Genomic DNA, 57,671 nt, shown 5'->3' on the forward strand with positions numbered 1-57,671 from the left:
AGTTTTCAAAGGTCTAAAGTGCGTTGTGTCAGTTCATGACAACTTCTAAATTATAGCAGTTGCTTTTCAACTTGTCAACAAATTTTTGAAAAAATATTTTTTTAATTGAATATTTATCCATTTGCTTACTCGTTTAATTCATGTACGACTTAGATAGATTAACATATTTTTTTACGTTTTGTCAACATTATTTTTACAATAAATTTTCAAACGTTATTATGAATATCGCTTATCTCTCTTAGCAACATCAATTACTATAACAATTTTTTTGTTACTGGTCAATAAAAAGATATTGTTTTTTTTATTTTTTTAAAAAAAGCGTATATTTTACCATTTCCTTGCATTTTAATTTGTATTACTTCTATATGAAACAAACAAATTGAACGATCTATAAAAAATCATTTTATATAATCGTTCGCTTTTTTTAAATTCATTCTATTCTATATTGATATAAATTGAAGTCATTTTGTTGTTCCCCAGCATTAAAGTTTTCTTTACAATCGACAAACTCGAATTTTTCTTTGAGATACATCTGATTTAAAAACTCGTTATCAGCAATACAATCTAAACGAAGAGCCTTTTTTTGCTCTTTACGAGCGTATTCTTTTGCTGCATCGATCATTAAATGCGAATTCCCTTTTCCAGCTTTGTCTCTTTTTATGTTTAATCGATGAAGATAGTAAAAATCATCGCCATGATCCTCTCCCCATAAAGCAGCATCCCATTCACTTTGGCGATTCCATAATATCAACATCCCAACTAATTCATCATTCAGTGTTCCGTAAAATACTTCTCCTCTATTGATAGCACTTGCTGTATCATGATTATCTTTTCCTTCAAGGATGCCATTCCATTGTAGAGATCCTTTTGCTTTTAACCATAGTGCGGCTTCTATGAGCAACTTATCGATCATCTTAATGTTTTCAGGTCTTGCTTGATGAAACCTAAAATTATCGCTCATATTATTCCCCTTTCTTCTATATGATACTAGAAGCTTATATTTGATTTTTCGTTATTACAATACTTTACTATAAAAAAATACTACTATTCAATATGTTTTTATTATAAGCATCCATTACGACTCTATATTATTAGAATTTTATTCTTCTATTAAAGTTCTCTCTAGTAAGTCTATAACGATATTTTACTATTAGATTAACACTCATGCTGAGTCCATACACAAAAAAACTGGTACCCATACGGGCACCAGCGATATTGCATCATAAGCTTTTATTTTTTGATATCAAACAAATGAGCCTTTTTCACATCTTCGATCGTTTGTGTTCCAGCTAATTGCATCACGCGTTTCAAGTCTGTTTCAAAATATTCCAAAACTGATTTAACACCTTTCCATCCACCAAGAGCTAATCCATATAATACTGGACGGCCTACAGCGACAATGTCAGCACCACTTGCTATAGCTTTAAAGATATGTTCTCCACGTCGAATGCCACTGTCGAATACAATTGGGACGCGACCAGCGACCGCTTTAGAAATTTCAGCTAACGTATCAAATGAACCTGGTGCTTCATCTAACTGACGACCACCGTGATTCGATACCCAGATGCCAGCAGCTCCAGCGCCAATCGCTAGTAGAGCATCTTCAGGAGATTGAATCCCTTTAACAAAAATTGGTAATCCCGAATATTCAGCTAAGAATTTTACGTCTGCAGGATTGATTTTTTGTTTCGATTGAGCGTATATATTATTTAACGACATATTCTTACCTGATCCAGTCAAGTAACGAGATACAATTGGCATACCGAATGGATAAACAAATTTATTTAACATATCTTTTTCGCGATTGCCGCTTAATGTTGCATCTGCTGTTAAGATGATTGCTGTAGCCCCATCTGCCTTTGCTTCGTCTAGGATGTTTTTATTCATTTCATCATCTTTACTCATGTAAATTTGGAACCAACGAGGATTCCCTTTTAAGCCTTTGTCAATTTCTTCAAAAGATGCTCCTGAATAAGCGCTGATCGACATGATTGTTCCACCAAATTCAGAAATCCCTTTGGCTGTCCCCGCTTCTTTAGTCGTATGAGCTAGACCATGTGCTGCAATTGGTGCCATAATGAAAGGGACTTTAAGATCATGCCCTAAGATAGAGGTTGATGTATCAGGATTTTCGACATCAGCTAGTACACGAGGTAAGATCCCCTTATGAGACCAAGCTTCATTGTTTTGTTTTAAGGTGAACTCATCTCCGGAAGCACCCGAAATATAATCGAAACCACCTTTAGGAACTACTTCTCTGGCTTTTTCTTCAAGTCGATAAGTACTTATAACTTCAATTTCTTGTTCTACTGTTGGTGCATCGTATTTAATAATTTGTTCGTCTGCCATAATTTTCTACCATCCTTTTAAATCATATTTTTTAAAGTTTAAAGTAAATTAAAATAGTAAATTTGTTATCGGTACGGTTAATGGTGCTAGTATAACTACGATAATTCCTGTAACAACAATTGACAGTCCAGACATAGCACCTTGAACATCTCCCATTTCAATGGCTTTTGCGGTTCCCATTGCGTGGGATGAACTTCCCAAGGCGACCCCTTGAGCAACTGAATCAGTAATATTGAACAATTTGAAAACTGTTTGACCGACAACGGCTCCGGTTACTCCAGTGAAAACAACTAAGGCCACAGTTAGAGAGACGATCCCATCTAGAGAACCCGAAACGCCAACTGCAATCGCTGTTGTGATCGATTTTGGAATCAGCGTCGCCGCTATGTTCTGGTCAAATTGGAATAACAAGGCGAAAGCATAGATCATGATCGTATGGAAAATAACGCCAGAAAATATTCCTGTTAAGATCGCCGTGTAATGTTTTTTCAAATAAACAAAATTCTTTTCCAACTTGATTGCTAAAGCAACTGTAGCTGGGGTGACAAACAAACTAAAAAATTGTCCGCCTATATTGTAGGTTTCCAGTGAGATACCCGTTACTAACAGCAGAATTATGATGACGATGATCGCAAATACTAATGGTGTAAATAATGGATTTGGCCACTTATCCTTCAGCCTAGCGGATAGTAAGTACAGGACAACTGTCACAGCGATCCACAAAAGTGGTCTATTTAAAATACTATCAAGCATTAGTTCTATCTCCCTTCTCCACTACTACACCTTTTTCAGTACGCCATTTTATTGTTTGTACAACTTTTCCGACAAATCCTATCATAAGAGTCGTTGTCACTGCCATAACAATCAGCAACTGCCACCACGTATTGGCCAAGACACCAAAAGTTAGACATTAGTCCAACACCAGCCGGAACGAAGAAAATCCCCATATTATCTGTTAACCATGTTCCAACTTCATCTACTTGCTTGATACGGATCCATTTAAAATGTAAAGCAAGGAACAAGAAAACCATCCCGATAACACTTCCTGGAATCGCAATAAATGAAGCAATTAAAGTAGAAATCACTTCTCCTAAAAAGGAAAACAAGAAAATCCAAGAAAGTTGTTTGATTATTTTCAAAAATTTCACATCCTTCCATTTCTTGTAAGCGCCTTCAATAAACTTACTATAGCATGTTTGATTTTACTTAGAAAATAGCATTTTTTTATGTTATCATAAATTATATTTATAATAACGTATGTCTGTATAGCGTTTGTTTATGATAACACTTTCACAATATCTCAAAGGAGGACACCATGAATTTACAAGATTTAGTTTACTTCAACTACTTAGCTGATACTTTAAGTTTCACCGCAACTGCAGAGCATTTCTATGTATCTCAGCCCTCTATTTCAATGTCCCTAAAACGATTGGAAAAAGAGCTAGATACCGTCTTAATAAATAGAAAAAGAATTCACAAGAACCTAAACCTAACTGAAACTGGTGAAATATTGTACAAACATTCAATGCAAATTTTACAAACCATCCATACTGTAACAGAAGAAATTCATGATTTAAAAAACCAAGTGGTTTACTTTGGTTTCTTGCCAACTATTGGTGGCCAATTTATGGGTCGACTAATGCCTCATTTGACTAAATTTTCCGCCTCTATGAAACTCATCGAAGAAGAAAGTTCAGATTTGATGTTGCAGTTGGTAAAATCAGGACAGATTCCTTTAGCCATTATTGGAAGTGATCGTCCTACTTTTACAGACGATAATTTATTGCAGATTCTTTTAAAAAAAGAAGAAGTGGCACTCTGGGTATCACCTGAAAACCACTTAGCTAAGAAAGATAGTGTTACAGCAGCCGAAATTCAGGATGAACTATTCATTTCATTGGAACAAGGTTACACTCATCAGCGAATTTTTGAACAATGGACTGAAGACAGCCACATTGAACAGCCGAAAACCCTTTACACTAAAGAAATCCAGACTGCACTATCCATTGCTTCTTCAACTGATATGCTTGCTTTTATGAGTGATATATTAGTAGAAGATCATCCTAGGCTAGTCAGAGTTCCTATTGAAAATGCACCATACTTTTACATTAGTCTTATCGTAAATAAAAAACTTAACACCACCAACCATTTTCAAACCGAATTCAATAAAACCATGATTGAACTCGCAGAAACTTATGGCGTAGAGTAATACATCCACCTTTTAAGTGGCAAATCATTGGCTAGGCTTTTTAAAATACCTGTAACTAAGTATAGGTATCATAATAACAAAGTAGGCAAAAAGACCATAGTCATGAAAAAATAAACATATAGGTGCTAGTAGCGGAAAGGTATACGCAGTACAAATCAATGGTAAGGATATAAATGAAAAAACAACAGTTGCAACTAGAGCACTCCCGAAGACAATTGTTGTCAATTTTACTATCCTATTCTCATGTTCCATCAATATATGTCTGGATAAGATATAACCTACTAGCCACACCCATACTAAGTTTAAAAAAATCATATACTTGGAAACAATTTCAATATGCTGTTCTTTCTGCGATTCTGTTAGCATTGGGAACAACATTTTATCCATGGTCAAATCAGCTGCTACATAGATAATAAACATTAGAACTCCAAGAATATATTTCATTAAACTACTTCTTCTTATTTTTGCCATCACGATCACTCCCCATTCTTATATGTTGATCCTATCATATTTCCCAACACTACAGCACTCATAGAGCAAGAAACCGTTGGAAATAATGCCCTGAAACCAAGATTCAGAGAATGTTCCACACCCAATAACGAGTTAGCAATTTGTCTAAATATAGTTCTATCAGCTTTCTTTTTTAAGATGAATTATTTAATACTACTAAAAAAAGCCTTAGCACCTCTATTCCTATCTTATGATAGCAGAGAAAGCTAAGACTTTTAATTTTTTAACTAGTTACTATTTTATTAATCTATTGATTATAGACGTGCGTTTAATTCTTTACCTAATTCTTCAAATCCTGGTTTTCCTAGTAAAGCAAACATATTTTTCTTGTATGCTTCCACACCTGGTTGGTCAAATGGGTTTACGCCATTTAAGTAACCAGATAAACCGATTGCGATTTCAAAGAAGTACATCATGTAACCTAATGTATACGCATCTTGTTGAGGAATCGTTACGATCATGTTAGGTACATCTCCATCAGTATGAGCTAAAAGAGTTCCTTGGAAAGCTTTGGTATTTACATAATCAATACCTTTTCCTTCTAAGTAGCCTAATCCGTCTAAATCTTCTTTAGTAGATGGGATAGCCATATCGAATTTTGGTTTAGCAACTTTAATAACCGTTTCAAAGATATTGCGTTGTCCTTCTTGGATGTATTGACCCATTGAATGCAAATCAGTAGAGAAGTTTACACTTGAAGGATAGATTCCTTTTTGGTCTTTACCTTCTGATTCTCCAGCTAATTGTTTCCACCACTCTGAAAAATATTGTAATGATGGTTCATAGTTAACTAAAATTTCAGTATCTTTTCCTTTACGGTATAAGATATTACGCAATGCTGCGTATTGATAAGCTTCATTTTCTTCGATTTTATCACTAGATAATTCAACTGATGCATCTGCAGCACCTTTCATCAATTGATCAATGTCTGCTCCGCTAGCTGCAATTGGCAATAAACCTACAGCTGTTAAAACAGAGAAACGTCCACCAACATCATCAGGAATGATAAATGATTCATAACCTTGTGCATTTGCTTCTTGTTTCAAAGCTCCACGTTCTTTATCAGTAGTAGCATAAATTCGTGCTTTCGCTTCTTCTAAACCATATTTTTTTTCTAGCAGTTCTTTAAATACTCTAAAAGCAATCGCCGGTTCAGTAGTTGTACCAGATTTAGAAATGATATTCACTGAAAAATCACGGTCTCCAATGACTTGGATCAAGTCGTGTAGGTAACTTGAACTAATGCTGTTTCCAGCAAAAAGAATTTGCGGTGCTTTGCGAGCATCTTTATCAAGTAAGTTAACAAAAGAATGATTTAGAAAATCAATTGCAGCTTTTGAACCTAAATAAGATCCACCGATTCCGATAACAACAAGAATTTCTGAATCGCTTTGGATCTTCTTAGCAGCTGCTTTAATGCGTCCAAACTCTTCTTTATCGTAATTTTTTGGCAAATCGATCCAACCTAGGTATTCGTTGCCTGCTCCAGTTCCTTTGCGCAGCATTTCGTCTGCAGTGGTAACTTGTTGTTGTAAGTTTGTCAATTCATGCGGCTGTACAACATTTTCAATATTTGAATAATCGAATTTAATGTGACCCACGTAAATCCCTCCAATTAATTGTTTTAAAGGATAAAGACAATATCCTCATACCTCTTAACTTTAGTTGTTTTAGTAAAAAAAAGCAAGAAAAAACCGGCATTTCGCTAATGAGACATGCCGGTAAAAATCATCTTATTTAAATTGCGGCACTCCTGAAATTTCCCATCTTTCCAATGTCTTTGTAAGTTCATCAGAATCCAGCCAGAAAAGAGAGCTATCATTATTTTCAGTTAACAGCCTATAATTGACTTCTTCATTAAGAAATTCAAAAACGAATAAAGGGATACGGTCGTCATTAACTATTGCATTTGTCAGTTCATATAATTTTAAGTCGGATGCTTCAATCGGTAAAATAGTTTTTAGTTTATCTATTATACTAGCTAAACCTGTTTTAGCACTATTGATTTCAGTAGCAGTAAAAAAATCCATATCAGTTTCTTTTTTTACCAAAAAAACATATTTACCTTCTGGGTCTTTGGCCATAATAGTTCCAGCTACCCATCTTTTTTCTGTCATTAGTCTACACCTCTGCCTATAGTTTTAAACGCATTTTTTGTTTGCAATAGGTCAATTATCCTTTTAAAACCTGATTCTGTTTTTTTTCATCTTCTTTTGCTTCTTCTATCCATTTAGGTATCGACTCTTTTATTGTGTCAAAACCTAGCGCTCCAAATTTTTCATGATGTTGTCGTCTCTTTTTATAATAGTATTGAAATGTCGTACTTTCTTCTAATGCTCTCAAAGATAAACTGATTTTTTTTGTATATTCATCAATATCGAGTACCATTACTTCAATTTCGTTTCCAACTGCTAATACTTCACTTAGGTCTTTAACAAAACCATGTTTGCATTCTGAGATATGGATAAGCCCTTGTGTTTCTTCATCTAAAGAAACAAATGCACCATAAGGTTGAATTCCAGTAATTTTGCCTTTAACGACCATTCCGATTTTATACCTCATCCTATCACCTCACTTATCCATTTCTAGAGTTTTTTATTATAATTTTATTTTAGCACAAATAACAACAATACGTGTCTGGAATACGTTTTCATTTTAACGTTACTTTGATTTTTTTGATCCGTTTGGTAACCTACTGCAAACAAATTAGGTATCTATTGCGTTTATTAGTATACTTATTAAAGCGCTGATAGCTAAATTTTTGAATGGGGGAAGTAGATATATATGGATTTTAATTTTGATGAATTCATTGATCGACATGAACAGAATAGTATCAAGTGGGGCTATCCAAAAACATTATTTGGTGATGACCCTATTTTACCTATGTGGGTAGCCGATATGGATTTTGCAAACCCGCCTTTGATTTTAAATGAGTTAAAAAAATTATTAGATCAACGCATTTTAGGGTACACTTTCCCTCCTGATACTCTTTATCAAGCTATTATTAATTGGCAAGAAGAACACCATAATTTCGCTTTAACCGCTCACGATATTTTATTCTCGCCTGGAGTTGTCCCAAGTATTGCCTTGTTGATCCAAACGTTTACAAAAGAACAAGATGCCGTAATGATCCACGATCCAGTTTATAATCCTTTTGAAACTATGGTGACGTTGAACAACCGAAGAGTGGTTCGATCTTCATTAATTAATATAGATGGTCTGTTCAGGATGGATTTCAAGGACATAGAGCAACAGTTTATTCATGAAAATATAAAATTGTTTATTTTAAGTAATCCGCAAAATCCTGGGGGACGCGTTTGGACAAAACAAGAATTGATTCAATTAGCTGATCTTTGCCAAAAACACCAAGTTCTTTTATGCAGCGATGAGATACATGGAGATCTCGTTTATCAACCCGAGAGATTTTTCCCTGTTGCCGCCATCAATGAAGCTTACAAAGAATTCGTCATAACTCTTACCGCAGCTACTAAAACGTTTAATTTGGCAGGCACTAAAAACTCTATGATTTTTGTACAAAATGAAACGTTGCGAAGTGCCTTGGTATTGGCTCAAGCAAAAACCGAACAAAACAGCATCAATACATTTGGCTATGCAGCTACAGAGGCAGCTTTTACAACTGGCGGTCCTTGGTTAAAAGAACTCTTAGCTTATTTAAAAATCAACTTAGATACTATTTGCACTTTTTTTGATACTAAATTGCCTGAGGTTTCCTATATGAAACCTCAAGGAACTTATTTATTCTGGTTCGATTGCTCTACTATAGGTATTCCTGATGAGAGCTTGACCGACCATTTTGCAAAGGTTGGCAAAATCGGTTTAAATGCTGGTTCAGCTTATGGTCCCGCCGGAGCACAATACATGCGTTTAAACTTTGCTGCTCCTCATGCGGTAGTTGTCGACGGATTGGATCGCATAAAATATGCTTTTGATCATCCAACTGGTTAAAATAAAAAAATAGAAAAAATGATGACTGAGAAAACTCAATCATCATTTTTTCTATTTAACTAGTAGGCTTTCACTAGCTTATTTTTTTATTAAGCTAATTCAATGCTTTCGATAACAATATCGTTTACTGGTTTGTCTTGAGGTCCGCGTTTTACACTTTGGATCGCATCTACAACATCCATTCCTTCAATTACTTGACCAAAAACAGTATGACGGTTGTCCAACCATGGTGTTCCACCATTCTCTTTGTACGCTTCAACGATTTCTGCAGGATAACCAGCAGCTTCAAGTTGACCTATCATATTTGCTGGTGTTTGAGAAGCCGATACGATAAAGAATTGGCTTCCGTTTGTACCAGGACCTGCATTTGCCATAGAAAGAGCACCTTTAAGGTTAAATGCTTTGTCTGAGAATTCATCTTCAAAAGCACTTCCCCAAACACTTTCTCCGCCCATACCAGTTCCAGTTGGGTCTCCACCTTGGATCATGAAATCAGGGATAACACGGTGGAAAATAATTCCATTGTAGTAGCCGCTTTCGGCTAACTTAACAAAGTTTTCTACAGCTTTAGGGGCAACTTCAGGAAATAATTTAATTTTCAAATTACCCATAGTTGTTTTAAGTGTAGCAACTTTTTCATTTTCTGCTACTTCATTTGATAATTGTGGAAATTCAGACATTTTATCGTCCTCCTATTTTATATTTACTTCTCTATCATACCGAATTCTTACTTGTATTGCTATTTTTTTAGTCATTTTTTATCCATGGACCTAGAAAACAACTGCTTTGCTCTTTTTTTTATCTTTCCTAAATATTTTTTGGCAAAGAAAAGTTCATTTCATGGTATGATAAGAAAATAATATTGAGATTTCTAAAAGGATGGTACACGATGCTTATTTTGACGAATTTTCCGCTTATTGCGGCTTTTACTGCTATTACATTTGCACAATTGATTAAAATCCCAGTAGCTTTTCTATTACAAAGGAAAACAACTTGGGCATTAGCTACTTCTACTGGTGGAATGCCAAGTTCACACTCAGCTGCCGTAGCTGCTCTTATCACCGCTTTAGCTTTACAATATGGTGTCGCTTCTCCTTTTGTAGCCATAGCGAGTACTTTTGGCGTTATTGTTATGTTCGATTCTATGGGTGTCCGCAGACAAAGTGGCGAACAAGGAGTCTTATTGAATCAACTAGTAATTGATTTCCACATGTTAAGAAAAAAAGTAGTGAAACTGTCTCATGAACCGACAGTCCTTGTTAAAGAACAAAAAGAACGACATCTAAAAGAATATCTTGGGCATAAACCAATCGAAGTTTCTTTTGGTATCCTTACCGGTATTCTTGTCGCTTTTGCAACAAGAGCTGTATTGACTTATTTTTCACTTATCTAATTTTCTTGACCCTATCTATTAGTCCTTTTAGCTGTCTTGAAAAAGATGCCCAGTTAAAGGACTATTTTTATTTGTGTCTATGACTACTTATATCTAGTACACTTTACTTTAAAATAATTTGAATGAAAAATTGCATTTATGGAGGAATTTAGTTTTGAATACTACTCAAGAAATCTTTGATATTACAATTATTGGCGGTGGCCCTGTTGGCATGTTTGCTGCTTTTTATGGCGGCATGCGAAATGCAAAAGTTAAAATAATTGAAAGTCTGCCTCAATTAGGCGGACAGCTAAGTATGTTGTATCCTGAAAAAGATATCTATGATATTGCGGCGCTTCCTATAATTAAAGGACAAGAACTGATCGATAATCTGTCCATTCAAATCTCTCGTTTTGATCCGACGATTTGTTTAGAAGAAGAAGTGATTGATGTCTCTAAAAATGATAATGGAATTTTTGAATTGACCACTGGAAAATCTGTTCATTATTCAAAAGCCATTATTATAACGGCTGGGAATGGCGCTTTCCAACCTCGCAGATTGGAGTTAGACCATGCGGATGATTATGAAGGCGAAACTCTGCATTATTATGTCAATAATATTGAACAATTTAAAGATCGTACTGTAGCTATTTGTGGTGGTGGTGATTCTGCAGTGGATTGGGCATTGGCTCTTGAACCACTTGCCAAAAAAGTTTATCTGATTCATAGAAGAAATAAATTTAGAGCACTGGAACATAGTGTTTCTTTGTTAGAACAATCGAGTGTTGAAGTGATTACACCTTATATTCCACTTGCTATTCAAGGAGAACATTCAAAGATCCAATCTGTTCAGTTAAAAGAAGTCCGAGGAGGAAACGAGAAAAATCTTGAAATTGATAACTTTTTAATCAATTATGGTTTCACTTCTTCTATTGGACCTATGAAAAATTGGGGCTTTGACGTTGTTCGCAATGAAATACCAGTAAATACTAAGATGGAGACAACTGTCCCTGGGATCTATGCTGCCGGAGATATTTGTACTTATGATGGGAAAATAAAATTGATCGCCACTGGGTTTGGCGAAGCACCGACAGCCATCAATAATGCCATGAGTTACATTGATCCAGATGAACGAGTACAACCTATGCATAGTACGAGTCTCTTTTGATTTGATACCCTTTCTAGTATAATTAAACCATACTTAAATTGGAGGGATATAAATGGTAAAAGATACAACTGAGTTACATGAAAAAGCCTTAGAATTGTTAGAACAACGTGGCGTTCAATTAAAAGATATTGCCGAATTGGTGATGTTTTTACAACAGCCATATATTAATGATTTAACGCTTGAATTTTGTTTGGAACATGTAGAAGCTGTTCTTAAAAAAAGAGAAGTTCAAAATACCATTCTTACAGGCATTCAATTGGATATTTTAGCAGAGACTAAACAGTTAATGAATCCTTTATTAGATATCATTGTTGATGATGAAGGTCTTTATGGAATTGATGAGATCCTAGCCCTTTCTATTGTAAATGTTTATGGATCGATTGGTTTTACAAATTACGGATACATTGATAAAATCAAGCCTGGTATTTTAGGCAAATTAAATAAACATGAAGGCAATCAAGTCCACACTTTCTTGGATGATATCATTGGAGCAATTGCTGCTGCAGCTGCTAGTCGTTTAGCACATACCCAACCAGAAAAAAGTAGAATCACACAATAATTAACCAAAACAAAAAATAAACAAAGGAGGAGGTCGAGACATTGTCTCGACCTCCTCCTTTGCTGCCTATCAACTATTTACTTTGGAAGATTCCCTTTTTTATTTGAAGGCTTGCTTTTTAGTATAAAAATAACCAAAAATGATTTGAATTTCAATCAACACGAAAGCCAATATGAAGGAGTGCATAAAGAATGTTTCGGGCAATGCTAAAATAATCGGATCCGTAGACGGATTGAACAACCAAGCATCATTATTAAAAAACAATTTATGAAAAGCTACGAATAATTGATCAAAACTAACAGCTATCATGAACAATACAACAAACGGAACAGCTATCCCTACTTGAAACGGACGAACCAATTTCCAAAAGAGCTGATTGTTTTTAATGTAACGAATATAGAAAAAAGATCCTACAGCTGTGACCAAAGCAATTACATAGTCCAACATAAATAGTCGTTTGACTTCATAGAAATGAAACAAGCCACTTTCTGAACTCGGGAAATCTGGGAAATCCAACTCGGATACCCAAGGCAAATTCAGATAGTTTAGCAGCACTCGATAATTTCCCATTAATGTTTCCTTTGATAAACCGACACTTTTAGAGATCCCTAAATAATCGATATCAAAATTGTATAACGGTGTTAAATTGATTGTTAGTGCAATAGAAAACGATAAAATAAACAAAAATAAGCAGATCACTCCTATAAAGTGCAAGCCTTTTTCTCTCACTAGAACACCCACTCATCCAAGGAATTCAATAAATAAGTCGGCTGTTGTTCCACATGTTCTAAATCCTTTAATGAAGTGAATCCAGTCAGTACTAATAGCGTATCCACATCATTGTTGATTCCTGCTAGAATATCCGTTTCATAGTTATCACCTACCATGATGACTTCTTCTTTTGTTAAGCCGATCGTTTTAGTAGCTGCTTCCATGATGATGGCTTCCGGTTTACCTATAAAAGTGGGTTGGACTCTTGTTGATGCTATCAATAAGGCCACCAGCGAACCAGCACCAGGTACCATTCCTTTATCACTCGGTAAATTAGTATCTTTATTTGTTGCAATAAAACGAGCACCTTTTTGAATGGCTAAAGTAGCCGTTTCAAAGTCCTGATACGTAACTTGTCGGTCGAGTCCTACAACTACGTAATCTGGATTCGTTTCATCTTCAACAAAACCAGCATTTTTCAAAGCGCTCCTGATGCCTGTTTCTCCTATAATATAGACCTTTTTCCCTCCACCTAATGAAGTCAAATAATCTGCAGTAGCTAGCGAGCTAGTGTACACTTCATCTTCAGCAGTTTGAACACCAAAATTTTGAATCAAATTATCGGCTACTTCTTTTTGTGTTTTAGAAGAATTATTTGTTACAAATAAATAGGGGATTTTATTTTCTTGCAGTCTTTTAATGAACCGTGAAGCTGCTGGAATTGGTTCCTTACCTAGGTACATCGTACCATCTAAATCAATTAAATATCCTTTATACTTCATTTACCTAACCCAACCTTTATTTTTATTTATTTATTTGGGAACTACTTTACGACGGATACTATATTGACGTTTCCCTTTAGCATCTTTTACTGTTTCAACTGTTTCTTTTGAAACTTTTTTTTCACTCGTCTTTTCAACTGGTGAAATTTCTTTTTTGACAAAATCTTTTTTTGCTTTCATTTTATCAGATGCTTTTTTTGAATTAACCATATCAGTTTGTTTTAAAGCTGGATTTTTTGCTTGAACTTGTTTGACTACTTTTTCATTTGTGGGACTCTTACTTTTTTGTGTTCTACGTCTTTTGGGTTTACTAGTTGCTGTCCGCTCTTTTTTATCATCGATTCGTTGCAAAACGAAATAAGGACAGCCAAAATTGCAGTACTCATATAGATAATCTTGCAGATTTGCAATGCGTTGATCTTGTGGTACTTTTCGATTGCGGTTATCATAGAACCCTTTCAACCGTAATTGCTCAAATCCCCAGTCCGCAACAATATAATCGTATTTGTTTAGGATCTCGCTGTAACGCTCACCCAATCGCTCCGAATCAAACGCCTCTCGGTAGTCCTGGACGATTTCGAATTTCTTATCTTCTATCATAATAGTCGTAGCATCGATTCTCTTAACGACTGGTTCTTCAACCGGGTTGACCAATCCATTGACTTCTTTGTCTATTTCATTCTTCGTCAAATCTTCCGCATCAAATGTTTCTTCTGCTTCAGGTACAACTGGTTGTGTTTCCTTTACACGTTTTTTTGGTCTTGGTTTAACCGGACGTTTTTTTGCATGAACCTCTTTTTTAGGTCGGTGTGTCTCTTGTGTCTGTTCTTTAGTTGTTTCGTTTTCGCTTGTCATCGCGTTCACCTGCTTTCTTCATCCATTCATTCGGCTGGTTTTTTTGCCGGGTAATGCTTTTTCAAATATTGACCTAAGACATTTCGTATAAAAAATGGGAACAACACTTCATTCGTTCCTATGATTTCAATGGTAGGAAAAAATGGAATAAACATAAAATGATCTACTGTAGCAAATGTATATTGTTTAGCCGGTTCTATCAGTTCACCCAACCAATTGACTTCACCGGTTATTTTATCATAAGTTACCCCATTGTAACAGATTTCGCCAAAAACTTTGCCTCTAAATCCAATTCCCTTGATTGGGAAATTCCTGAGAAATAAGCGATTCTTTTCCATTTCATAAATAAGACGAGTCAGATTGTCTCCATCTAATGTACACCTCAAGATACGCATAGGATGTGGTAAAACCTGATGCAAAGCATCCTTTGTAACTGTTCCTTCAATTAATGGCTGCATGAATAAACCCGCATTTAGAATTGCTGCATCTGTATGTGCGTAGTCTTTAAGAGCTTCTAATCCTAGCGTAACTAAATCGGAGTCGCCTTGCCAATTCACAGAATAATTAGAAGGAATCGTAGCAATTACTTGTTCATTTAACAATTGATGTCCTTTTGTCTGATAACCTTCAATTATCCCTTTTTCATTTTTAGGCGGTTTTACTGTTGCCATTTCTTTAACTGTTGCCACAGCTGTTGTGATCCTATTTCCATCAATTTCTAATTCAATATGACCAACATATTGACCATATTTTCCAGCGGCGGCTAGCAACGTATTCCGTACTTTTTTCCCGTTTGGCAATAAGTGGTGCGTATGCGACCCGATAATAACGGAAATCATAGGGTACATCTCAGCAATTCGCTGATCTTCACCAATTCCTAAATGAGACAATAAAATAATGGAATCGACCAAAGGAGATAAAAGTTCCAAGATATCCCCTATTACTTCATCAGGGTTTTTCACGTTCCATCCAATAGGTTTATAACTAGTGGGAAAAGGGGCCGTCAGTCCGAACAGACCAATTTTATGACCAGATTCTGTTTGAATGATATGGAATATTTTTGCCCATTCCGGCGGGTATCCTGTTTTATAATCATATAGATTTGAAATCACAACTGGGAAATTGGCTTCGTCATATAAATGGCTCAACTGTTTTTTTGAACTTCCAATACCTTCATTGTTTCCAATCGTTACCGCATCATATTTCACTTCATTTAATAAACGAATATTGGCTTTTCCATCAGTGGCTTCTGTCAAAGGATGGACTCGGTCACATGCATCTCCAATATCAAATGAAAATACTGTTTCGTTTTCTTGTTCCAATCGTTTAGACTCTTCACGTAAATAAGCCGAGATCCTCGGCCAATTTTCAAGGTGAGAATGAATATCGTTTGTATGATAAATATGGACACGTTCCATTTGCTTCACCCTTTATTTCAGAAATTTATGCTACTTTCATTATACCAATCTTCAAAAAAAATATCTTGTGTATTGAAGAAGAAAAACGAACCGATTCAAATTAACACGAAATAGACTCAATCAGTTACTTGGTGAACTAAAAAAATCCGAAATAATTTGCAAAGAATCTTCTTTAATGATAAGCTTTTCAGTGCTACTATATTTCATATAAATCTGTATCAAAAATCAACTATTTTCTTGTCCGCTAGTCTTATCAAGAGAAGCCTTTATAATTACAGAAATAGCTAGTGCATTATACTATTTATATGATTTTAGAATTTTTCATCTCATTTTTCAACTTGATAAATTTAGTTAATAGTGTGGTCATCCATTCTGTTTAGCCCGTTTATCCGAAAAAAACTGAATTCCTGCTAACTAGGAACAAATGCTTTACAAAAAAATAGAATACTCTATAGATCTACTGTAAGCATTAGAAATCTCTTTATCTGTTCTAAGCTTTTTTTATTGCTCAAAATTTTTTCCTCTATCAAGAATATGCAAGGGTTCCCTTCTTTCATCGTTCTTGATTTACCTACTCAAATATAACAAACAAGGAGTGTGTCTAAATGATCGAATTTAAAAATGTTGAAAAATATTATGGTGACTTCCATGCCTTAAAGAACATCAATCTTACCTTTAAAAAAGGTGAAGTAGTCGTTGTGATTGGGCCTTCTGGTTCTGGTAAAAGTACTATGCTACGTTGTATCAATGGTTTAGAAGAGATTTCTGAAGGAGAACTATTGATTGAAGGACAAAATGTTCATGATAAGAATACGAATATTAATGAGATTCGTAAGAATGTTGGGATGGTATTCCAACACTTTAATCTTTATCCGCATAAAACCGTTTTAGAAAATATTATGTTGGCACCGATGAAAGTATTGAAACGCTCTAAAGAAGAGGCTCAAAAAGATGCCGAGAAATTTTTGGAAAAAGTAAACATGCTAGGTAAAAAAGATGCTTACCCTTCTAATTTATCTGGTGGACAACAACAACGTATTGCCATTGCACGAGGATTAGCTATGGGTCCTGATGTCTTATTATTTGATGAACCAACCAGTGCATTAGATCCTGAAACGATCGAAGATGTGCTAGACGTTATGAAAAAATTAGCTAAAGAAGGCATGACAATGATCGTTGTTACCCATGAGATGGGATTTGCACGTGAAGTGGCTGACCGGGTCATTTTTATGGCTGACGGAGAAGTCCTTGAAGATCGCGAAACGATTCCGTTCTTTGAGAACCCTAAAGATGAACGTGCCAAACAATTCTTAAGTAAAATCATCAATCATTAATTTAATAGGAGGACTTTTCAGATGAAAAAATTAAACAAGCCATCTCTTTTTCTTCTTTTACTCCTGCCAGTCTTTTTGCTTGCTGCCTGTGGTTCTCAGAGTGCAGCTACAGTAGATATAACAGAACGCATAGAAGAAAAACCAACCCTTACATGGGGTGTAAAAGTGGATACCAATCTTTTTGGTCTTTATGATATCAAATCTAGTGAGATCCGTGGTTTCGATATCGACATTGCTAAAGCCATTACAGAAGAACTGACCGGTGATGCAGCTAACGCTGAATTCGTTGAAGTAACTTCTAAGACGCGTATCCCACTATTAAAAAACGGCAATATCGACGCTATTATCGCGACGATGACGATCACCGAAGAACGAAAAGAACAAGTCAATTTTTCAAATGTTTATTTTGATGCTGGGCAAGCTCTACTAGTTCCAAACGACAGCTCTATTCAAGGTCTAGACGATGTATCTGCTGATACAACCGTTCTAGCGGTTAAAGGATCTACTTCCGCAAAAAATATTCGTGAATTGGCTCCTGAAGCGAATGTTTTAGAATTAGAAAATTATTCTGAAGCATTTACAGCTTTACAATCCGGACAAGGGGATGCCGTTACGACAGACAATGCTATTTTATTAGGGATCATTGCAGATAACCCAGGTTACCGATTAGCTGGTGGGATCTTTACGCAAGAACCTTATGGTATTGCAATAAATAAAGGCCAGGATGCCTTTTTAAATGAAGTAAACGAAGCCTTGGATACTATCAAAGCCAATGGTGTATACGATGAAATTTACGCTGATTGGATCCCTAAATTAGACTGATCATCTTAGAGCTGCATATAAAAAAGCAGTACATTTACTGCTAAGAAATAAAAAAGCGAGGTGCACCTATGTTAACGATCTTAACAACCTACCCAGATGTTTTAATTGATGGGTTTCTAAATACATTATACTCAAGTATTATTGCCTTATTTTTTAGTCTGATCATTGGTACTTTGATGGCTATTTTACAATTATCTAAAACTAAATGGATCAACCTCTTGGCAAATGCTTACGTAGAGTTTTTCAAGAACATTCCGCTTTTGATCATTGTGATGTTCTTTTACGTCGTCATTCCCTTATATTGGTTCTCGATGAATGGCTTCACAGCCGGTACGATTGGTTTAACGATCTACACTTCTGCCTTTATTGCGGAAACAGTCCGTGCTGGGATCATGGGCGTACCTAAAGGTCAAACAGAAGCTGGTCTTTCAACTGGTTTGACCCAAAATGAAACGATGCGTTATATTGTATTGCCACAAGCTTTTAAAATTGTGATTCCGCCACTTGGCAATCAATTTATTAATTTGGTGAAAAATTCATCTGTTCTAGCAATGGTCACTGGGCTTGATTTAATGTACCAAGGCGATTTAATTGCCAGTGAAACATTTAATACGTTTGACACGTACATCTTGATTGGCGCAATTTACCTCATCATTACATTACCTTTAACTTATTTGATGGGTTATATCGAACGTCGCTTAAATGTAACATCTTAAAAGGAGGAGAAATCATTTGACTATTATAGAAGCTTTTTCATGGATGAATATCCGCTTCTTACTGGATGGACTTCTCGTAACAGTAGAAGTAGCTTTACTTTCAATTGTCTTTAGTTTCATTATCGGAGCTATTTTAGGTTTGCTCCGGTATATGAAAATTCCCATTTTTTCAAAAATTGTTGGGGCTATTGTTGATTTAGTACGTAATTTGCCTTTGCTCTTAATTATCTTCTTCACTTATTTTGCTTTACCGCAGATCGGTATTCGATTTGATATCTTTTGGTCAGCAGTAGCTGCATTGACCATTTTTGAATCTGCTATGCTTTCAGAAATTATTCGTGCTGGTTTAAATTCTATCCCTTCTGGACAAATGGAAGCTGGGCGTTCTACCGGATTAACTTATCTTCAAACGCTGTGGTTTATTATTATCCCGCAAGCTTTTAAAGCTATGGTTCCTCCAATCGTCAGTCAGCTGATATCTTTGATCAAAGATACTTCACTGGCAACTATCATCTCTTTACCAGAATTAACGCATAATGCCCGGATCATCTATGGTCAAAATACCACTTACGTGATCCCGATGTTTATTGCCTTAGCATTCTTTTACTTTATCATCTGTTACACTTTAGCAAAATTCGCTAAACGTTTTGAAGCAAAATTAACTTAATCAAATAGCCGCTCACTGAGAATAACTTTAGTGAACGGCTATTATTTTGACTTTTTTTCAGTTACGATAGAAAAAAGTTTCTTAGTCAATAAAAAATTGAAAGGACCTTCCTATGACTCCCTTTACAGAACGTGTGATCCAAATCATCCAATCGATTCCAAGTGGAAAAGTAATGACTTACGGTCAAGTAGCTGCTCTCGCTGGCAATTCGCGAGGGGCAAGACAAGTAGTCCGTATCTTGCATTCCATGAGCTCAAAGTACAATTTACCATGGCATCGCATCATCAACGCTAAAGGCGAAGTGGCGATCAAAGATACTGAAGGAGCTTTTACTCAAAAAGATTATTTATTATCAGAAGGTATTGTCTTGAGCGATTCCGGCAAAGTTGATTTAGCTGTTTATCGTTATCATCCAACCGTCGACTGGCTGCTAGAAGATCTTTAAAAGACTCCAGTCAACTCACCCTTTTCAGAAAGGAAGTTGCCTTGAGTCTTTTTTAAATGATTCAATGTTTTTTTTGCCTCGTTGTTGATACTGTGGATGGATATGAAATTCATCCACAGTACCTTCCACTCCTCTCAAATATGTTCCAATAAAGATCAACTTATCCACAAAAGTAGGTATTTTCAGTGGATAAGTTCTGCTAAAATGATTTTAATCACTTGCCATTGTCCATTTCTCATGTCGTCATTTATGGTTATACACAGTTATCAACAGACTGAAACAAGAACTTACATCAAACTCATCCTATTTCTGAATCTCCACTTTATCCTTCACCTGAATTTATACGTTTTCTATTATAAGCATATCATTTTCGTCAAATTTCCAGCTAGAACTATAGGCGACTTCCCAATAATAGTCATCTACATCTTGAAAATAACCACTATATCCGCCCCAGCTAACTTTCACAGGTTCTTTTACGATCTTCCCACCATTTTGCCTTACGAGTTCGATCAAGTCATCCACTTCATTTTCTGATTTCACATTGCAGGCTAATGTGATCCCGTTAAATCCTCTGTCCTTCATTACTGGTGGATCGGCTTCATTAATATCCTTGGCTAATTCTTTTATCGGAAATAATTCTAGCTTACTGCCTTGATTATTAAAAAAAACAATTGCCGGTGTATCAGCTTTTTCATAGGTTTCAAACCCGATACCTTTATAAAAGGTTAGTGCAGCTTTCATGTCTTTTACACCTAGACAAACTAAATTGATCCGATTCATTTTAAGGTCCCCTCCTATAACGATTCGATCAAGAATTGATCTTCCTTTGTTAATGCAAAGTCAAATAATTTTAAATTAGTTATCTGATGCTCCTCGTTATGTGATTTTGGGATAACTACCACACCTCTTTGGATTTGATAACGCAATAAAACTTGTACCCAATTTTTCCCATAGTTTTCAGCGATATGATTTAATTTATTAATTTGCTCTGGAGTGACTTTGCTTAGCGGTCCCCACGCTATTGGCACAACGTCCGTTTTAAGTAAATAATCGATCAATTCATGATTCCATGTATGTGGATTTGATTGAATTTGGTTCACTGCCGGTTGAATACGAGCAAAGTTATGCACAGTTTCCAACATCTCAATGGTAAAATTAGATACTCCTATCGACTTGATTTGTCCTTTATCCACAAATGATTCTAAAACTTCCCATGTATGTTTTAACTTTTCTTCATCTTCGATCGGATGATGGATCAAATATAAATCGATGTAATCTGTTTTCAAGTTTTCTAAACTCTTCAATACCGTTTTTTCAACGGATTCTTTTGAACCAATATAAGCATTGTCTGCAGGAATTTTTGTTATAATATAAAATTTTTCGCGAGGTATACCGCTTTCAAGAATAGTTGTTCCAACTCCCGCTTCATTTCGGTAAGAAATAGCGGTATCTATTAAGCGGTATCCAGCTTTTATAGCTGACTTCAACGCACTGAAATCTCCATTCAATTCTCCATTGTATCGGTTGCCTTCTTTACCATACGTATTCGTTCCCGTTCCAACTGCTGGTATAGCTAGTCCATTTGCTAAAGTGATCGTTTGCATTGGCTCGTTCCCCTTTACTATTTCCTTAAATTACTTCTCTACTCTAATAATAAGTATTCTAATTGTTCTAAGTCAAGTTTCAAGTGTTCTTAGATTAAATAAATCTATGTAAAATTAGTTACAGTTGTTGCTCAAATAAAAAAAACTGCTTCTCTATTAGATAGAAGCAGTTTTTATCAAACATATTTTATTAATTATTCAGCAACAGTAGTTTCTCCAGTAACAGTACCTTCATCTAATTTTGCAGCATCCATTAATTCTTGAGAATCAAATGTTACGTCTCCTTCAACTGTCGATTCAAAAAGTTCGAATCCTTCAGCTTTTACGATAACGTCTCCAACGAATGTTCCATTTTGGATTCTAAAGTTAGGTGATTCAACAGTCATCATAGGTGCTGTTAAAGTAAATTCATCCGTTACATTGCGGTCTTCATCTTGAGCATACAATGCTAATTTACGGTAAACATCTGTACTTTCATCATCTTTGTCGTAGAAAGTCCCAGCAACAATTAAATCTTCAGATACAGTAACGTCATCTGTTATAGCATAAATCCAAGTACCTTCTGCACTAAGTCCTGCCACTACATCTGCAGGGTCATTACTGATTGACGCAGTTGTAACTACTTCTGCACTTTCTGTAGTTGAAGAAGCCATTTCTGCACTCTCTACAGTTGAAGAAACTGTTGAAGCATCTTCTGCTGTTTCTTCATTATTGCCACAACCTGCCAAAATAATAAGTGATGCACAAACTCCTAAAAATAAACCTCTTTTTTTACTTGATTTAACCATCATATTTCCTTACCCCCAATTTTTTTTATGCGTTTCCAAAGCTACCAACACAATTTTTGAAGAAGAATTCAAACGTATTAATACCTTTAGTTATATCATACAATATCTTTGTGAATTGTTCAACTTGTTTCGCTTAAAAAATAATATTTTATTGTTTTTGTGACAGAAACCGGAGAGTATTCTTCTCTTTTTTCAAGGACCCGTTTATCACTTTATTCCTTTTTAAACTAGCTTGACTTGAAAATACTGGTTATATTTACTCTTTATACTGTTATTCTCTAGATTTTCAGTTGATTACTACTCTCTGATATCATGCTAACTTTCCTTATCTATTCTTCTAGTGAACTACTGCACATAAAAGCCAGTTTATCAATGCCTGCCTACAGGAGACTAAGTATACTGTGTTTCTTGCTAATTTTCTAAAACGTTAACCAGGTTAAGGATCATCATTTGCTTATGGAGTATCCCATAAAAAATCGGCTACTAGTGCATCTACTTGAGTATTTTCATGCAGTTGACTATGATAGGCTTTTAATCCAGTAATGACTTCGTAGCGGTACTCTACCCCATTCGTTTGCATTAAATGACTAATAGCCAGTCCACTTTTGATTGGAACGATACCATCTCCTTCTGATTCATCTTGTATGTCCCCCACGATATTCAGCATTGTCGTTTCTTTAGGGTAATTCTGGATACCAGCAGCAAAATCTCTGTACCGCTCACTCATGACCAAAGGACCATTCTGGTTCAGCTCGTCAAGAGTCTGCTCTTCATTGCCTGTCACAAAGTCATTAAAGGGTGCACCGATTGCAACAAATCTATTGACCGTTGGAAGAGAGCCCTCACTCCCATAGGTGATCAGATACCTTAAACTGCTCACCGCTCCCATAGAGTGACCGACTAAATTAACTTCATCGATTTGGTGCATGTTATTTAAATAGGACAACACAGCTTTGATCCAATCAGCTTGGTTCCATTCATTGTTTTTACTGTCTGCAAATACTACCAGGATCAATGGGTTATTTGTTTGCTCTTGCCATTCACCTGTTTCAGAAACACTGCCATCCGGCTGAACGGTTACAGTTAAAACTTTCTTTCCAAAACTAAGGGCTTCAAAACGCGACACCATTCCACTAAAGGTGCCTTCTGATCCTTTGTAGCCATGAATAAACAACGTTGGAACGGCTATCTTATCTGGAGTCAGCGGCTCAGACGAGTCACTACTGGAAAGACTGATTTCACTGGTATCTATTGAATTGGATGCAACCGGTACTTGACCTTCTTTAACAGACTCCGTTATTTTCTCATTTCCACACCCCATACTTATAAAACCGAATAAAATAACTAGGAAAGAAACTAGAAATGACTTTCTCATAAATTACCCCTCCTGACTGCTTTTCACCTGTATCATGAATTCTCTATGCTAATTTATTAAAAAACTTATACATCTCAATTGTTTAACGAATAGCGTTGGTATTACAAAAATTCTTCTGGAATAAGCGATTTTACTTATACCTCAGAAGCTTCTCAATTTACCCATTTATCAATTAAAAGTTATAATATATCTTTTATACTAATGGAAACGATACCTTTTATGCAATTTTAATCCCATTATTTTGTACTGTTACTCTTGCCCAGCTTCTAAATAACGGTATAGGTTACTATCCATTGGTGTTATAAATTTTAGAAGCATTTCAACAACTTTTTTCTTGCCACCATTTTGAACAGGTTTTTCTAATTCAACAATAGACTCTTTTAACGGTATCACTTCACCTAAATAATAAAACTCAGTTCCTTCATTATCTGATTTTTTGGCAAAAACGCGTATATTCCAGTCATCTGGGTGCATTAATTTTTGAACTTCAGGGGAGTTCATCGTTCTAGGCGCTTTTGTGAACCACTTCATTGTTGAAGTATCCAATAGTTCATCTTCATAAGCCATTTGTGCCCCTGAAAAATTCTCTCCTTTTTTGAGCGTTACAAAAATAACAAATTCTCCTTTGCTTGCTGTATACCCACCAATATTTTGATCAACCATTTGTTTTTCCCAGTTCAATAGACGCAGGACATCTTTTCGCTTATATTTTTGATAGCGTGTTAATGGCTCTGAAGAATTATAGCTTGTTGACTTGAGTTGTCCAGTTAAAAGAATATCTGTCATCAAATGGGTAAAGTAATCATTTGTCATTGCTTGTTTAAACAAAAACGATAAACCGACTTGATCATTCGTCTTCTCAATAAATGATTGTCCTTTATAAGTGGAAGCAATCGAACCGGTATAAAAGTCCAAACTTAATGTATTTAAAACAGAATTCACCATTTCATCAGTTGCTAGGACACCGTGCTGTTCAAACAACTGATGAATTTCTTCTAATGTCAGATTTTTTTCAGGCTCACTCATCATTTTTTGTAATAAAATTAATTCTTGTTTACGCATCCCAGGTAAGAGTTCGCGTGAAGCAATCGTTAAAAATCGATTTTCCATTTGGCAAAGGATTCCTTCATTTTGTTTGATATTAGCTAAAAAGTCATAATAGCTCGTCTTTTTATTGGCTATCAAGACAGGATCTAACGTTTTTTGTTCTTGAAAGTCTTTCAGGTATGGTACTCGTCCAAGACGGTTGAAGAGCAGTTCAAAGGTCTTTTTTAATTCGCTCATGCTATCCATCGATACTTGATTGATTGACGAGAAAATGTGTTGTTTTGCAATTCTTTCAAAATTCACAGAGGAAACGCCTGAAATAAAATTGGTATCAAATGTGTCTTTACGTAAATTATTCTTATCTCTGGACATATCTCCAGACAACGCCATTGGAATCATATAATTATTTTTATAGTTACCGATAAAATCAATCACAGTGACATATTCTTTTGAAGAATCTTTTCTTAAACCACGCCCTAATTGTTGGATAAAAATAATGTTGGAGGCTGTATTTCGAAGCATTACCACTTGATTGATTTTTGGAATATCAATACCTTCATTAAAAATGTCCACGGTAAAGATGTATTCAATTTCGCCATTTTCTAACCGTTGAACTTGTTTTTCTCGTTCGTCTAACGAATGATCTCCAGAAAGATAAGAACTAGGATGGTATTTTTCCGTGAATAATAAGGCTAAAGCCTTGGCTTCTTGTTTACGACTGCAAAAAACTAATCCTTTGGGCGTATTACCAGAACAACCATAGTAATCAAGTTTTTCTAATAAATAAGTAGTCCGTTCTTCTTCAATTAGATTCTTCAAATCGGTGGCTTCAGATATCAGTTCACCATTTTTTTCATAATCCGTGACCCCAAAATAATGAAATGGACAAAGCATTTCTTCTTCTAACGCTTCTTGAAGACGGATCTCATAAGCAATATTGTAATCAAATAATTCGAAAACATTAAACCCATCCGTTCTTTCTGGCGTTGCAGTCATTCCTAATAAAAAATCCGGTTGAAAATAATCTAGTACTCTATGATAAGATTGAGCTCCAGCTTTATGAACTTCATCGATCAATATGTAGTCAAAGTGATCTTTAGCAAACTGTTGTAGAACAAGATCTTTTGAAATCGTTTGGATCGTTGCAAACAAATAATTTGCACTTATTTCTTTTTTATTTCCAGAAAGAATACCAAAATTTTCTTTATTCCCACCAATAATTCTTTGATAGTCACTTTTTGCTTTATTCAAAATTTGTTCTCTGTGGACTATAAACAAGACTCGTTTTGGTTTAGCCTGCAAGACATCAAAAGCCGATAAATAAGTCTTACCAGTTCCTGTAGCAGAAATGACCAATCCTTTTTTTGCTCCAGTTTCTCTTAATTCTTTCAAATTATTCAATGCCATTTTTTGCATTTTATTCGGTGTGATATAGGCGATTCCTTCATCAGTTAATGTCTGTTCCTGAATATTGTTTACTTCTCTAGAAAAAGTCATAGGTTGATAAGTTTTTTTATAATTACGAATCCATTCATGCGTCAGCCTTTGAGCTTCTTGCCATTCTTGATCCATATGCACTTGTATCTCTCGCAACATTTGACCATGTTCGTACGACGTTAATCGAACATTCCATTCGTAATTGATTTTTAATGCACTCATCGTTAAATTCGAACTGCCGATGATAAAAGAATGGAACCCTTGTTGCTTAAAAAGGTAGCCTTTAGAATGAAATCCTTGTTGCTTTGAAATACGTACTTCTATATTCGGTATCTTTAATAAATCTTCAAAGACAGCCGGTTGGTTGAATGCTAAGTAAATTGAAGTCACTATTTTTCCTTTGATTCCCTGTGTATGTAAATCTGCTAGTTTGGTTTTTAATGCTGCTAATCCAGCTTGAGTTAAAAAAGCTACAGAGAAAAAGAATTCATCACAAGAATCTAATTCATTTTGTAACACATTTAGCATAAACTGTTTGTTCTTTGAGTCATTAATAATAAATTTTGGATCATACAAAGAAGCTCCAACTTTATGATCAACGAAAGCTTTTTTCAAAGATTGCTCTAAAATATCCGTCATAAGCTTACCTTTTCTTTCATTAATTTTTCAACTGCTGGTATATCTGCTGGTGCCCATTGTAAGCTATTTAGTTCTACTGGCTTTAACCATTCCACTGCACTATGTTCAGTCAACTGTGGCACACCTTTTTTCAGACTACAAATGAAGGTTGTTAAGTTTACTAATCCGAAATCATATTGGTAGCTGGTTACTTCAAATTGTTTAGCTTGGACCTCTACTTCGATCCTTAATTCTTCTCTTAATTCGCGAATCAAAGCCTCATGAGGCGTTTCACCGACTTCAATTTTACCGCCAGGAAATTCCCACATGTGTCCCAGAGATTTATCTTCTCCTCTTTGTGCACACAAAACCATACCATTCTTTATGATGATAGCACCTACAACATTTATAGCTTTCAATAGATTCACTTCTTCCTTTTTATTTCATATTCTCATTTTATCATTAGCGTTCTTAACTTTAAAGATCAAGTTACTAGAAAAAAACTACTTATATAAGCAAACGATTCTTTTTTATTCTATTGCAGATATGAATAAATCCACAAAAAAAGCCTAGAACTCAAAAGTTCTAGGCAAAAAGTATCAATCAATAAGTAGATTGGATTGGCTTTATTTTTTCTTTTTAAAAATTGACTTAGCAGCGCGTTTCATAACATCCATGAAACTTAAGGACTGTACCATATGACTTGGCTCTACATATTTTTGGATAGCTCGAAGAACTTTCTTAGGATCTTTAGAAGAAAAAGTAAACGTTCCTGATTTCTTCGTTTCAATCGCATAACGTGGGATCCATTTCCCCTTAAATACCACAGAGGCGATAACTTTTTCTACTTCTTCCCACGGGATTTGGATATATTTACGAGCGTCACGGGCATTAAAAAATTCGAACCCATTATCACCAATCATAATTTTCCCATAGTCTGTTAATCCCGTAAAAGCGGTGGCATCTATTACCAAGTCTACCTGTGTATTAATTGATTCAACCATTCTATCCGCTCCATTTCTTTAACTTGTTATATTCATTATACGTTGTTTCAAATGATTTAGGCAATATAAAAAGTGGCTGAGAGAATCCCAGCCACTTTTTATATTGAGACTATTAGCGCTTCACAGATTTCAAATATACTTTATATTATAGAAGTCCGATTACATGTCCAACAATTCCGACTACGAATAAGCCAAGAATAATTACGATTGGGCTAACTTTTTTCTTAAGCAACCACATACAACCCATTGTTAAAGCTAATGCAGCTAAACCTGGGATCAATTGATCCAAGTTGTTTTGTAAAGTTGTTACTTTAGTACCTGAAAGTGCCAATCCTGAGTTTACTTGTTCAAAAGCTTGACGAACACCTTCACCGCCATTAGGAAGTTCATCCCATACAATAAATGCTCCATCGTCTAATTGAACTTCAGAAACAACTGGTTTGAAACTAATCGATACCCAACGCTGTACCAGTGATGCCAGTACGAACATACCTAGAATTGATGCACCTTTTGTAATATCTTGTAATAATCCGCCTGAAAGATCATCAGTGATTTTAGAACCAGCTGTATAGCCAAGTTCTTGTGTATACCACATGAATCCCCAACGAATTAGGTTCCAAGCTACGAAGAAAATGATTGGTCCAAGAATACTTCCACCCATTGCTAATGATGCTCCTAGAGCACCTAACATCGGACGTACAGTAAACCAGAAGACTGGATCGCCAACACCGGCTAAAGGACCCATCATCCCAACTTTAACCCCTTGAATTGCTACGTCATCAACTGGTGCGCCATTAGCACGTTCTTCTTCAAGTGCTAATGTAACTCCAAGAATTGGTGAAGCAATATATGGGTGAGTATTAAAGAATTCCAAGTGACGTTTTAACGCTGCTGCTCGGTCCTCTTGAGTTGAATATAATTTTTTAATTGCTGGGATCATTGCATATGCCCAACCACCATTTTGCATACGTTCATAGTTCCAAGAACCTTGGATGAACGTTGAGCGCCATGCTACGGATAAGCGATCTTTTTTTGTTAACTCAATTTTTTCTGCCATGTCTCTTCTCCTCCTTCGGAATTAATAATCGTTTAAGATATCGCCTAGTGGGTCACCTGAGCTGCTTCCGCCGCCATTTGATGAGCCTCCCATTTTAGAAAGGTTCAAGTAAATTAGAGCAAGAGCTACGCCAATTGCACCAAGAGCAATAAGTGTTAGTTGTGAAATAGCTGCTACTACAAAACCGATAATGAAGAACGGCCATACTTCTCTTGTTGCCATCATGTTGATTACTAATGCATAACCAACCGCAACAACCATTCCTCCACCAATTGCCATACCTTCAGTTAACCATGCTGGCATTGACTCTAAGAAAGATTGAACAGTTTGTGCTGGGATGAATAAAAGTGCTGCTGCAGGAATTGCAATACGAACTCCTTGCATAGCTACTGCTGATAGATGTAACATTTCGATTTTTCTGAAATTACCATCTTCAGCTGCGCTATCCATTAAATGTACGATAGGTACAGCTAATGTACGAACAACCATTGTTAAGAAAAGTCCTGCTACTGCAAGTGGAACCGCAATTGCGATCGCTGCTGGAACTCCGGCAACGCCTTGTCCACCTAATACTAAAATAATTGCTGATGCAACTGATGCTAATGCAGCATCTGGTGCTACGGCTGCTCCGATGTTTGCCCAACCAAGTGCAATCATTTGAAGCGTTCCGCCAAGAACAATACCTGCTGTCAAATTACCAGTTGCTAAACCGATTAATGTACATGCCACTAGTGGTTGATGGAATTGGAATTCGTCTAAAATCCCTTCCATACCTGCTAGGAAAGCAATAAGAATTACTAGAACCATTGATATAATACTCATAATAGGCCTCCTATTTAATTTATTTTTATTTTACTGCACGTGATAATTCATTTTTTGCTTTTTTAATAAGGTCTTCCATATTAGCGCTAGAATCATTTGGTACTTTACGTACATCAAATTTAATGCCTTTTGCTTTCATTTCTTCAAAAGCTTTTACATCTTCTTGTCCCATAGAAAGAACTTTATTAACGACAACTTTACCAACTGAATGTGCTAGAGAACCAACGTTAACTTCTTTAATGTCTACGCCGCCTTCCATAGCTCTGATAACATCTTTTGGATTTTCGAATAACAATAATGCTTTCGTATTTCCAAAACGAGGATCCTTAGAAATTTCAATCATTTTATCGATTGGAACAACGTTAGCTTTAACTCCCGGAGGTGCTGCCTGTTCGATCAATCTTTTACGAAGATCATCTTTAGCTACTTCATCTGAAACGATAAGAATGCGACTTGGTAACACAGATTTTGTCCAAGCTGTTGCTACTTGACCATGCAACAAACGAGAATCCACACGTGCCAATACTATCTTGATTTTACCGTCACCTAATACTGTACCTGGTGGGATCGAACCTTGAACTGGTGCAGCAGCTGCACTAGCAGTTGGTGCTGGTTCTAATTCTTCTGGTCTAATTCTTACGCCTTCTTTTGCTGTTTCAATAACATGTGCTGCAATTTCTTGAGCTGAAGTCATTGATAGACGAGATGCATAAGCTTCAATTACCATTGGTAAATTCAATCCAGAAACGATTGCCCATTTATCTTTGCGTTCTTCAAACAATGTGTTAGCTTGATTAAATGGAGTACCTCCCCATAGATCAACTAAGAATAATACTTCATCTTGATCGTCAAATGATGCAATTGCAGTTTTCATTTTTGCTTTTACATCTTCTGGGCCTTCACTTGGCATAAGGGTAATAGCTTTAACATTTTCTTGTTCTCCAAAAATCATTGCGCCAGATTGCAAGATGCCTTCAGCGAATTCGCCATGGCTTGCTAGTATAATTCCTACCATACTTCTACCTCCTAAATAATTTATTTCTACTTTTATAATTAGACTCGACTAACAGAATTGATTTTTTTCTTTTTATTAGTTTTTGTCTAACCTTCGAACACCTTACTAATTGCTAACACCACCGCCACCTTTCATTTGCAATCTAACCGTTTACAGTTTAGATCACTTCAATAGTATTATTAATATTGTCCATTACTTATTATAATGCAAATATCGTGCCAACTTTAGTGTATCGATCTGAAAAGCTTTAAAACCAGCATTTAAAAGCGGAACAAAAACATATTACTGATACACTAATTAGTGTATCAGTAATGTGTTTTTCGTTTTTTAACTTTTTTATCTTTAGTGTATTATTTGAATTCTAGGTTTACAACATTTTTTGTAATTCTTGGATATCATTTATTCTTATATCTGATTTCTGCAGTTCTTCTTCTGTTCCAAAACCATAATTACAGCCTATAGTAACTATATTATGGTAGTGGCCAATTTCAAAATCATGTATGCGATCTCCTACAATAAGAAATTTTTCTTTATATTGATCTCTAAATTTCTGGAAAATGTCGTATTTAGGGATATACCCAAAAGACTCTGTACAATACATATCAATGAAGTAATGATTTAACTGAAAGGCTTGCTGATGTGCTTTCATATAATCATTGCTGCAATTACTTAAAAAAATAAGTTTATATCCCTTACTGTTTAAGTAAGCCAAAGTTTCTAAAGCTTTTGGATAGAGTATCGCTTCTTTTGCAAAAGCTTTTTTTAATAAGGTTTCTCCTATGATTTTTGAAGCTGCTTTTTGGTATTCAGCAGCTAAATCAGGCATGAAGTTTTCCCACATATCTTTACTGCTATACCCTAACCATTTAGTGATTTCTTCGTCTTTCCAATCTTTTGGGACAGCCTTTTGATTATCGATCAAGTAGTTGTAAGCAATTTTAAAAGCAGCAATATAGTTTGCCGTACTATCTTGTAAAGTACCATCGTAATCAAAAACAATCGTCTGAATGTTCTTTAGTCTTGGTTCATTCATGATCAGAACTTATATAGCTTTCAGTAAATTAGCCATTTCAATGGCTGAAACAGCTGAGTCATACCCTTTATTTCCAGCTTTAGTACCAGCGCGCTCAATTGCTTGTTCAATATTATCTGTCGTTAAGACACCGAACATTACAGGTACACCTGTGTTCATTGCAGCTGTAGCTACTCCTTTTGAAACTTCAGCACACACATAATCATAGTGCGATGTAGCTCCCTTGATCACAGCTCCTAAAGTAATAATAGCATCATACTTTCCTGAAGCTGCCATTTTCTGTGCAACTAACGGGATCTCATAAGCTCCGGGTACCCAGACAACTGTGATTTCTTCCTCTAACATACCGTGTCTTTTCAACCCATCCACTGCACCACTCAATAATTTTGAACCAATAAACTCATTAAACCGTGCAACTACGATTCCTACTTTTAAATCTTTAGCAATTAATTGTCCTTCGAATACGTTCATTTTTTATTCCTCCAGTTAAGCTATTTTTTTAGTCGTGCATATTTCTTTATTTTAATAGTTCAAATAATGTTTCATTTTTTCTTGCTTGGTTTTTAGATAGGCTTCATTTTCTCTATAAGCCTCCATTTGAAGCGAGACTCTTTCCACAATATCTAAACCATATTTTTTCATACTTTCTACTTTCAGTGGATTATTGGTCATCAGACGCAGTTGAGAAACACCCAAATCATCAAAAATTTGTTTGCTTTCATAGTATTCTCGCATGTCAGCTGGGAAACCTAGCGCCAAGTTCGCTTCGATTGTATCGTATCCTTGATCTTGAAGTGCATATGCTCTTAGTTTATTGACCAATCCGATACCACGACCCTCTTGTCGCATATACACCAAAGCACCACGACCTTCATCAGCAATGTGTTTCATTGCTGCATCTAACTGTTGACCACAGTCGCATTTTTTAGAACCAAACACATCACCTGTTAAGCATTCTGAATGGATACGGCAAAGTACTGGCTCCCCATCGCTAACATCACCCATGACCAAAGCAACATGGTGTTCACCCGTAATTGCATGTTCATAGCTGTAAATCTCAAAATCGCCGTATTTGGTGGGTAATAGTGCTTTAGATTGACGGAAAACAATCTGTTCTTTGGTTTTACGATACTCAATCAAGTCGGCAATCGTACCGATTTTTAATTGATGCTCTTTGGCCAAATCCAACAACTCATTTCTCCTTGCCATTGTTCCATCTTCACTCATGATCTCACAACATAACCCAGCAGGTTGTAACCCTGCTAAACGCATCAAGTCGACTGTTGCTTCTGTATGTCCATTCCGGACCAATACACCTCCGTCAACAGCTTCTAACGGAAACATATGCCCTGGTCTTCTAAAATCTTCCGGTTTTGCATCATCGGAAACTAACCTCATAGCTGTCAATGATCGTTCCACAGCCGAAATCCCAGTTGTGGTCTCTACATGATCTACTGAAATAGTAAAAGCTGTTCCATGGTTATCTGTACTATCCAGACTCATTTGTGACAAGCCTAACTTTTTAGTATAGCTTTTGGCTATGGGCATACAGATGAGACCTTTAGCATAACTAGCCATAAAGTTCACATTAGCTGTTGTAGCAAACTCAGCAGCACAGATAATGTCTCCTTCGTTTTCTCTATCTTCATCATCTACCAGTAATATATTTTTTCCAGCTCTCAAATCGGCAAGTAATTCTTCAATTGTATTAAACATATCTCTCTCCATTCTGTTCTAAAAGAACCCATTTTCTTTTAAAAAGCCTTTCGTTACTTGACTCTTTTGAACGCGCTCTTTCGAATCTATTCCTAATAACTTTTCGACATACTTTCCGATCATATCGCATTCAAGATTGACGGTGCTCCCAGGCTGCTTCTGCAGCAAAACTGTTTCCTCTCCTGTATGCGGGATCACAGAGACTTGGAAAGACTGGTTATCCACAGTCACGACCGTCAAGCTTACACCATCAATAGCTATGGAGCCTTTTTCAATAATGTACCGTAACAATTCAGGACTTGTTTCAACCGTGATCCAAACAGCGTTGCCATCACGTCTAAATTCTCTTATCTGACCTGTCCCGTCGATGTGACCACTAACCATATGTCCGCCAAGCCGAGTTGCCAAACTCAATGCCCGTTCCAGATTGACGTAACTTCCAGGAGCTAATTCGCCTATGTTAGTCCTTTTCAAGGATTCGGACATGACATCCGCCTCAAAAAAATCTTTTTCTATTTTTGTCACTGTCAAACAAATACCGTTTGTCGAGATACTGTCTCCGATATGCGTTCCTTGCAACACTTTTTGACCTTTAATTCTAAGAACTGAGGACTTTTCAGCTTGTTTGATTGATTTAATGATTCCCATTTCTTCAATAATTCCAGTAAACATATATTACCTCCGATCAATCGATTTTTACTTATCCATATATCCTTCCAAAAACAGATCCTCTCCGACCATCACAGCCGTCAACCGATTGATTTGGAAAGCATTTTTTAATGATAGGATACCTGCTCCTTCAACAGCCGTTTTAGCATTTTTTCCTCCGATTATTTTTGGTGCAATATAGGTTTGTATTTTGTCCACAATATTTTCTTCCAAAGCCGAAAAGTTTAAGGTAGCTCCGCCTTCCAACAGAATACTATCGATACCCATAGCACCTAATGTTCTCATTAATTCTCGTAAATTTACTCTCCCAGATTTCTCTTTGGTCATGATGACTTCAATACCCATTTGCTTTAAGCTCATTAATTTTTCTCTGTCGGCTCTTTTAGTAGTGGCGATAATTGTTTTAGCTTTATCTTGATCCGTCAATATGGTTGAAGCAATCGGGATCCTTAGCTGACTATCCACAACGATTCTGACAGGATTGTTGCTGTTTGGAATTCTAGCAGTTAATTGCGGATCATCTTTAATAACTGTTTCTACTCCTACCATGATTCCAGACAATTCATGTCGTAGGAAATGTACTTGTTTTCTAGCTTTTTCACCAGAGATCCATTGCGATTCGCCAGTCACCGTGGCGATTTTACCATCTAAGGACATCGCATTTTTCATAACGACAAAAGGTTCTTTAGTGACAATGTATTTTATAAAAATCTCGTTCAATCGTTGGCTCTCTTCTTCTAACAGACCCGAGACTACCTCAATCCCATTCTTACGAAGCCTTTCAATTCCTTTTCCAGCAACTAGCGGATTTGGATCGAGTGTTCCCACGACTACCCGCTTAATTTTCTTATCTATCAGTAAGTCTGAACAGGGAGGAGTCTTCCCAAAATGGGAACAAGGTTCTAGTGTGACATATAGCGTTGCTCCGCTCACATCTTCTTTTGTTGATGCGATAGCATTTACTTCCGCATGTGGCTGTCCATATTTTTCGTGATAGCCTTGTCCGATAATTCTTCCATCTTTCACGATCACAGCTCCAACTAAGGGATTCGGGGCTGTCCAGCCTTTGCCTTTTTTTGCTAGGCCCAGTGCCATTCTCATATATAGTTCATCCAACACTCTCACTCCATTCAAAATAAAAAAGCCCAAAGAATTAATTCTCAGGGCTTTTGTCATTTTTGTTTGCAAGGCTCAACAAATAAATCCGCATACACTGTACTCGGTTACTTTTGAACTCTTTAAACTTTGTCTTCGCTTTATCCAGACTATACTGTCGGCTTCGGAATTTGACCGAATCTGCCTTACGGCTCGTGGGCTTTACCACCGGTAGGGACTTGCACCCTGCCCTGAAGACTATTCAATTTTTACAACTCTACACAAAAAAGCCCCAGACTTTTACATCCAGGGCTTCGACTTATGGCTAAATAAGACTATTTAATAGCTGCTTAATAAACTAATGATTCCCATAAATCTTAAAATAAGACCTCAGTTATCCAAGTTTTTCTGCAATCGATTTGTCTTCGCTTTATCCAGACTATACTGTCGGCTTCGGAATCTGACCGAATCTGCCTTACGGCTCGTGGGCTTTTACCACCGGTAGGGACTTGCACCCTGCCCTGAAGACTATTTAATTTTATAAGGTAAGAGTATCTTGAAATACAGTATATGTCAATATTTTTTCAGTTTTAATTTTCTGACACCTTTGTTAAGGAGCAAAATGTGCAGCCACAACTAACTTTGGCTCTGTTAGATATCTCTTTTATTGTAGCCTATAAACCCGACGCCAGAAAGAACTATACCTACTATACTCAACGTGCTCAAAGGAAACCAAGCAAGTTCTTCATTTGGAAGTTGCGGTATGTGGTAGAAAGCTGATAAATTATTCAACCACGCTGGAAATTCGAGTAGGTTGCCCAGATAAAGGACTAAAAAGGTAAAAAATACGTAGGACCAAACTAAAATCGCTCCCTTAGGGAAAGCTCCTACTAGTAATGTCGTTAAACCCAGCACCACCCAAATAGCTGGAATATAGACAAGTGAAGCCATTAAAATGGTCCCTAAATCAATACTTTTTTCCATTACTTGACTTGCCGAAGCATACAGCCCTAGTCCAATCAACAATTGCATCACTATTGCTGTAAAAAAAGCTACGGCATAGCGACTACCCAAAATTTTATTGCGAGAAACAGCTCGGCTATAAAAGTTGTCCGTTCGTCCTTGCCTTTCTTCTTTTTTTAATTTTAACAAGATAGAAATGCCAGGAATAGCTGCAAAAACAGACACGATACCGATCAATAATGTGACAAATTGTTCTGTCATAGAAGCAGTCGTACTATCTGATAAAATCCCTTGGACCAATTCAAAGTCTGAGAAGTAAGTTTCTAAGTCTCCTAAAATGGCACCGTAAGCAATACTCATTAAAAAAATACCAATAGCCCATGAAATAATGGTTCCTTTTTCTAACCGCCAAGTTAAACCAATCTGGCTTTTTAAAAAAGATGAGGCCTGGATTTTTCCTTTTCGATCAGGCAGCAGCCCCGCGTTGATATCTCTTTTATGATCCAGATAAAAGGCACCTACCAATAAAACTGTAGCTCCACAGACCAAAGCAATAACCGGCCACCATTCGTTTCCAGCAAATACATTTGTTCGAACAGTCCATCCTAAAGGAGAAAATAAAGACAATGTCTCATTACTGACATCTCCGATTGCTCTTATGATATAAGCTGTTATCAATGCTCCAAAAGAAATAGCTATCGCTCCTCTTGTCGTTTGTGCAACTTGTGCAGCAACCGTTGCAACTCCTGCAAAGAATAAGCCTGTACTTGCAAGAGCAGCACTATAGAGCAAAGAAGATTCTAAATAAAACACTTCTTGGTCAACTAATTCTAAACCTGTCGATAGAAGTATGAATACTAAGATGTTTACAATTGCCATCAGTATTGCAGCAGCTGATAAATAAGACAACCGTCCAACTGGTAAAGCTCGAATGAGTTCCAAACGGCCTTCTTCTTCATCCATTCTCGTACTTGAGGTGACAAGCAAGATATTCATAATACTCACTGCAATAGCCGAAAACAGCAATAATTCACTTGCAAAGATTGTTCCCAGATTAAATGATTCAATCTCATAAGCCTTTCCCAGCATAGCTACCATAGCTGGATTTTGCATCGTTAAGCCAAATTCAACGATTTCTTTTTGACCTGTATATATAGTTGTATAGGCCGTTAAGGATACCATTGAAACACTAACCAAACCGATTATCCACAAGCTGATTTTCAATCTATTCCGCTGAAAAAGCAGTCGTATGATTCGAGTTGTTCCTTTAAATAACTGAGCGACCATTATTAGACACCTTCCTTTGTGGCGCTTAATTTCTCACTATCTCCTTTGTAGTGACGGATAAATAGATCTTCCAGCGTTGGCGGACCACTTTCAAGCTTTAAAACGCCGAATTGGCTGATATGACTAATAATTTTTGCCATTTCTTCATTATCTACCTGGAACGCCCAACCCGCTTTTGTATGGATGACATCATGTACCCCTTTTAAATCGGACAATCCAGTCAGCGTCTCCCGCGTTTCAACGATCAATTTTGAGCGTATCAAATGGCGCATTTGGGATAGAGTCCCTGTTTCAATCAATTCACCTTCGCGAATAATAGCTACCCGATCGCATAATTTCTCAACTTCTGAAAGAATATGGCTCGATAATAAGACGGTCTTTCCTTGTCGTTTCACTTCTAAAATACACTCCTGAAAAATACGCTCCATTAGCGGGTCCAATCCTGCAGTTGGTTCATCAAGAATATATAGATCAGCATCTGACGCAAAAGCTGCGATCAAGGCTATTTTTTGTCGATTCCCCTTTGAATATGCCCGACATATTTTCGATGGATCCAGTTTAAACAGTTGGATCAGCTCATCACGCCGATTTTTATTGCCATTACCACGCATAGTTAAAAATAAATCAATCACTTCACCACCGGTTAGATTAGGCCATAGATCAGCCTCACCCGGAACATACGCTATTCTTTTATGAATTTCTACAGCATCTTTCCAGGCATCTTTGCCAAAAATCGTCACTTGTCCTTCATTAGGTTTTAACATCCCTAACAACACACGGATAGTTGTGGATTTACCAGCACCATTTGGACCAATAAAGCCATATATTTCACCTTCATTTATGGATAGATCTATTTTTTTCAAAGCTGTAAATTTCCCAAATCGTTTAGTCATTCCTTTTACTTCTACGACACTCATTTTCACTCCTCCTGCTGCTCCAATTCTTGATTGGCGGTATCAATCACAATTATTATGTTAGTTTTATTTTAAAAACTCAGCATCAATGATCGTTCCGGTCGTTTGCTGTAAAGACTCTTTAGAAATTTGATTTCCTTGAGAGCTGTTAAGTGTGTGCTGACTAGCCAGTTCTTCAGTATAATCAGCTAACGGATAGATTTTGAAGCCTCTTCTTGAATCAACACTATCAGTATTATTGCCTTTGTAATGCATCACTACCCCATCCCATTTGACATTTTCAATAGCTTTTTCTTCTTCGGTCAGGACGAAATCAAATGAAATCATTCCACCCAACATATTATTTTCAGTTCCAGTTGACATAGCGGAAAGAAAGTTACCCAATGAGTAAACGACCAATGTCTGATTGCCGTTTTCCCCTTCCATCCACTCAACCGGTTGGATCACGTGAGGATGGGTCCCAATCACAACATCCACTCCTAGATCTGTAAACAATTGAGCATATTGTTTTTGAAATTCATTTGGTTCAAGCATGTGCTCCTCGCCCCAATGTGCAGATACGATGACGAAATCACTAACTTGCTTTGCTCGTTCAATATCTTTAGTGATCAACGCTTCGTCAAAATAATTCAATCGGTAAGAGACATCTGGCTCAATTCCATTAGTGCCATATGTATAGGCTAAAAATGAAAAAGTTACGCCGTCACGTTCAATAACCTGAATAGCATCACGCTCTTCTTGGGAATCAAATACTCCTGTGAAGACCATGTTCTCCTGTTCATTCCATATTTCCAAAGTATTCAAAACACCTTTTTCGCCTTTATCTAATGAATGATTGGATGCTCCGTTGACTAAATCAAAACCCAATTCATTTAAATTTCCCGCCATGTCGCTAGGTGTATTAAACGCTGGATAGCCAGAAAAACCGAATTCATCCCCGCCCAACAGTGTCTCCTGATTAATAAAGGCTAAATCTGCAGCTTCGATTTCGTTTGCTACATTTTCAAACATAGGTTTAAAATCGTAGGTCCCATCTTCTAACTGTGCTTCTTCAAATATCCCTGTATGGATCAGGTTATCCCCTACTCCCATAAAGGAAACTCTTTTTTCTTCGCTTGGCTGGTCTTCCGATTCAACTGATGCCTCACTGGTATAAACGATTTCTGATGAGGCTTGCTCAGAATTTTCACTAACGTCATTTGCACACCCGCTTACGATCAATGCAGCTAATAAGAATCCAATTTTTTTCATGTTTTTTCTCCTTCTCAGACGAATTTTTTGATCATTCTCTTAATTTTTTCACTTACTCATTAAATATCATTAGCTCTCTATTCAAAATAATCGTAAGCGGTTTCTTTCTAAATGTAAAGCTTTATAAGCGCTCTATTATAAGAACAGATTTATTATTACAATCAGACTAAAGATGGTCGCTCGATTTTTTACAGCATGTTACACTATTGGTCAGTACTTTTATGGAAAAACAGAGAAAGAGGCGACAATATCAAATGAAAAAATTGAAAATTGGATTCCAAAAATTTATGATTGGCAGATATGGCATCGATAAGCTGTCAAACTATTTGCTTTACGGAGGACTTGCTATTGTTGTCTTATTTAATTTACTAAATTGGCCAATCGGCGGTTTCTTTGGATGGATAGCTGTCATTCTAGGTTACTATCGAACCTTTTCTCGTAACCGATCAACACGGTATCAGGAGAATCAAAAATTTCTAACCTTCAAACGAAGGATCGATAGCATAAGGAGAAAACAACTTAAAAAAATTCAGGAGCGAAAAGTATATAAATACTATTCTTGTCCTAACTGTCATAAAAAATTGCGTGTCCCGCGAAAAAAAGGAAAAATCACAATCAAATGCCCTCACTGCAAAAAGCAATTCACTAAAAAAACTTAACGGTTCTCTTAAGCGATATTCCTCTAGAAACAGCAGCCCATTTAACCGTTTGCCAGACTTTTCGGCAAATCAAATCGGGCTGCTGTTTTTTGCTGTAAAAAAATCTTTCTAACTCCTAAAATACATTCTGTGATATTTTGTGACTTAATTGCCGGAGTTTCCAATCGAATCCTTCCTTTTTTTACAATTATATCCTGTACTTTCCTTTAATAAAAAAATTCCCTATAAAATTACAGCATAATTTCTTTAAATAAAAAAATAATTTTCTTTTAAATAATAGAACGTATCTCCTACACTAGCTCCACCCTTTCCAACCCCAATTTGAATTTATGTGTCAGTTAAACTATCTATTTTAAGTGCAAGTTCATAATAAACAAATCCTGTTAAAACAGCATTAACTCTATAGGAATTCACAATTTTTTACTATACAATTGAAAGATACTGATTCATTTTTTACATATAGCGGTTGTCTAAACTAAAAAAATTTACTATTAAGGAGTATAACTTATGAAGATTGGTTTAGAAGCAATTTATGATAAAAACACTAAAATTTTAATACTCGGCAGTGCTCCAAGTGTGAAGTCGTTAGAATTGCAACAATACTATGCGAATAAAGGCAATCAATTTTGGAAAATTATTGCTGAGTGCCTTAACACTACTGATCCAATCGACTATGAAAAACGATTGGATCTGCTAGTACAAAATCAAATTGGTTTATGGGATATTTATAGTCATTTTGATAAGATTGGGAGTTCAGATAGTAACTTTAAACAAACGAAATTAAATAATTTTGAGACATTACTTTCAGTAGTATCGATTAAACTCATTATTGCAAATGGAGACAAAGCTTATCAAGAAATTATAAAATCAACTATTTTTGAGGATTATACTGTTATAAAGTGTTTATCTACCAGTGGTGCAAATAATGGCAAAGCACAAGAAAGAAAAATAGAATGGAAAAAGACTCTCCAAAGACTTTTGGATTAAGTGAATATGAAGCCTTTCAAGTAGAAAATGCCCTTATTAACTTTTGTAAATTAAATGATGGCCAAAAAGACAAAACATCTTTAAATGATGTTTTGTCTTTTTTATATTTAAAACTAATTAATACACATCAAACTATTAAGAGACTCACCTATCGAGCTCCTCCACCGCCACCACCACCGGCACCTCCTCCTCCACCAAAGGAAGTTGAACCGCCTGTTCCAGATGCAGCTGATGAAGAACTTGAGTGAAATCCGCCGCTTGCTAATCCACTAGACCAGTCATTTCTAAATCCTGTTACCCCATTCCAATACCAGTAATAATAAATGAATTGATTTTCTCCAGAGATATTATTCGGATTCGGGATCATTTCCTTGAACTCTTCTGTCAGTTCTTCACTTCTATAGTACAAAGTGTTCCAGAACAAAAATTCTTCAAAAGTGAACGGATTAGTATTATCCGCAAAACCTTCTAGATCGATTTCTTCCAAATAATTATCAAATTGAACCAGACGATCAAATAATTTATCACCTTCAGGACTTGCAATGGCTACTTCGCTTTTCGTTCCCCATACTTTGATTTCTTTGAATGAAATAAGTCTTTCTTTTTCTAAGAACTCTTTTGAATAATCAATCAAATAATCCGCAAACTTCCCTACTTCTTTGGCATGTTTTTTTGCCCATTTTTTCATTTTATTATCTTCAATAAACCCGTTACTGTTTGAAGCATCCAATAACATGAGCCATAATCCAGTTTCATACGTCTCCCCATGATTTGTCTTGATTTTATCAATAAATTTCGTGAATGATTGGGGATACCGCGCACGCTCTTCCTCAAAATGAGGGATCTCTATTTCCGTATCAAATCCATCGCTAAATAATGACTTGTCCTTGGCAGTATGGATAATGATCCGCTTTTCATACGACCATCTCAATAAATAAGCTGAGAAGTAATCTTCAAAATAGCCTTTGTCTATATCTTGCAGCAAATAAGCAATACCGGCAAAGTCTTCTCCTTGATAGGGGATTCCCTCTAATATAACCGTTTTATTCTCTTTGACTCGTTGTTTCCCTGTTCGCATTTGTCCAGCTGCTTCTTTTGCTTGTTTCAATTTTTTATAATATTTAATAGCAAAAACTGTGGCTCCTCCACCAGTAACTGCAATGAGAGAGATGATGACGATAGGAACTGTATTAGAAGTAGCCTCATCATTATACGCTGAGCCGTTCATTGCCATTTCACGCTGTTCTTCCGATGTCATACCAACATTGGCTTGTGTAGCGAAAAGGCCTTGTGGAAATTGCAGCAATACCGTTACATCTTTGCTATTGTTTACTACTTCCTCCGCTTCCCATACGATCGTGTTGCCTTCTAATTGGATATCGCCTTCAAATCCAAAACCCCAGAAACGGACATTCTCTTCTGTAAAGGGCTCAAATCCAGTGATTTTAACCGTCAATTTTTCTGCAGGAATATCAGAAAATGTATCAAAATTCCATAGTAAGCCTTGTCCATCTTCCAATTCGCGCACTAAGTTTGATAAAGCGTACGTCACTTCGTAGTCATTTTCGCCATATTCACCAATACCCCATATGAGTTCTAATCCGTCATCTGTCCCGACAATGCCATAGTGATCAGCCTTTTCCTCTAAGGAAGCATCTGGTTCCCATGGATCTATTTTTTGAAAACCCGTAACCGAAAAATCCTGCAGTTTAGAATCCTGCAGATCATTTAACACAATATATAATTCAGTACCATCATCCATGTTCATCTTTCTATGTTCTGTGACGATTCCAGAGCCGTCTTCTTGCAGTTCAATTTCGATCGTGATATCCGTTAATTCATTTTCTGCAAAAACGGCTTCTCCAAATGCCATACTAAACAGAACCGCTGCTCCAATAGCCAATGACATTCTTACTCTTTTATTCATCTCATTACCCCTTTCTATATATGTACTTGACCCAATTTTTTTATTGTACGAACTATTTCCGACCCATTTTGGTAACAATTTTTGGTCGAAGTTTTCTATCTATCTATAGTATACACACTAATCTAGGAAACGTTTCCTCTAAATAATCGTTATTAATAATTTTCTCTATTATATTATTTAGAAAATTATTTAGAAAAAAAAAAGAAAGCTTTATCATTAGTTTCTAGAAAATCAGTATAAAACTAATTCCTAGAAATAACGCAAAGCTTTCTTCTCTTCATCAGTGACCGGTTAGAATTGTATCTCCATTAAATTCACGCTAAAATCTTAAACTCCCATTAGTTTCAGTTTTGATGCTGCCTATTTTTAAACAGGTCGAACATTGACTGTCTTTAGGACACTTAATATTACCCGATGAATAGATCTTCTTGAGGATAGCGTATCAAAGAACTTCCTTTTCTAGCTATCAATATAGAGATGATCGTGATTGGTCCAATACGTCCTATGAACATGACGAACATGATCACAAACCTACCTATAATAGATAATTCAGGTGTTATCCCAGCTGAAAGTCCTACTGTTCCAAATGCTGAGACAACTTCAAAAACAATATGGATAAACGGTCCATTTTCAGTTATCGTTAAGATAAAGATAGCTACAAAAACTAATAAAAAGCTTATTGTGGTAAGCGTTAAGGCTCTAAAAACAGCACTGTTCCTAATCCTTCGCCCAAATAAAGATACTTCTTCTCCGCCTCTTAGACTTGTAGTCGTTGTTAAAAGTAAAATAATAAAAGTACTTAGCTTGATCCCACTACCAGTTGACGCACTCCCTGCCCCAATAAACATCAGAAGGATCGTCAAGAGCATAGAAGGTGCTGTTAATGCCGTGATATCGATCGAATTAAAGCCGGCTGTTCTAGGAGTTAAACCTTGAAAATAAGCACTCCATGCTTTATCTCCAAGTGATAAGCTGCCTAAAGTTTGAGGATTTGAATATTCTAGCACAAAAATTAGAATTATTGCAATGGCATTTATGATCAGGGTACCTACGATCATAACTTTTGAATGTAGGGTCAATGACTTGAATTTTTTCTTATTCCACACATCTAAAAGAACAGTAAATCCTATTCCTCCTAAAACAAACATGCTTGTAATTGTTAAGTTAACGACAGGATCTCCTACATAGCCGGATAAATTATCAGCCCACAGAGAAAACCCAGCATTATTAAAGGCTGCAACAGTATGGAATAAACTATAAAAGGCACCTTTCCAAACTCCAAATTCTGGGATCCATTTAATGGACAACAAGGTAAAACCAATCAGTTCAATACTCAAAGAGAAAAAAAGCACATGACGAACCAAGCGGATAACGCCCCCTGAAGAGCCTTGATTTAAAGATTCTTTAACGAGATCTCTTTGTTGCATGCCAATTCTTCGTTTGAATATGAAAAAGATAAAGACGGCAGCGGTCATTAATCCTAATCCTCCAAGTTGCATGAGGATCATAATGATCGTTTGTCCGAATAGAGTAAAGGCTGTCCCCGTATCGACTACGATCAATCCTGTTACCGTAACAGCAGAGGTGGCTGTAAATAACGTATCTAACCAAGAAATGGTTTGTGTCGTCGCAAAGGGTAATTTTAATAATGCTGTACCAATTAAAATAAGCGTAAAGAAACTGAAAACGACTGTCATAGGTGGACTAAAGCGCCTAGTAGATCGTTTTAAATATTTTTTCAGATTGACCTTGTTCATTTATTTACAGCCCTTTCTCTTCAAAACGTTTTATATCTTCGTTGTTTCCAATGACAACGATCATATCGCCTTCGTATAGTTTGTCATCAGGTGAAGGAGAGATATTCACCTTTTTCCCATTCTTTACAGCTAAAATAGTGCAACCGTACTTTGATCTGATATCTGTATCATTGAGCGTCTTATTAGCTAATTTTTTTGTTATATATAGTTCTGAGATGCTATAATCCTCAGATAGCTCAATATATTCTTGTAGTTTTCCAGATTCCAATTGATTAGCAACTCTGATCCCCATATCGTATTCTGGCTGAATGATCCTATCCGCACCGATTTTAGTAAGGACTTTTGCGTGGTTAGAATCTTGAGCCTTTACCCAAACATTTTTTATACCCATTTCTTTTAACAATAGGGTACATAGTATGCTAGACTGCATATTATCTCCAATGGCAACTATAGCGTAATCAAAGTTTCCAACACCTAAAGACTTAAGAACATCTTCACGGGAAGCATCTGCTATTACAGCCTTTGTGCTATGATCTAAAACGGCATTCACTTTTGCCTCATTTGTATCTATTGCCAAAACTTGATGGCCCAAACGATACAATTCTTTACAAACACTACTACCAAATCTTGCTAACCCAATAACTACGAAATCTTTTTTCATAATTAAGCCCCTTTTCTATTCGAGCAATTACAGACTGGAAGGTTCAACTCTCTCAGCCAACTAACCTTGCGTCAATACTTCATTTTTTTAAAATTTTCTTAACTACAGCTAATGACTTTATTGAGTTTTTTACAAGCAAAGAATCTAAAAAATCTTTCAAATTTATTTGTATAGTCTAGCCGTTTGATCTATTCGAATATAAGTTCATTCTTCATTAGTCATCATAGTATGTACACTTTCATAATTCAAGTGATTTCGACCAACTAATTACTTCAATAATAACACTTTAAAGAGCTGTTTTGTTTCATTTTTATAGGTACTCAATAAGAGCTGAATATTGTGCCCTTAGAAGATGGCAGCATTCAAATTGATGACCACTTTCAAAAAATTTATTTCACTAAATTTCATAGAAAAAAGCCTAAGAAATCAATACGATTTCTTAGGCTTTTTCTTTACTTATAAACTGCTTTTCTCTTCTAAAAGGTGCTTCCCTTCAAACTCAGCTAATAATGCACGAACTTCATCTGTTGTCTTCGTATCCATCAATTGAACCCTTAAACTGCTCGCTCCTTTAAATTCGCGAATATAAATTTTAAAGAAACGACGAAGTGGCTTAAAGGCACTGGTCCCTTTTTCTGAAAATTGATCAAATAAATCTAAGTGGTGCTTAAAAAGATTTAATAATTCTTTTGGACCGTGTTCTTTTGGCTCTTTTTCAAAAGCAAATGGATTATGAAAGATACCTCGTCCAATCATCACTCCGTCAATGCCATACTTTTCAGCCAGCTCCATACCAGTTTTGTAATCAGGAATGTCTCCGTTAATCGTTATTAACGTTTGTGGGGCAATTTCATCGCGTAATTTCTTTATCTCTGGAATGAGTTCCCAGTGAGCATCTACCTTACTCATTTCTCTTTTCGTACGCAGATGGATAGATAAATTAGCAATATCTTGTTTCAATAAGTGAGTGAGCCACGCAGTATATTCATCTATACTAGCATGACCTAATCGAGTCTTAACACTTACAGGTATACCTCCTGCTTTAGATGCTTGTATCAATTCAGCAGCAACTTCTGTTCGAAGAATCAAGCCTGAACCTCTGCCATGTTTAAAAACGTTAGGTGCTGGGCATCCCATATTGAGATCGATCCCACGATAGCCGAGTTCCGCCACACCAATACTCATCTCTTTAAAGAATTTAGGTTTATCTCCCCAAATATGAGCGACCATAGGCTGTTCGTCTTCGGTAAATGTCAAACGTCCACGCACACTTTCTTTGCCATCAGGGTGGCAATAGCTTTCACTATTCGTAAATTCAGTAAAAAAAACATCAGGTTTTGCTGCTTTAGCGACGACATGACGAAACACAACATCTGTCACATCTTCCATAGGTGCCAATACAAAAAACGGTCGCGGCAATTCTTGCCAAAAATTATCTTTCATTTTACAATCCTTTCGTATAAAAAATGAGAAAAAAACAAAAAAGAAGCTGTTTCTTCTCTATTACCTTTATATTTTTGTTTTAATTAGTATAACAGAAATACGATTCTCTCAAAAAATAGTTTATAAAATCTCTTTAAAAGAGTTCTACATCAAATGGTGTGGATGCTTCAAAAAAATTTCTTCTGGAATGGACGGGTTTGCTTGTGGAGAGCCAAGGGAACACCTGAAGCCTAAAATAAAAAGTTGTCATGGTTGTAAGCTACAAGTAACCCTATTCCTCCATGAATTTGGGTAAGTAATGCCATTAGATTAAGTCTATCAACACTAAAAATTATAGCTGCTTTGAAAGTTTTTTTATAGCTTTCGAAAAAACCAGAGGCATAGTGTCTCGTTGTATTTTACTACGTCGAACGCAATTATAACAGAGTAACGAGATTCAAGCTACACTTTCTAACCAAAAAAGCAAGGATATCCTTATCAATGCTTGAAAAAATTCGCAGCAATGAAGATTTAGGAATATTCAAAAAAACTATAAATAGTATAGAAACTAAAAGGACTAGAGCTGTCTCTATTAGAGCAGCTCTAGTCCTTTTAGTTTCTTAACTGATACGATCATTGTCATCACTGAATGACATTAACTTTCTTTGATCACATTTTGTTTAACCTTGCCCAATTTATTTGCTCTGCTCATGTACCATAAAATCATTCCAGCACCGATAACGGCCATCCCAGCTGAGATAAGTAAAGCCATTGAATAAGATCCACTTGATTCTCTGATGCTTGAAGCAAGTGTGGGCCCTATGATAGATGCGATACCATAAGCTGTGAACATCCAACCATAATTAGAAGCTGATTTAGAAGCTCCCCAGTTTTCAGCTGTGATCCCTGGGAATGAACCTAGGAACCCACCAAATGATAAGGCGATAAAGATCAATCCAACTATACCAGCAACAGCTCCCAAAGTATTGGCAAAGTTCAACATTAACAATCCGCTACCAGAGACAACAAACATTACCATGATTGTTTTGTATCTTCCAAGTTTATCCGATATCGATCCCCAGAAAATTCTTCCTAACGTATTTGCTAAACCTACCACCATTACGATAACTGTTCCAGCTCCTAATGAGTAGTATGAAGCTAAATTAGCCGCATGACCAATCACCATCAACCCACTTGTTGCTGCAAATGTGTACACTGCCCATAAAATCCAAAAGTTAGATTCATGAAGCATTTCTTTATAATTTTTGTCTTTTTCTGAACCTGTTCCAACTACTTTTTCTTGTGCAGGAGGATTTTCCATCATGAAAGATGCCGAACAAATCACCACGAGTAATATTCCACCTAGGATCTTGAATGTGTTATTTACACCTACACTCTCAATCATACTAGTAGCGATTGGTGCTAAAAGGATCGCCCCTGAACCAAATCCTGCTGCTGTTAAACCACCAGCTAGTCCTTTTTTATCTGGAAACCATTTTACGGTCAACGCTGTTGCTGTTCCATATCCAGCACCAATACCCAGTCCTAATATCAGTCCATAAGTTAAGTACAGCATAATGATGCTATTTGCAAAACCGGTCAAGAACATCCCTAAACCGAATAAGAGACCCGCTGCAAGAACCACTTTCTTCCCGCCGTGTTTATCTACGATTGGTCCACAAATGATCATTCCTAATGGTACCATTGCAAACGAAATACTAAACGCTAAAGACGTTTCGCTTAATGTCCAATCTGTATTGACCTCCAATAATGCTGTTTGAAAAACTGACCATGCATACCCAGCGCCTAAAGCCAGATTTGTTACAATAGCAGCAATCAAAATTAGCCAACGATTTTTTTCTCGTTTCATATACCTTCCTCCTATAACCTTAATTAATATGATCACACTTTATAAAGCGCTTTCAATTATATATATTATAGGGTTTCACTATAAGAAACCACCAAGTAAAATTAAACAGGTTAATAAGATGAACTTATACACGAGCATTAGCTAAAGAACTTATTTAGCATCGACAATAAAGCGCATCTATTTTCAATTTGTTCTTAAAATAGATTTTTCTGTTTAATAAGAAAATTGTTAAATCATTTATTTTAATGTTTTAAAAAAAACAGACAAAAAAAGCTGTTCATTCCAGAACAGCTTTTCTTACTAATATTTACAATTATTTAGCATCTATACATTTGATACGCGCTCCATCAAGTTGATGCCAATTCCTATGAATAAGATCCCCATAAGGAGTAGAATCCCAATAGGTTGCAGCAATTGGCTAAGTGGAAGTCCTGAATAGATAGCGTCTACCATCCCATTTAAACCGTGTTTAATAGGAATAAACTCAGCTATGAAAAGTAAGAATCGGTTATCAACTATATCTAAAGGCCAGAAGGCTCCACCTAACATCGCCATCGACGTAGCGACGATCGGAATAACGACTTGTAGCGATTGCGGCGAAGGTACTAAAGCTGATATAAGCATACCTAAAGAAACGATGGTAAAAATAAATGCCAAAGTAACAGCTGCCATCGATACATAGTTTGTCCCTAAATCAAGATCTAATAGATTAGTTAAAATGAAAAAGGCGATCGCTATCTGCACTAATCCTACTAAAAAATAATGCGAAAGCAAACCTAGATAAATCTGAGTCTTCGAAAGTGGAGAAAAGATCAATCGATTCCAAGTTCCCTTTTTCTTCTCTTCTACTACGTTTATTTGTAGGTACAAAATAGTAAACATCGCAAAGTAAAAAGTCATTCCAGTTAAAATACTCAATTGATACCGATTCAGGGTCCCTGAATCCTCAGGTTGTGTCATTCCTTCAACCGTTAAAAATTCCCGTACTTCAATTTCGCTATCTGGAAAATCCGCTCTAACCGTTTCTAGACGGACCTGCTCCCTAAAAATCTGGTTGACGTGTTGGTCTACTACCGGTAAGCGCTCATCTTCTCTACCAACTAAAAATTGATAGGTTTCTGCTCCTATTTCCATCGCATAGCCAATCTCATTCATTCGTATTTCTTCTTCTACGGTTTCATAATCAGTTGCTTCAAAAATAATCGAATCATCTTTATTTAAGCGATCTATCCAAATATTTAATTCTTCTTTCGTTAAACTTTCACTGTATACTTGTACATTTATAGACGAACTCCCTTGACTTCCACCCATAAAATAAACAAATAAAATGGTTAATCCTAAAAACATTACGACGACCAGAGGATGCTTCATCAATCTTTTCCATTGGAGTATAAATACATTACCCATTTAATCTAACCTCCTTTTTGGAAATATGATGACTGCCATAAGTAATGAAATGACCGTCATCCCAATCACTCTCATCATCAAAGGAAGCACTTCTTGAAAATCAAATCCTTGCAGCAATTGCAAATAAGAAGTCATCGTTGCTCCATTTGGAGTCCAATTCCCAATTTGTTTTAAATATTCTGAAAATTGTTCTACAGGGATGTAACTACCACCTAAAAAGGCAAATACACTGACAAAAGATCCGAAAAATCCAACTGTTCTGTTATCATTTGCATACAAAGAAATAGAAGTGAGTATGCTCGTTAGACTTCCAACTAATATTGAGTATAAACCTGTCGTGTACACTACATTTATCCAAAAATCACTATCTCTCCCTTTGAATGTCCCAAAAATCAACGTAGATAATGCGAAAAGGATAGCTAATTGTACAAATGTAATCAAGGTTCCAGAAATCATTTTACTGCTTAAATACGTCAACGGTTTTGTACCAGACAGCATGATGCGCCCAAAAACATGTTGCTCTTTTTCTTTGAAAGCACGAGTTGCTATGATTGGGGCTGTTGAGAGTGCAAACATGACTCCCATTCCAATCGTATAATATTGGAACGCACTTACCGGCTCTTCGACCGAAAGTTGTACTTTTTCACCCTGTTGTATTGTTTGATTTTCTGCCTCAGCTTGTCCGTTAGTCGCTAAAGCAATAGATGTCTCCAAATTATATTGCGCAACAAACGTTGTGACCACACTCTCAATAATAATCGAGGCCATATTTTCAGCTTCATTTACGGTTATATTTAGAGCACTTGACGTATCTTCTTCCTGATAGATAGACTGCCATACATGATAGCTGAAATTTTCCGGAATTGTTATGAACCCGGCAATTTCATCTTCATTCATTGCTTGAGTTGCGGAACTTAGATTATCAAACTCCTCCACGATCATAATATCTGCAAAACTTTCATCTTCAAGCAGCTCGTATAACATGGCAGCAGGATCACTTTCTTGGGCACCAGCTGCCATTTCTGCAACTATCTCTGCTGGCATTCCTTGTTCAACTAACTCATTCTCTAAACGACCCAGATCTCTTTCAAGATTTTGTTCATTGACGATCCCTACATTGAAGGTATTATTTGAAGTTCCCCCCATCATAATGTTTCCTAAAGAAAATCCTAGAATCGCAATTAGAATAAAAGGCATAAAGAGGAGTTCAAGAAGGTCACTTTTACTTTTTGAAAGGGACAAAAAGTCTTTTTTTACAAAATTAAACATGATTTCACTCCCCTCCTAATCTCTTAATTTACGACCAGTTAAGTGTAAAAAAACATCTTCTAAAGTTGGCGTTTGTACATGGATGCCTAAGATCCTCACTTTTGTCTGTCGTGCACAGTCAAAAATCTCTCCCAATAATTGCTCTCCTTTGGATACGATCAAGTCGTATCTATTTTCATCTTCCGCTACATGATTGATTCCTTTTAAAGCAGACAATAAACTTGAAAATTCTTTTTTTGCTTCCTCTACTTGAATCGTTATCGTTTCTTCATTAGATAAAATATTTTTTAATTCTTCTTTTGTTCCAGAAGCGATCACTTGGCCATGATCCATGATATAAACACGGTCACATAACTTTTCAACCTCTTCCATATAGTGGCTAGTGTAGAGGACTGTTATGCCTTTCTCACGGTTTAATTTTCTCACCATACCCAAAATATAATTCCTAGATTGTGGGTCAATTCCAACAGTCGGCTCATCCATGATCAAAATTTTAGGATCATGGATCAAAGCGACAGCGATGTTGATTCTACGCTTCATTCCTCCAGAATACGTGTTTACTGTCTCTTTTTGTCTTTCTTTTAATCCAACCATCTCTAATTTTTCTTGGATTTTAGCTTCTAATTCTCTTCCCGTTAACCCGTAAATCTTTCCAAAAAATCTCATGTTTTCGTACGCTGATAATTCCTCGTACAATGCAATTTCTTGGGGAACAACGCCTAAAACTGTACGCAATTCTTTGGGGTGCTTAGAAACATCTTTTCCGTTAAACATAACGGTTCCTTTTGTTGGCGGAAGTAAGGTTGAAATCATAGAGATGGCTGTTGATTTCCCGGCCCCATTTGGTCCCAACAATCCAACCGATTCTCCTTCATCTAAATACATATTCATATCTTCTACAGCTACTTTTTCTTTGAATGTTTTCCCAAGATTTTCAACTTTGATCATGAACAATACCCTCCTTTATAAAATATTTCATTCTACATAACCGGTATAAATGAAAACGACCTATTCTAAATCCCAATCGCAGTATTCATCTCGAACTTTTTAATCAGCTGATTGCTTTTTTCATTTCACTTTAAAGTTCAGCTTCTTTAGAACTATCTGTTTAATTGATTCAATTGTATCAAACTAACCCTTTATAATCATATATTTCACCTCCACTATCAAACGCCTTTTTAAATTGAAGTTACAACAAAGAAGCTGCATCCCTTGTATTTGGAATGCAGCTTCTTTTAAACTGATGCGACTATGTTTCATTAAGCTAGTAATTACTTTTTTTCGTGAGACCCTATTCAGTGACCTTTAAATTGAGGAGCTCTTTTTTCAAGAAAGGCCGTAACAGCCTCTTTATGATCATCTGTTAAAGAAGCCAGATGCATTAGTTGTGCCTCTCTCTGATTGAATTTCTCTAAATCATTATAAAAAAACTCATTGAACAGTTCTTTTTGATAGGAAATCGTTTGAGTTGGTAAAGAAGCTACTTTTTTGGCAAATGCCCATGTCTCTTCCTCTAATGTACCATCTTCAACGACTTGATTTACCAAACCTAACTCAGAGGCACGCTCACCTTTGATTGGCTTAGAAAGCATCAATAATTCGGTAGCTATTGCGGTCCCTACCATCTTTTGTAAGAAATAGAGCACACTTGTGTCTCCTGGTAATCCCATTCCTACAAAAGCTGTAACAAGAGAGCTGCGTTTCTCCATGATACGAAAATCAGCTGCCAATGCAACCCCGACACCCGCACCAGCTGCCGCTCCATTAATAGCAGCAATAACCGGTTTGCTGCAGTTTCGGATAGCGCGACTCATTGCTCCAGTAGCTTCGACCAACTGTTCTGGGATCCCCCCATCATCTCTTTCAATAACTTCTTTAAATTGGTTGACGTCTCCACCGCCACAAAATAACTTTCCTTTTCCTGTCAAAACTACTGCACGGATAGAAGCATCTTCTGATGCCTTCGTTAAAGCTGCTGGAATTTCTCGAAATGAATCTTCTGAGAAAGCATTTCCCACCTCAGGTCTATTAAAAGTAATATACGCAATATTTTCTTTTTCTTCATATATAATTGCTTTATACATTCTTATCCCCCTTTTCTGACAAAAACAGAAGACTTATCAACTTTAAAATCCTTATCAAATCAGTAATAAAACAGTTTTACTCAGCGCTTATAAAGCGTTTCCTTTTCATGTTTAGTATATTCGTACTTCTGTGTTGAAACAAATTATCATTTTTCATACATGGTATTAGCCTAGCTAATATCAATATGCTGAATTTCATAATTAGACCGTACTTATCATTATTCCTCTTACTTTCTTACAAAATTCATTCTACAAACAATTAAAAAATTCTTATCTGTTTAAACATAAAGCGTATAATAGAAAAATCTAATCCTGCATTGAATGACAAAAAAGCTAGAATTTTTTCAGTTCCCAGCTTTTTATCTTTGATTTTTATCTTGAATAAACGTCAGCATCGTCTGATTCAATTTTTCTGTTTCACCATGGCCTATCAAAGTCGAAATTGTAATCTTCCCAAAAATTTACTCCTACCTCCTTATCGCGCATTGCAAGATTTGAAAGAATTAGTTTAGGGCGATTAAATAGAACGGTGAAGACTTACTTGAGTTTCTCAATGTTGAGCATTTTATACCCACAAGAACACAATAAGTACCGTATGAATCAAACAAAGTAATGCTTATAGTGCATAAGTACTCTTTACTTACCGTATGAGTCAAATTGAGTAATGCTTATAGTGCATAAGTACTCTTTACTTACCGTATGAGTCAAATAGAGTAATGCTTATAGTACTCAAGAACAATTTGATTACTATAAGCATTTAATTAAATTCGCTATCTGTTGTAACTTAATCACTTTTCTTAGTTTCATAGAAATTCAATAGTCTGTTTACCTGAAATAGGATTAATATATGTGCGACAATCGACTTCATACAGATCTTTAATGACCGCTTGTGTTAAAACTTCTTCAGGTCTTCCTTCTTTAATGATCTGTCCATCTTTCATAGCGTACAAGTAATCCGTAAAACGTGCAGCCAAATTCAAATCATGTAAAGCAGCTAATACACCAATCGATAGGGAACTGACTGTTTTCAAAATACTCAATTGATATTTGATATCCAAATGATTGGTGGGCTCATCTAAAACTAGAAATTTAGGCTGTTGGACTAAAGTTCTGCCTAATATGACCCGCTGTTTTTCGCCACCTGACAGTGATAAGAAACTCCTGTCAGCGATTTTTTCCAATTCCAGTTGGATAAGGACCTTCTCAACAATTTCATAATCCAGAGCGTTTTCTCTCTCCATCAAACCTTTATAGGGTGACCGTCCGAGCAATAACATGTCACGGATGGAAAAATCAAAATTGACTTGGTGGAACTGTCCCACCACACCTAATTTTTTTGCGAGTTGTTTATTTGAAAGTTCCTGAACATTCTCGTTACCCAGCGTAATGACTCCCCTATTAGGTTCAAATATTTTAGTAACACTTTTCAATAAAGTCGATTTCCCACAGCCATTTGGTCCGATCAAACCCACAAATTGATTCTTACTAACGTTCAAGGAGACACTTTCTATAATTTTCTGGGAGGCAATAGATACTGATACGTTATCGATCGTTAACTTCATGCTTACCCTCCAAACTCGTAGCCTTTTTTGATAAAAATATAAATGAACAGTGGTGCGCCGATCAAAGATGTCAAAATACCGATAGGCAATTCAACCGTTGGCAGGATAATACGAGATAAGATATCGGACCACACCATGAATAAGGATCCCGAAAAAACAGACAATGGTAAAAAGTAACGATGATTTGATCCGACTATCCCACGGACGATATGTGGAATAATCAAACCCACGAATCCAATCATTCCACTATTTGCAACAATAATACCGGTTAAAATCGACGTGATAACGAGATACAATTTACGGTAAAACCTCAAATTCACCCCAAGCGTAATCGCTGCTTCATCGCCCAGCAGCATGATATTTAAAATACGTTCTTGTGTTAAGAAGAATAAAAAACAAATCAGGACAACCGCAGCTATCAAAGGAAGCTTAGACCAGCTTGCTCCTGCTAAACTTCCCATCATCCAAAAAGTTACTGAACGAATACCCTCTGCATCATTGGCTATATAAATGATAAAATTAGAAAATGCTGTAAAAAGGGCATTTAATACCATTCCGGATAAAATCAGTTTGATAGAATTCATTTGGCCATTCACATTCGATAAAAGTAAGACCAGAAGCGCAGCTGTCACAGCGCCTAAGAATGCCCAAAAAGATAAACCAAGCTGAGCCAATATACTGGTCCCGCCAAAGCCAATCATGATAGCAAAAGTCGCACCTAGAGATGCACCCGACGAAATACCTAAGATATAAGGATCTGCGAGTGGATTCTGGACTGTTGTCTGCATGACCGCACCGGCTAATGATAAACCCATACCTGTGAGCATCGCTAAGAGTACTCTTGGAAAACGAATCTGCCAGATGATATTCTCATGAGCGCTAGAAGAAACGCCAGCTAAATTATCAACTATCCCACCTGACAAGTTTTTAAGCAGTATCTGAAAAGATTCTTTTAGAGGTACCGCGACCTGTCCGACTGCGACACCGATCCCAACTGAAAAAACAATCAATACGATAAATAGAAGCAAACTTATATAAAATAATCGTCTTTGTTTGTTGATGCGGTTCATCATTTTATTCCTTCCTAGCTATAAATTAATTTTCGCCATACAATTCGGCACTGAGTTGTTCCATACCGGTTAAGATTTGGTAACCGTAACTCCAGAACTGATTGTAATCGATAGTATAAATCCGGTCTTCCTTGATAGCAGTTAGACTTGACAACGCGTCATTTGCTTTCAAATCAGCTAAACTTTCTTTGGGATCGCGTCCACCAGTGTAGTTAACCAAAAACAACACGTCTGGATCAGCTTCCAATAAGGCTTCAGCACTGATTTCTCCCGTTGCATCTGCAAATGTATTATTCAAGTCCATATAACTTAAAGCATCATTTAAGTAAGTGTCTGCTGCACCACTATATATTTCTACGTTAGTACCTTCTGCTCCAAATAAGTAAGCATATTCAAGTGCTTCCTGGTTAGCAGGAATACCTGCGACTATCGCATCCATCCGTGTTTTCACATCCGTTGAAAATTGTTGTGCATTCTCTTCAACTGTAAATAATTTCCCTAAATTAGCAATATCTGTGTATAAATCATCAAAAGTTGCGTCGGCTGTTGATGTCGCTTGAACATAAGTCTGAATATCCACCTCGTTCAATTCTTCAACCGTCCCCGTTCCCCACTCGGTACTTGCAAACAACTGACCTCGTCCCACAACGATGTCCGGATTAGCACCTACGACCAATTCTTTCCCAACATATCCTTCTGCCAAAACAGGTATGCTAGCGAAATCCTCAGCTACTGTTTCGTCACCCTCACCGTATAATGCAGCTACACCAACGATATCCTCAGCTAAGCCAATTTGAAGAAGCAACTCCGCTGTCCCCTGATTATTAGCAACAATCGATTTTGGACTAGATTCGTAAGTGATTTCTTTTTTAGAAAATACTGCGCCTTCTGACGATACAGTATAGTTATCCAGTGTTAATGGAAAAGTTGTTTCCGCTACCTGTTCAGTTGCCTTTCCATCCACATTTGCCTGCTCTTCTGCAGCATTCTCTTGTCCACACGCACCTAGCAACAAGCTTGAAACCGTAACAAGTCCTATATATTTTGCCATTTTTAATGTATTCATTTTTTTCACTCCATTTATTCTATTTATTTTTTTATTCGTTCAATCCTATTCTTTCACTATTTTACTTATACACAATATCTAGAACTAGCTAAAGCGAATCAAGCTTTTTAATTCAGAACAGTTTTCATTTCTAATTATATGATTGAATTTTATTAAAGTAAATAGCAATGTTAAAATATTCACAAAACATTAGAATACCCTTTCATATTTTAGTATCTTTTTCTGCTTGAGTATATGCAATAAGCCTTTGTTCGATCATCTCAGAACCGTTTTCTGTTTGAGCTAGTGCAACAAGGCTTTGTTCGATCAACTCAATACCATTTTTCTGTTTGAGTATGCCAAACAAGCCTTT

56 protein-coding genes and 2 riboswitches are annotated in these 57,671 nt (G+C 36.3%); of the genes, 12 read left to right on the forward strand and 44 right to left on the reverse strand.

The genetic code is table 11. The features are described 5' to 3' along the window. Nucleotides 1–430 precede the first annotated feature (430 nt). From J7E16_RS04985 to J7E16_RS05000, 4 genes are all read right to left on the reverse strand, one after another. On the reverse strand, nucleotides 431–961 hold the full coding sequence (locus J7E16_RS04985; protein ID WP_214889435.1) for a GNAT family N-acetyltransferase: 531 nt from the start codon (nucleotides 959–961) through the stop codon (nucleotides 431–433). 269 nt (nucleotides 962–1,230) lie between these two features. Then, nucleotides 1,231–2,349, reverse strand: coding sequence for a lactate oxidase (locus J7E16_RS04990; protein WP_214889438.1), 1,119 nt, complete (start codon nucleotides 2,347–2,349; stop codon nucleotides 1,231–1,233). Nucleotides 2,350–2,397: 48 nt separating this feature from the next. Further along, a complete protein-coding gene (locus J7E16_RS04995) occupies nucleotides 2,398–3,102 on the reverse strand; it encodes an LrgB family protein (RefSeq protein WP_214889440.1) in 705 nt (234 codons plus the stop codon). 35 nt (nucleotides 3,103–3,137) lie between these two features. Next, entirely contained in the window at nucleotides 3,138–3,488 is a 351-nt protein-coding gene (locus J7E16_RS05000) for a CidA/LrgA family protein (protein ID WP_251006076.1), read from the reverse strand. A gap of 176 nt (nucleotides 3,489–3,664) precedes the next feature. Here J7E16_RS05000 and J7E16_RS05005 point away from each other — a divergent pair, with 176 nt between their 5' ends. Continuing rightward, nucleotides 3,665–4,558, forward strand: a complete 894-nt coding sequence (locus tag J7E16_RS05005; RefSeq protein WP_214889443.1) for a LysR family transcriptional regulator — start codon at nucleotides 3,665–3,667, stop codon at nucleotides 4,556–4,558. A 24-nt stretch (nucleotides 4,559–4,582) separates the two neighbouring features. On the opposite strand, the gene J7E16_RS05010 is transcribed toward J7E16_RS05005, so the two are convergent. From J7E16_RS05010 to J7E16_RS05025, 4 genes are all read right to left on the reverse strand, one after another. After that, nucleotides 4,583–5,029, reverse strand: a complete 447-nt coding sequence (locus J7E16_RS05010) for a hypothetical protein (RefSeq protein ID WP_214889445.1) — start codon at nucleotides 5,027–5,029, stop codon at nucleotides 4,583–4,585. Between the two features lie 293 nt (nucleotides 5,030–5,322). Next, complete coding sequence (locus tag J7E16_RS05015; RefSeq protein ID WP_214889448.1) at nucleotides 5,323–6,669, reverse strand: glucose-6-phosphate isomerase; 1,347 nt, start codon at nucleotides 6,667–6,669, stop codon at nucleotides 5,323–5,325. 132 nt (nucleotides 6,670–6,801) lie between these two features. Further along, nucleotides 6,802–7,185: a hypothetical protein gene (locus tag J7E16_RS05020; protein ID WP_214889451.1), complete on the reverse strand. Its 384-nt coding sequence runs from the start codon at nucleotides 7,183–7,185 to the stop codon at nucleotides 6,802–6,804. Between the two features lie 55 nt (nucleotides 7,186–7,240). After that, on the reverse strand, nucleotides 7,241–7,630 hold the full coding sequence (locus J7E16_RS05025) for a CvfD/Ygs/GSP13 family RNA-binding post-transcriptional regulator (RefSeq protein WP_034547718.1): 390 nt from the start codon (nucleotides 7,628–7,630) through the stop codon (nucleotides 7,241–7,243). Nucleotides 7,631–7,852: 222 nt separating this feature from the next. Here J7E16_RS05025 and J7E16_RS05030 point away from each other — a divergent pair, with 222 nt between their 5' ends. Then, entirely contained in the window at nucleotides 7,853–9,034 is a 1,182-nt protein-coding gene (locus tag J7E16_RS05030) for a MalY/PatB family protein (protein WP_214889454.1), read from the forward strand. Between the two features lie 89 nt (nucleotides 9,035–9,123). Here J7E16_RS05030 and J7E16_RS05035 read toward each other — a convergent pair whose 3' ends face one another. Continuing rightward, the gene (locus tag J7E16_RS05035; protein ID WP_034547714.1) at nucleotides 9,124–9,714 is read right to left on the reverse strand and encodes a peptidylprolyl isomerase; all 591 of its coding nucleotides are present in this window, start codon (nucleotides 9,712–9,714) and stop codon (nucleotides 9,124–9,126) included. A 209-nt stretch (nucleotides 9,715–9,923) separates the two neighbouring features. Here J7E16_RS05035 and J7E16_RS05040 point away from each other — a divergent pair, with 209 nt between their 5' ends. The 3 genes from J7E16_RS05040 to J7E16_RS05050 all read left to right on the forward strand — a co-directional run bounded on the left by J7E16_RS05040 (nucleotide 9,924) and on the right by J7E16_RS05050 (nucleotide 12,133). Next, nucleotides 9,924–10,427 carry a divergent PAP2 family protein gene (locus J7E16_RS05040; RefSeq protein WP_034547712.1) on the forward strand — a complete coding sequence of 168 codons (504 nt, stop codon included), beginning with the start codon at nucleotides 9,924–9,926 and terminating at the stop codon, nucleotides 10,425–10,427. Between the two features lie 154 nt (nucleotides 10,428–10,581). Further along, complete coding sequence (locus tag J7E16_RS05045) at nucleotides 10,582–11,574, forward strand: NAD(P)/FAD-dependent oxidoreductase (protein ID WP_214889456.1); 993 nt, start codon at nucleotides 10,582–10,584, stop codon at nucleotides 11,572–11,574. 52 nt (nucleotides 11,575–11,626) lie between these two features. After that, nucleotides 11,627–12,133, forward strand: coding sequence for a phosphatidylglycerophosphatase A family protein (locus J7E16_RS05050; protein WP_214889459.1), 507 nt, complete (start codon nucleotides 11,627–11,629; stop codon nucleotides 12,131–12,133). A 99-nt stretch (nucleotides 12,134–12,232) separates the two neighbouring features. Here the strand turns inward: J7E16_RS05050 and J7E16_RS05055 are convergent, their stop codons facing one another. Genes J7E16_RS05055 through J7E16_RS05070 form a run of 4 tightly spaced genes read right to left on the reverse strand, consistent with a single transcriptional unit; the run spans nucleotide 12,233 to nucleotide 15,899 of the window. Beyond that, nucleotides 12,233–12,817 (reverse strand): TIGR01906 family membrane protein, encoded by a 585-nt coding sequence (locus J7E16_RS05055; RefSeq protein WP_251006077.1) that lies wholly within the window; start codon nucleotides 12,815–12,817, stop codon nucleotides 12,233–12,235. A 44-nt stretch (nucleotides 12,818–12,861) separates the two neighbouring features. Continuing rightward, nucleotides 12,862–13,626 carry a TIGR01457 family HAD-type hydrolase gene (locus J7E16_RS05060; protein ID WP_214889464.1) on the reverse strand — a complete coding sequence of 255 codons (765 nt, stop codon included), beginning with the start codon at nucleotides 13,624–13,626 and terminating at the stop codon, nucleotides 12,862–12,864. A 30-nt stretch (nucleotides 13,627–13,656) separates the two neighbouring features. After that, complete coding sequence (locus tag J7E16_RS05065) at nucleotides 13,657–14,481, reverse strand: YutD family protein (RefSeq protein WP_214889466.1); 825 nt, start codon at nucleotides 14,479–14,481, stop codon at nucleotides 13,657–13,659. A 26-nt stretch (nucleotides 14,482–14,507) separates the two neighbouring features. Further along, complete coding sequence (locus J7E16_RS05070; RefSeq protein WP_214889468.1) at nucleotides 14,508–15,899, reverse strand: bifunctional metallophosphatase/5'-nucleotidase; 1,392 nt, start codon at nucleotides 15,897–15,899, stop codon at nucleotides 14,508–14,510. A gap of 605 nt (nucleotides 15,900–16,504) precedes the next feature. Here J7E16_RS05070 and J7E16_RS05075 point away from each other — a divergent pair. The 5 genes from J7E16_RS05075 (at nucleotide 16,505) to J7E16_RS05095 (ending at nucleotide 19,883) form a co-directional block, all read left to right on the forward strand. Then, on the forward strand, nucleotides 16,505–17,233 hold the full coding sequence (locus J7E16_RS05075) for an amino acid ABC transporter ATP-binding protein (RefSeq protein WP_034547703.1): 729 nt from the start codon (nucleotides 16,505–16,507) through the stop codon (nucleotides 17,231–17,233). A 21-nt stretch (nucleotides 17,234–17,254) separates the two neighbouring features. Further along, entirely contained in the window at nucleotides 17,255–18,055 is an 801-nt protein-coding gene (locus J7E16_RS05080; RefSeq protein ID WP_034547702.1) for a transporter substrate-binding domain-containing protein, read from the forward strand. Nucleotides 18,056–18,123: 68 nt separating this feature from the next. After that, on the forward strand, nucleotides 18,124–18,771 hold the full coding sequence (locus J7E16_RS05085; protein WP_214889470.1) for an amino acid ABC transporter permease: 648 nt from the start codon (nucleotides 18,124–18,126) through the stop codon (nucleotides 18,769–18,771). Nucleotides 18,772–18,814: 43 nt separating this feature from the next. Continuing rightward, a complete protein-coding gene (locus tag J7E16_RS05090) occupies nucleotides 18,815–19,438 on the forward strand; it encodes an amino acid ABC transporter permease (protein WP_034549095.1) in 624 nt (207 codons plus the stop codon). 112 nt (nucleotides 19,439–19,550) lie between these two features. Then, nucleotides 19,551–19,883 (forward strand): MGMT family protein, encoded by a 333-nt coding sequence (locus J7E16_RS05095; protein ID WP_214889471.1) that lies wholly within the window; start codon nucleotides 19,551–19,553, stop codon nucleotides 19,881–19,883. 339 nt (nucleotides 19,884–20,222) lie between these two features. Here the strand turns inward: J7E16_RS05095 and J7E16_RS05100 are convergent, their stop codons facing one another. The 18 genes from J7E16_RS05100 to J7E16_RS05185 all read right to left on the reverse strand — a co-directional run bounded on the left by J7E16_RS05100 (nucleotide 20,223) and on the right by J7E16_RS05185 (nucleotide 39,578). After that, nucleotides 20,223–20,663, reverse strand: coding sequence for a VOC family protein (locus tag J7E16_RS05100; RefSeq protein ID WP_214889472.1), 441 nt, complete (start codon nucleotides 20,661–20,663; stop codon nucleotides 20,223–20,225). A gap of 14 nt (nucleotides 20,664–20,677) precedes the next feature. Then, nucleotides 20,678–21,487: an aldo/keto reductase family protein gene (locus J7E16_RS05105; RefSeq protein ID WP_214889473.1), complete on the reverse strand. Its 810-nt coding sequence runs from the start codon at nucleotides 21,485–21,487 to the stop codon at nucleotides 20,678–20,680. Nucleotides 21,488–21,681: 194 nt separating this feature from the next. Then, the gene (locus J7E16_RS05110; protein WP_353049863.1) at nucleotides 21,682–22,278 is read right to left on the reverse strand and encodes a polymer-forming cytoskeletal protein; all 597 of its coding nucleotides are present in this window, start codon (nucleotides 22,276–22,278) and stop codon (nucleotides 21,682–21,684) included. Between the two features lie 451 nt (nucleotides 22,279–22,729). Then, entirely contained in the window at nucleotides 22,730–23,650 is a 921-nt protein-coding gene (locus J7E16_RS05115; RefSeq protein WP_251006078.1) for an alpha/beta hydrolase, read from the reverse strand. A 249-nt stretch (nucleotides 23,651–23,899) separates the two neighbouring features. Beyond that, nucleotides 23,900–26,773 carry a DEAD/DEAH box helicase gene (locus tag J7E16_RS05120; protein ID WP_214889475.1) on the reverse strand — a complete coding sequence of 958 codons (2,874 nt, stop codon included), beginning with the start codon at nucleotides 26,771–26,773 and terminating at the stop codon, nucleotides 23,900–23,902. Continuing rightward, a complete protein-coding gene (locus tag J7E16_RS05125) occupies nucleotides 26,770–27,171 on the reverse strand; it encodes a (deoxy)nucleoside triphosphate pyrophosphohydrolase (protein WP_285439371.1) in 402 nt (133 codons plus the stop codon). Before J7E16_RS05125 ends, J7E16_RS05120 begins: the two co-directional genes overlap by 4 nt. Nucleotides 27,172–27,378: 207 nt before the next feature. Then, complete coding sequence (locus J7E16_RS05130) at nucleotides 27,379–27,756, reverse strand: DUF956 family protein (protein WP_214889479.1); 378 nt, start codon at nucleotides 27,754–27,756, stop codon at nucleotides 27,379–27,381. A 145-nt stretch (nucleotides 27,757–27,901) separates the two neighbouring features. Beyond that, complete coding sequence (locus J7E16_RS05135) at nucleotides 27,902–28,813, reverse strand: PTS system mannose/fructose/sorbose family transporter subunit IID (RefSeq protein WP_214889483.1); 912 nt, start codon at nucleotides 28,811–28,813, stop codon at nucleotides 27,902–27,904. A 21-nt stretch (nucleotides 28,814–28,834) separates the two neighbouring features. Next, the gene (locus J7E16_RS05140) at nucleotides 28,835–29,635 is read right to left on the reverse strand and encodes a PTS mannose/fructose/sorbose transporter subunit IIC (protein ID WP_214889486.1); all 801 of its coding nucleotides are present in this window, start codon (nucleotides 29,633–29,635) and stop codon (nucleotides 28,835–28,837) included. Nucleotides 29,636–29,660: 25 nt separating this feature from the next. Beyond that, nucleotides 29,661–30,650, reverse strand: coding sequence for a mannose/fructose/sorbose PTS transporter subunit IIA (locus J7E16_RS05145; RefSeq protein ID WP_214889489.1), 990 nt, complete (start codon nucleotides 30,648–30,650; stop codon nucleotides 29,661–29,663). 367 nt (nucleotides 30,651–31,017) lie between these two features. Then, entirely contained in the window at nucleotides 31,018–31,683 is a 666-nt protein-coding gene (locus J7E16_RS05150) for an HAD family hydrolase (RefSeq protein ID WP_214889492.1), read from the reverse strand. 9 nt (nucleotides 31,684–31,692) lie between these two features. After that, nucleotides 31,693–32,154: a 6,7-dimethyl-8-ribityllumazine synthase gene (ribH, locus tag J7E16_RS05155; RefSeq protein ID WP_214889495.1), complete on the reverse strand. Its 462-nt coding sequence runs from the start codon at nucleotides 32,152–32,154 to the stop codon at nucleotides 31,693–31,695. Between the two features lie 51 nt (nucleotides 32,155–32,205). Continuing rightward, a complete protein-coding gene (locus J7E16_RS05160; protein WP_214889498.1) occupies nucleotides 32,206–33,399 on the reverse strand; it encodes a bifunctional 3,4-dihydroxy-2-butanone-4-phosphate synthase/GTP cyclohydrolase II in 1,194 nt (397 codons plus the stop codon). 18 nt (nucleotides 33,400–33,417) lie between these two features. Further along, the gene (locus tag J7E16_RS05165; RefSeq protein WP_214889501.1) at nucleotides 33,418–34,071 is read right to left on the reverse strand and encodes a riboflavin synthase; all 654 of its coding nucleotides are present in this window, start codon (nucleotides 34,069–34,071) and stop codon (nucleotides 33,418–33,420) included. 24 nt (nucleotides 34,072–34,095) lie between these two features. After that, nucleotides 34,096–35,169 carry a bifunctional diaminohydroxyphosphoribosylaminopyrimidine deaminase/5-amino-6-(5-phosphoribosylamino)uracil reductase RibD gene (ribD, locus tag J7E16_RS05170; protein ID WP_214889584.1) on the reverse strand — a complete coding sequence of 358 codons (1,074 nt, stop codon included), beginning with the start codon at nucleotides 35,167–35,169 and terminating at the stop codon, nucleotides 34,096–34,098. Nucleotides 35,170–35,311: 142 nt separating this feature from the next. Then, nucleotides 35,312–35,426, reverse strand: a riboswitch (FMN riboswitch). A 154-nt stretch (nucleotides 35,427–35,580) separates the two neighbouring features. Next, nucleotides 35,581–35,696: riboswitch (FMN riboswitch) on the reverse strand. A gap of 118 nt (nucleotides 35,697–35,814) precedes the next feature. Then, a complete protein-coding gene (locus J7E16_RS05175) occupies nucleotides 35,815–37,413 on the reverse strand; it encodes an ABC transporter permease (protein ID WP_214889504.1) in 1,599 nt (532 codons plus the stop codon). Between the two features lie 2 nt (nucleotides 37,414–37,415). Beyond that, nucleotides 37,416–38,330, reverse strand: coding sequence for an ABC transporter ATP-binding protein (locus J7E16_RS05180; protein WP_214889507.1), 915 nt, complete (start codon nucleotides 38,328–38,330; stop codon nucleotides 37,416–37,418). 63 nt (nucleotides 38,331–38,393) lie between these two features. Continuing rightward, on the reverse strand, nucleotides 38,394–39,578 hold the full coding sequence (locus J7E16_RS05185; protein ID WP_214889509.1) for a CapA family protein: 1,185 nt from the start codon (nucleotides 39,576–39,578) through the stop codon (nucleotides 38,394–38,396). A 254-nt stretch (nucleotides 39,579–39,832) separates the two neighbouring features. Between J7E16_RS05185 and J7E16_RS05190 the strand changes: the two genes are divergently transcribed. Further along, nucleotides 39,833–40,237, forward strand: a complete 405-nt coding sequence (locus J7E16_RS05190) for a zinc-ribbon domain-containing protein (RefSeq protein WP_214889512.1) — start codon at nucleotides 39,833–39,835, stop codon at nucleotides 40,235–40,237. Nucleotides 40,238–40,278: 41 nt separating this feature from the next. Here the strand turns inward: J7E16_RS05190 and J7E16_RS11500 are convergent, their stop codons facing one another. Next, nucleotides 40,279–40,401, reverse strand: coding sequence for a hypothetical protein (locus J7E16_RS11500; protein WP_285439373.1), 123 nt, complete (start codon nucleotides 40,399–40,401; stop codon nucleotides 40,279–40,281). Nucleotides 40,402–40,744: 343 nt separating this feature from the next. Here J7E16_RS11500 and J7E16_RS05195 point away from each other — a divergent pair, with 343 nt between their 5' ends. Next, nucleotides 40,745–41,224, forward strand: coding sequence for a DNA-deoxyinosine glycosylase (locus tag J7E16_RS05195; RefSeq protein WP_214889517.1), 480 nt, complete (start codon nucleotides 40,745–40,747; stop codon nucleotides 41,222–41,224). Nucleotides 41,225–41,372: 148 nt separating this feature from the next. Here the strand turns inward: J7E16_RS05195 and J7E16_RS05200 are convergent, their stop codons facing one another. The 12 genes from J7E16_RS05200 to J7E16_RS05255 all read right to left on the reverse strand — a co-directional run bounded on the left by J7E16_RS05200 (nucleotide 41,373) and on the right by J7E16_RS05255 (nucleotide 57,319). Continuing rightward, on the reverse strand, nucleotides 41,373–43,151 hold the full coding sequence (locus tag J7E16_RS05200) for a DUF2207 domain-containing protein (RefSeq protein WP_251006080.1): 1,779 nt from the start codon (nucleotides 43,149–43,151) through the stop codon (nucleotides 41,373–41,375). A gap of 407 nt (nucleotides 43,152–43,558) precedes the next feature. Next, complete coding sequence (locus J7E16_RS05205; protein ID WP_251006081.1) at nucleotides 43,559–44,848, reverse strand: TrkH family potassium uptake protein; 1,290 nt, start codon at nucleotides 44,846–44,848, stop codon at nucleotides 43,559–43,561. A 64-nt stretch (nucleotides 44,849–44,912) separates the two neighbouring features. Further along, entirely contained in the window at nucleotides 44,913–45,569 is a 657-nt protein-coding gene (locus tag J7E16_RS05210) for a potassium channel family protein (RefSeq protein ID WP_034547665.1), read from the reverse strand. 456 nt (nucleotides 45,570–46,025) lie between these two features. After that, a complete protein-coding gene (locus tag J7E16_RS05215) occupies nucleotides 46,026–47,012 on the reverse strand; it encodes a tRNA dihydrouridine synthase (protein WP_214889522.1) in 987 nt (328 codons plus the stop codon). A gap of 634 nt (nucleotides 47,013–47,646) precedes the next feature. After that, nucleotides 47,647–48,861, reverse strand: coding sequence for an L-lactate MFS transporter (locus tag J7E16_RS05220; RefSeq protein ID WP_214889526.1), 1,215 nt, complete (start codon nucleotides 48,859–48,861; stop codon nucleotides 47,647–47,649). Between the two features lie 324 nt (nucleotides 48,862–49,185). Next, nucleotides 49,186–50,268: an ABC transporter permease gene (locus J7E16_RS05225; protein ID WP_214889530.1), complete on the reverse strand. Its 1,083-nt coding sequence runs from the start codon at nucleotides 50,266–50,268 to the stop codon at nucleotides 49,186–49,188. After that, nucleotides 50,269–51,537 carry an ABC transporter permease gene (locus J7E16_RS05230; protein WP_214889532.1) on the reverse strand — a complete coding sequence of 423 codons (1,269 nt, stop codon included), beginning with the start codon at nucleotides 51,535–51,537 and terminating at the stop codon, nucleotides 50,269–50,271. Between the two features lie 15 nt (nucleotides 51,538–51,552). After that, on the reverse strand, nucleotides 51,553–52,485 hold the full coding sequence (locus J7E16_RS05235; protein ID WP_214889534.1) for an ABC transporter ATP-binding protein: 933 nt from the start codon (nucleotides 52,483–52,485) through the stop codon (nucleotides 51,553–51,555). Nucleotides 52,486–52,832: 347 nt separating this feature from the next. Beyond that, nucleotides 52,833–53,621, reverse strand: coding sequence for an enoyl-CoA hydratase/isomerase family protein (locus tag J7E16_RS05240; protein ID WP_214889536.1), 789 nt, complete (start codon nucleotides 53,619–53,621; stop codon nucleotides 52,833–52,835). Between the two features lie 803 nt (nucleotides 53,622–54,424). Continuing rightward, nucleotides 54,425–55,183: an ABC transporter ATP-binding protein gene (locus J7E16_RS05245; RefSeq protein ID WP_214889537.1), complete on the reverse strand. Its 759-nt coding sequence runs from the start codon at nucleotides 55,181–55,183 to the stop codon at nucleotides 54,425–54,427. Between the two features lie 2 nt (nucleotides 55,184–55,185). Beyond that, nucleotides 55,186–56,253: a FecCD family ABC transporter permease gene (locus J7E16_RS05250; protein ID WP_214889588.1), complete on the reverse strand. Its 1,068-nt coding sequence runs from the start codon at nucleotides 56,251–56,253 to the stop codon at nucleotides 55,186–55,188. A 25-nt stretch (nucleotides 56,254–56,278) separates the two neighbouring features. Continuing rightward, nucleotides 56,279–57,319 (reverse strand): ABC transporter substrate-binding protein, encoded by a 1,041-nt coding sequence (locus J7E16_RS05255; protein WP_214889539.1) that lies wholly within the window; start codon nucleotides 57,317–57,319, stop codon nucleotides 56,279–56,281. Between the last annotated feature and the right edge of the window lie 352 nt (nucleotides 57,320–57,671).

Origin of the sequence: Carnobacterium sp. ISL-102, assembly GCF_018612935.1 — a bacterium.
Lineage (GTDB): Bacteria > Bacillota > Bacilli > Lactobacillales > Carnobacteriaceae > Carnobacterium_B > Carnobacterium_B alterfunditum.

Bases quoted from the DNA above. Each gene is read 5' to 3' on its own strand.
- J7E16_RS04985 (WP_214889435.1), bottom strand. From the start codon at position 961: ATGAGCGATAATTTTAGGTTTCATCAAGCAAGACCTGAAAACATTAAG.
- J7E16_RS04990 (WP_214889438.1), bottom strand. From the start codon at position 2,349: ATGGCAGACGAACAAATTATTAAATACGATGCACCAACAGTAGAACAA.
- J7E16_RS04995 (WP_214889440.1), bottom strand. From the start codon at position 3,102: ATGCTTGATAGTATTTTAAATAGACCACTTTTGTGGATCGCTGTGACA.
- J7E16_RS05005 (WP_214889443.1), top strand. From the start codon at position 3,665: ATGAATTTACAAGATTTAGTTTACTTCAACTACTTAGCTGATACTTTA.
- J7E16_RS05010 (WP_214889445.1), bottom strand. From the start codon at position 5,029: ATGGCAAAAATAAGAAGAAGTAGTTTAATGAAATATATTCTTGGAGTT.
- J7E16_RS05020 (WP_214889451.1), bottom strand. From the start codon at position 7,185: ATGACAGAAAAAAGATGGGTAGCTGGAACTATTATGGCCAAAGACCCA.
- J7E16_RS05025 (WP_034547718.1), bottom strand. From the start codon at position 7,630: ATGAGGTATAAAATCGGAATGGTCGTTAAAGGCAAAATTACTGGAATT.
- J7E16_RS05030 (WP_214889454.1), top strand. From the start codon at position 7,853: ATGGATTTTAATTTTGATGAATTCATTGATCGACATGAACAGAATAGT.
- J7E16_RS05035 (WP_034547714.1), bottom strand. From the start codon at position 9,714: ATGTCTGAATTTCCACAATTATCAAATGAAGTAGCAGAAAATGAAAAA.
- J7E16_RS05040 (WP_034547712.1), top strand. From the start codon at position 9,924: ATGCTTATTTTGACGAATTTTCCGCTTATTGCGGCTTTTACTGCTATT.
- J7E16_RS05050 (WP_214889459.1), top strand. From the start codon at position 11,627: ATGGTAAAAGATACAACTGAGTTACATGAAAAAGCCTTAGAATTGTTA.
- J7E16_RS05060 (WP_214889464.1), bottom strand. From the start codon at position 13,626: ATGAAGTATAAAGGATATTTAATTGATTTAGATGGTACGATGTACCTA.
- J7E16_RS05065 (WP_214889466.1), bottom strand. From the start codon at position 14,481: ATGACAAGCGAAAACGAAACAACTAAAGAACAGACACAAGAGACACAC.
- J7E16_RS05070 (WP_214889468.1), bottom strand. From the start codon at position 15,899: ATGGAACGTGTCCATATTTATCATACAAACGATATTCATTCTCACCTT.
- J7E16_RS05075 (WP_034547703.1), top strand. From the start codon at position 16,505: ATGATCGAATTTAAAAATGTTGAAAAATATTATGGTGACTTCCATGCC.
- J7E16_RS05080 (WP_034547702.1), top strand. From the start codon at position 17,255: ATGAAAAAATTAAACAAGCCATCTCTTTTTCTTCTTTTACTCCTGCCA.
- J7E16_RS05085 (WP_214889470.1), top strand. From the start codon at position 18,124: ATGTTAACGATCTTAACAACCTACCCAGATGTTTTAATTGATGGGTTT.
- J7E16_RS05090 (WP_034549095.1), top strand. From the start codon at position 18,815: ATGAATATCCGCTTCTTACTGGATGGACTTCTCGTAACAGTAGAAGTA.
- J7E16_RS05095 (WP_214889471.1), top strand. From the start codon at position 19,551: ATGACTCCCTTTACAGAACGTGTGATCCAAATCATCCAATCGATTCCA.
- J7E16_RS05100 (WP_214889472.1), bottom strand. From the start codon at position 20,663: ATGAATCGGATCAATTTAGTTTGTCTAGGTGTAAAAGACATGAAAGCT.
- J7E16_RS05105 (WP_214889473.1), bottom strand. From the start codon at position 21,487: ATGCAAACGATCACTTTAGCAAATGGACTAGCTATACCAGCAGTTGGA.
- J7E16_RS05110 (WP_353049863.1), bottom strand. From the start codon at position 22,278: ATGATGGTTAAATCAAGTAAAAAAAGAGGTTTATTTTTAGGAGTTTGT.
- J7E16_RS05115 (WP_251006078.1), bottom strand. From the start codon at position 23,650: ATGAGAAAGTCATTTCTAGTTTCTTTCCTAGTTATTTTATTCGGTTTT.
- J7E16_RS05120 (WP_214889475.1), bottom strand. From the start codon at position 26,773: ATGACGGATATTTTAGAGCAATCTTTGAAAAAAGCTTTCGTTGATCAT.
- J7E16_RS05130 (WP_214889479.1), bottom strand. From the start codon at position 27,756: ATGGTTGAATCAATTAATACACAGGTAGACTTGGTAATAGATGCCACC.
- J7E16_RS05135 (WP_214889483.1), bottom strand. From the start codon at position 28,813: ATGGCAGAAAAAATTGAGTTAACAAAAAAAGATCGCTTATCCGTAGCA.
- J7E16_RS05140 (WP_214889486.1), bottom strand. From the start codon at position 29,635: ATGAGTATTATATCAATGGTTCTAGTAATTCTTATTGCTTTCCTAGCA.
- J7E16_RS05145 (WP_214889489.1), bottom strand. From the start codon at position 30,650: ATGGTAGGAATTATACTAGCAAGCCATGGCGAATTCGCTGAAGGCATC.
- J7E16_RS05150 (WP_214889492.1), bottom strand. From the start codon at position 31,683: ATGAATGAACCAAGACTAAAGAACATTCAGACGATTGTTTTTGATTAC.
- ribH (WP_214889495.1), bottom strand. From the start codon at position 32,154: ATGAACGTATTCGAAGGACAATTAATTGCTAAAGATTTAAAAGTAGGA.
- J7E16_RS05160 (WP_214889498.1), bottom strand. From the start codon at position 33,399: ATGTTTAATACAATTGAAGAATTACTTGCCGATTTGAGAGCTGGAAAA.
- J7E16_RS05165 (WP_214889501.1), bottom strand. From the start codon at position 34,071: ATGTTTACTGGAATTATTGAAGAAATGGGAATCATTAAATCAATCAAA.
- ribD (WP_214889584.1), bottom strand. From the start codon at position 35,169: ATGAGAATGGCACTGGGCCTAGCAAAAAAAGGCAAAGGCTGGACAGCC.
- J7E16_RS05175 (WP_214889504.1), bottom strand. From the start codon at position 37,413: ATGGTCGCTCAGTTATTTAAAGGAACAACTCGAATCATACGACTGCTT.
- J7E16_RS05180 (WP_214889507.1), bottom strand. From the start codon at position 38,330: ATGAGTGTCGTAGAAGTAAAAGGAATGACTAAACGATTTGGGAAATTT.
- J7E16_RS05185 (WP_214889509.1), bottom strand. From the start codon at position 39,578: ATGAAAAAAATTGGATTCTTATTAGCTGCATTGATCGTAAGCGGGTGT.
- J7E16_RS05190 (WP_214889512.1), top strand. From the start codon at position 39,833: ATGAAAAAATTGAAAATTGGATTCCAAAAATTTATGATTGGCAGATAT.
- J7E16_RS05195 (WP_214889517.1), top strand. From the start codon at position 40,745: ATGAAGATTGGTTTAGAAGCAATTTATGATAAAAACACTAAAATTTTA.
- J7E16_RS05200 (WP_251006080.1), bottom strand. From the start codon at position 43,151: ATGAATAAAAGAGTAAGAATGTCATTGGCTATTGGAGCAGCGGTTCTG.
- J7E16_RS05205 (WP_251006081.1), bottom strand. From the start codon at position 44,848: ATGACAGTCGTTTTCAGTTTCTTTACGCTTATTTTAATTGGTACAGCA.
- J7E16_RS05210 (WP_034547665.1), bottom strand. From the start codon at position 45,569: ATGAAAAAAGATTTCGTAGTTATTGGGTTAGCAAGATTTGGTAGTAGT.
- J7E16_RS05215 (WP_214889522.1), bottom strand. From the start codon at position 47,012: ATGAAAGATAATTTTTGGCAAGAATTGCCGCGACCGTTTTTTGTATTG.
- J7E16_RS05220 (WP_214889526.1), bottom strand. From the start codon at position 48,861: ATGAAACGAGAAAAAAATCGTTGGCTAATTTTGATTGCTGCTATTGTA.
- J7E16_RS05225 (WP_214889530.1), bottom strand. From the start codon at position 50,268: ATGGGTAATGTATTTATACTCCAATGGAAAAGATTGATGAAGCATCCT.
- J7E16_RS05230 (WP_214889532.1), bottom strand. From the start codon at position 51,537: ATGTTTAATTTTGTAAAAAAAGACTTTTTGTCCCTTTCAAAAAGTAAA.
- J7E16_RS05235 (WP_214889534.1), bottom strand. From the start codon at position 52,485: ATGATCAAAGTTGAAAATCTTGGGAAAACATTCAAAGAAAAAGTAGCT.
- J7E16_RS05240 (WP_214889536.1), bottom strand. From the start codon at position 53,621: ATGTATAAAGCAATTATATATGAAGAAAAAGAAAATATTGCGTATATT.
- J7E16_RS05245 (WP_214889537.1), bottom strand. From the start codon at position 55,183: ATGAAGTTAACGATCGATAACGTATCAGTATCTATTGCCTCCCAGAAA.
- J7E16_RS05250 (WP_214889588.1), bottom strand. From the start codon at position 56,253: ATGAACCGCATCAACAAACAAAGACGATTATTTTATATAAGTTTGCTT.
- J7E16_RS05255 (WP_214889539.1), bottom strand. From the start codon at position 57,319: ATGAATACATTAAAAATGGCAAAATATATAGGACTTGTTACGGTTTCA.